The organism is Limnothrix redekei LRLZ20PSL1, from assembly GCF_043235035.1.
GTDB lineage: Bacteria > Cyanobacteriota > Cyanobacteriia > CACIAM-69d > CACIAM-69d > CACIAM-69d.
In genome coordinates, this window is the sequence record NZ_JAZAQF010000057.1 from 1 (window position 1) to 57,671 (window position 57,671).

Sequence of the window (57,671 nt, forward strand, 5' to 3'; positions counted from 1 at the left end):
GATTTCGGATCTTCTCAGGACGCTATCGCAATCGTCGTCGCCGTTTTGGCTTGAGGCTTCATCTGCTGGCCGGGTTGCTCAACTACCAGGCAACACATCCAATTTGATTCGTGCAAGAGGTCTATTGCTTAGGAATTTTCGCTTCGATACAAATCGTGCTACAGACTGCGCCATCCATTGCGCCACAGATCGGGAGATCACAGATCAGGAGACCACAGATCAGGAGACCACAGCGGTGAAAGGCAGCTTTCAAGATCAGGCGATCGCCCTGGCCCAACAAGCGAACCAAGCCCTGGCGGCAGCAGACTGGTCGATCGCCCTAGCAGGCTATCGGGCGGCCCTCCGGTTGGATCCAGCAATTCCCGGCGTTTATATCAACCTGGCGGCAGCCCTGAAGGGATTGGGCAAGATGGCCGCCGCTCGCCAGGCCTGTGCCCAAGCGCTGCGGCTGAATCCGCACAGCGCCATCGGAGTGCGTAATTGGTTAGCCTTGTTGGATTGGGCCGATCAAACCCAGGCGATTCAAGCCTGCCACCATCTTTTGGATCAAATTCCTGAGTCCGCAGCCCTCTACGTAGCCGCTGCCCATCGGTTAAACAATCGAGATCAGTTTCCCGAGTTGATGGATTGGGTGCGATCGCGCCCCCTGCCTGATACTTGGCGCAATTTACCCTCCTTCGATCGCGCGGCGATCGGCTATTGGCAAGGACTCAAACATTACTTTGATGGGGATTTGGCTACAGCAGAAACTTGGTTGCAACAGGCGATCGCCGATGAGGTGACCTACCAACCGCCCCACATTCAACTCAGCCTGATCCTGGCGGAGCAGCGCCGCCTGACGGGAGCACTAGCCGTTTTGGATGCCGCCTGTGCTCGCTGGCCGAACCATGGCACGTTGCGCCACAACCGGGCCCTCTGTTTGCTCACCCTGGGGCGCTGGGCGGAGGGGTTTTTGGAAAATGAGTGGCAGTGGCGATCGGGACAAATGACCAAACAGGACTTGCCCGGTCAGGAATGGGACGGAACCCCAATTCCCGATCGCACGATTCTGATTTGGGCTGACCAAGGTTTTGGGGACTCACTGCAATGGGCCCGCTACCTTCAGTGGGTTGCCGATCGCTGTCAAACGGTGATTCTGCTTTGCCCGAAAGCGCTGGTGCGGGTGATGCGATCGGCTCCAGGGGCGGGATATGTCACCGATGGTGTTTGCGAAACCCTCCACTTCAACACCCATTTACCCCTGTCCAGTCTGCCCCGCTTGACCCAAACCACGGTCGATCGCGTCCCGGCTCCGATTCCTTACCTGTTTCCCACTGCCACCGAGGCGATCGCGCCGCTCCCACTGCCAAAACCGGATCAACGCCGGGTCGGGATTGTTTGGGCCAGTGGGTTTCGATCGGGCGATCGCCTAGAAGCCGTCCACCGCCAAAAATCCAGCAGTCTCCCGGAGTTAGCGGCGGCCCTCAATTTGCCCGGTGTGCAGCTCTACAGCTTGCAGGTCGATCGCTCCGATGCGGATGTGGCCCACCTGGCTCAATTTGGAATCCTTGACCTGGCTCCGCAGATCAAGGACTTTGCCGACACGGCCGCCTATTTGGCCCAGCTCGACCTGCTGATCACGGTGGACACGGCCATCTGTCATTTGGCCGGAGCGATGGGCAAACCGGTTTGGACGTTGCTCTGTTTTGCGGCCGATTGGCGCTGGCTGCTCGATCGCCCCGATACACCCTGGTATCCCACCATGCGGCTCTTTCGGCAGACCGAGCCTGGTGACTGGTCGGAACCCTTACAGCAGGTGCGATCGGCCCTGCTGGCCGGGCAGTTCTAAAGCTTGGAGACTCTGAATTTTGGAGACTCCGAATCTGGGAAGCTCTCACTCTTGGCAACCATGCAATCCTCGCACAGCCATCTTTTGGCCCATGCTCCCGAGGCGATCGCCCAGCTTCAGGCTGGCTTGGCGGCCCAAGGGGCTGAGCAATGGTCAACCGCCCGTCATCATTACCAGCAAGGCATTCAGCAAGATCCCCATTGGGCGGGTCTGTACGTGAACCTTTGCGCCACCTATCGAGCCACCCAAGCCACTCAGCCAGCAGAACGGGCCCTCGACTTGGCTTTGCGCCTGGATCCACAACTGGGAATCGCCCATTACTACGCTGGACTGCTGGCGCTCGATCGGGGCGATCGGGAAACGGCCCTGCGATCGTTGCAAACGGCCCTCGCCCAGGATCCGGAACTCCCTGAAACCTATCTCACCTTTGGACAAGTTTGGATCGATCAAGCTGGCTTAAGCTCTTGGCTAACTTGGCTACGCCAAAACCCGCCTCCTACAGCTATTCAACGGCTGGCCCCTAAACAGCGGGCAATCATCGCTTTTTGGCAAGGCATGGCTTGGGATGACAACGATTCAGGGATTTCAGAACCAGCCAAAGCAGAGCAGTCCCTACGCTATGCCATTACCTGTGATCCCGGGCTGGGTAATGCGGCTGCCCGGTTAGGAAAACTCCTAGCGAACCAAAATCGATTTGAAGAAGCCCTCCACATCACAGAACAATCCTTGAAATACCAACCGGAAGATCCTTTCTTGCGACTCAACCATGCCCTTTGCTTACTCTCCCTAGGGCGATGGGATGAGGGTTGGCAGGCCTACGAATGGCGGCGGTATTCGGATCAAAATCCTTGGGTGCAAGCGGCGGGCCCTGAGTGGGATGGGCAGCCCTTAAAGGGCACGTTGCTGGTACTGACGGAACAGGGCTTGGGGGATACGCTGCAATTTAGCCGCTATCTGGCTTGGGCCCGGCAACGGTGCGATCGGGTGGTGCTTTGGTGTCCCCAGTCGCTGGTGCGGCTCATGGAAACGGTGGCTGGGGTTGATCAGGTCTTCGCGGGTGACGATTGCCACATTCCTTACCTTGCCCAGGTGTCGCTGTTGAGCTTGCCTCGGTTGGCGAGAACCACCGTTGAGCAAATTCCCGCCCCGATTCCTTACCTGCGGCCGATCGCTCCGCTGGTGAATCAGCGCCCGCTACCGCGCCAAACCTCCCAAGCCTTGGCGGTGGGGATCGTGTGGCAAAGCGGCCCGCACATGAAAGACGCGGCCCGCAAGTGTATGGCACTGGATCCTTTGGCGATCGCTCTGCAATGTCCCGGTGTACAGCTCTACAGCTTCCAGGTCGATCGCTCCGAGGCCGAAGCCGAGCGTCTGGTGACCCAGGGAATTGTTGACCTCGCTCCCCAAATCAAGGATTTTGCCGACACGGCGGCCTATCTGGCGCAAATCGATTTGCTCGTCACGGTTGATACGGCCATTTGCCACTTAGCCGGAGCCATGGGTAAACCGGTTTGGACGCTGCTGCCCTATGCGGCCGATTGGCGCTGGTTACGCGATCGCCCCGATACGCCCTGGTATCCCACCATGCGCCTGTTTCGGCAGTCGCGGCCCGGCAGTTGGGCGGAACCCCTCGATCGGGTGCGATCGGCGCTGGAGGGTTGGGCGCGATCGGGCGCTGAACCGTTTCGATCGAACCCAGCATCTCACCAATCGCGATAGACTGGCTCCGATTCTTCCGCAACCTTGCCCAGGTTTTCTGCCCGTGAGTCTTTCCGCCTTGCCCACCCTCTCTGAACCCCTGATGATTGGCTGGCTCTATCCCAAGCTAATGAGCACCTATGGCGATCGGGGGAATGTGACCTGTTTGCAGCGGCGCTGTGAATGGCGCGGCATCCCGGTGCGAATTCAAGCGCTCGATCGAGACACAGACCCCAGCCAGTTCACCCAGGTGGACTTGATCGTGGGCGGCGGCGCACAGGATCGCCAGCAGGAAATCGTGATGCGAGATCTGCAAGGGGCCAAGGCCGCAGCCCTGAAAGGGGCGATCGAGGTCGGCGTGCCCGGCGTGTTCACCTGTGGCGCACCGCAGTTGCTTGGCCATTATTACGAACCCGGTTTAGGTCAGCGCATCCAAGGGCTGGGCGTGTTGGATTTGGTGACTGTGCATCCGGGCCCCGACGCGCCCCGCTGCATCGGCAATCTGGTGCTGGAGGTGACCGCCGAACGGCTGGCACGGGAGTTGCGGCTGATGTTGGGGGATGTGCCTTACCTGATCGGTTTTGAAAACCACGGGGGCCGCACTAAGCTGGGATCAGTGGAGCCGCTGGCCCGGGTAGTACGCGGCTTGGGCAATAACGGCGAAGACCAAACCGAAGGCGCGTTTCACTGCAATGCGATCGCCACCTATTCCCACGGGCCCCTGTTGCCGAAAAATCCCTTTTTGGCTGATTGGATGATCCAAACGGCGATCGCCCGACGCACGGGGGAATCCTGCGCATTGAACCGCCTGGACGATTCTCTGGCCGATCGGGCGCGATCGGTCATGCTCCAGCGCCTCAACGTTGGGTAGGGGCAAATCGTCGCAAATTTTCCGCGTTAAACTGTCTCTTCCGCAAGGCTCCATTTCGGGGATTGAAAACCACAACTGCTAATCGGCAGGAGCAATCATCCACTTTTTCAATCAATCAGTTCAAAACTGCTGGGAAATGGGCTGAAACGACGAATGGCCGGCTCATTGGGCCGTCGTCAGCTTCCTGATTGGAGGATGGGGAGTGATGGCCAGCACTGTCTCCTCTGCAATCTTGCGTTACAAGTAAGAGAGGCAGGGGGCAATGACCTGGTGGATCACTGATAAATCACTGGTAAATCATTGGTCGGTGGCAAGGTTCATGGTTGACAGATTTTGTGACGAATCACGGTCACAATGATCTCAGGCAGGGGAAGATGTCAACTTCGCTAGTCTCTGATATCGCGATCGCCCACCTTCAACCTGGCGTGATTGCAATTGCCCCCTCAATTGAGCCTTAGCGCCGCCCTTCGGGTGGGTTTAGCTCTCTCAAAATTGCTCAATGGCAGTGGATTTGCCGCATTGCTTCACTCGTTAGGAGGTTTTCATGGCCCCTTCACTCGTGTCTTCGACTGCTTCCTTACCCGATCGCGCCGCCGTTTGGGAAAGCTTGGTGCAAGCGATCGCCTCTAGCTCCGGTTTTGAACGCTGGCTGGAACAACAACCCAGCACGCCCAATCAACCCACGGTCACGGATTTGCTGGTGCGTCGCTATCTGCGTGAGACCTTGGAAACCCTTGCTTACTAGGTCTAGCTCAGGTTTTTTCCAGTTTTTTTCCAGGATTAAACGTTTCCAGGATTAAACGTTTCCAGAATTAAACGATCGCTTCAAGCGTAGTTGATTCAAATAGGCTCAAATAAGCACCCAAGAGACCAACCCAGCGAGGGGATCTCTCGGGTGCTTTGGTTTGGGCAGCTCGTTAGGACGGTGCATCAGGACAATCGCCCGGCTGTGCCTAGCGCTGTTTCGATCGCGCGGCCACGGAATTGGAGGACGGCCGCACAATCGACCATTCATCCACCGCCGCCATCGGATCGATCGCCTCGGCATCCTCTTCCAACAGGGGTTCTTCTTCCAGCAACTCAAAGGGCGAATCGGCACTGTCAATGGCAACACCAATTAAGCGGATGGTGCTGGTTTCCTCGTCGGTCAACTCATCCAATCGCTGGGTAAAGGCGGTCTTGTCGGTGTGGCCAGGGCGAGCCACCAAAATCAACCCGTCCGTTTGGGACTCCAACAGCAAGGCATCGTTAGCATTGTTGAGAGTCGTTGCTTCCACAATCACGTAGTCAAAGCGACTGCGAGCATCCAGCAGGAGTTGCCGAATTTCGCTAGATTCCAAAATCGCCGCGCAATCATTCTGGGGGCCAGGACTGGGGGCAATGTAGAGATTTTCCACCTCGGGAACCATCCGCGCACAGTTGTTCAAACTGCTGTAGTAGTGGAACGGTTCACGAACCGCATCCGGATCCGGGGCCACGCGCAGAGCCTTGGCGGCGGAGGGGGCGCGCAAGTCCAGTTCAATCAACAGGGTGCGTTTACCCGATCGCGCCGCTGCGATCGCCAAGTTATAGGCCACCACCGATTTTCCTTCACCCACGTCCACGCTGCTCATCAACAGCACTTTCAGGCTGCTATCCAGGCGGCGCAAGTTACTGCGGAATTGTTCATAGGCCTCCCCTGGGGGCGAGGGTTCCACCAACACCGGCAACAGGCCCGGCGCACGGGCAGCCAATTCCGGCAAAATGCCCAGCAGTTTGATATCCCGCTCGGCCAAGGCGCTGCGAATTTCGCTGTCGGACTGGTAGCGGCGATCGAGCATTCCCAACACCAGCAACAACGCCCCGCTCAAGACCAAACCGCCCGCAAACCCGGCCGGCAGGGTCAACCGCATGGAGAGCTTTTGCGCAATTTCCTCGGAGCGAATGGCGGCCGGTTGGGCGATCGTGAGGCTGCTGACGGTTTCCGCTTCGGCCGCTTCCGAATCGACTAATTTGGCCTGCATTCGATCGTAGAGCGCTTTTTTCAAGGCCACCTGTTGAGCCAGGCGATCGCGCTCTAGCTGCTTGTTGGGCACGGCTGCATATTCCTGACGCAGCTCCCGTTCCGCCTTCAAAGACAGGGTGAGTTGGCGTTGCAGGGTTTCCTGCTGGGTTTTCAGGGAAACCAAACTGTTGGCTAACTGTTGCCGCGCCGGATCCAGGCTGCTGCTCGATCGAATCCGACTGGTGGCCGCCAGCGGTTTTGCCCCCGCCATGCTGCCGCCAACCACCTCTTGGGCCCGGCGATTCAACAGGGTCTCTAGGGACTGTTGCCGCTGCATCAACAATTGCATTTGGGGATGCTCCGGCCGCAGGCGTTGGCTTTGGAGCAGCCACTCCGCCTCCACCTGCTGAAGCTGCACTCGCAACTGGGCTAGCATCGGATCGGAACTGAGTGCCGAAGACACATAGGCATCGTCCACCGACAGGCCCAGCCGCTGTTCCAGGGAGCGCACCTGGGCGGTCACACCTTCCAGTTGCAGTTGCAGTTGGCGCTGCTGATTCCCGATCGTGGCGATCGACTCAATCAGGGCCCCATTTTGGGCCGCCAAAATTGCCGCCCCTTCCACCCGATCGTATCGTTCCAAATTGCGCTCCGCCGCCCGCAGTTCTCCAATCACCTGCGGCAGCCGGGCCCGAATCGCGTCAATAATTCCCTTCACCCGCGCAGCATTCAGTTGACGGCTTTTCTCCACCATCAACTTCATGAGGGTGTTTGTAATCTTTTCGCCCCGCTCCCCTTTCTCATCCGTGAAGCGCACTTCCAAGGTTGGCGGGCCGCTTTCCTTTTTCTTTTCTTTTTCATCACCAGCGTTGGGATCGCGCACCCGCAGGCTTTTGAGCAACAACTCCGGATCCATCCGAAATTCCTTGGCCACGGGCGCGATGATGTCCGGCGCGGTCAAAATGTCTGGTGATAGGGTTTGCCCTTGCTCCACAATCGCCGCTCCCGTTTCCGAAAACGACACCCCCGCCCGTTGGTATGACAAAACTCCCAAGATGCTATAGCGCGGGGGCGGCACGGGCAACAACGACAGTCCCGCACCAACGCCGGCCCCCAAAATTGGGCCCACGGGCAGGATCCACAAATAGCGCTTGAGGGCTAGGGAAAACCGCTTAACCAGGGGCGAGGCCATGATTCAGGAATGAGCAAAGGGTGATCCAACGATAGCAAACCTATTCAAGGACGACGAAAACAGATCAGGGACGGCGAAAACAGATCAAGAACTGGTTTGGGCTGATGGCAGCCGATCGCTGGGCCTTGATTCATTGGCCGATCGCTCGTTCCACAGTCGATCGACCGCACCCGATCGACTGGATCGACTAGTGTTGTTAGGCAGTAGCCAATCAATTTGATAATCAGCCCAAAAGTCCAAAGCTAGCCGGAACTTCCCGCCGCTCCGTACAATACTTGTTTAGATTTCAGTTGCTTAGGTTTCGAGACCCGCAAGAACCCCCACATTGCCGATCGCCCGTTGTGGGTCACGTCCCGGCGGTGGTGGTTGAACCTAGGCAACCCGATCGCCCCGCTATTTTCTGCACCATACTTGCTGAACCATCATGGCTGACAATCCGGAAGTGAAAGCGGAAGTACAAGCGAAGGCCCCCGCTGCGGCCCCAAAAGCTGCCCCAGCCAAAGAAAAAGCCCCCAAACCGGAAGACAAGCCCTTTGGCGAATTTATTGAAACCGAATATTTGCCGGCCCTGCAAAAGGCCCTGGGCAATCGCGGCGTGGCCGGCTTGGCGTTGCAGTTTGTGAATGCCACCGTTCCCATCAAAGGGCTGGAAGACAACCAGTGCTCCCAGGTGATTGGTAGTTGGGGCGATCGGGAATTTCGGGTTTATTTCCCCAAAGACGACATCAACGCCACCAAGGGATTTTCCTATACGGAAAAAGGCGGCCCCCACAGCACCCTCGAACCCTTCTTGATCGATGAGCGGAAGGCAAGCTTAGACCTGTTGGTGAATGCCGTAGCCCTCCGGTTGCGGGCCCAAAAGTGGATCGAACGCAACTAGGCTAACTTCGGCGTTTTGCATGGCTCCAACATCCCAATCGCCTAACCTTGGTTCGGGAATGGGATCCAATCCAGTCCTTTGCGATCAGGGATTTCAAGTCATCTCTGATCCATTGGGCTTGGGATGCTGCTGTGCGCTGGTTCGGTTCTTGGATCGAGCCAAGGAACAGCCCAACCAAAACTCAGGTGCTCGGCTTGCTGAGGCTCGGCCTGTCTCGTCAGAAACTCAGTCTGACTGATCCAGCCGGTTTCAGCGGGATCGCGAGAACCCCGAAACTCAAAACTGCAAAAGTTCTTAGAATCAGAGCTTTTTAGCGTATTGTTTTCTTGAAACGGGCGAGGAGGGATTCGAACCCCCGACACCGTGATCCGTAGTCACGTGCTCTATCCACTGAGCTACACGCCCTAGCTCGACGGCGGTTAACCGTTTAGCGCCGAACAATCATAGCACAGGTTATCCGGAGCATGACAAGTCTCGACCAAAATTTTTTGGAGCGAGGGCCAAACTCAGCCACTGCCGTTGATTTGGCCGCTGGGGGGGGCGATCGAGCCGTGGCCGCCCCCTCGCTCACCCACCTAGACGGCAGCGGTGAAGCCAGAATGGTGGACATTTCCGCCAAAACGGCCACCACGCGGGAAGCCCTGGCCGAAGCGCGTGTCCGAATGCTGCCCGCCACCCTCGCGGCGATCGAGTCTGGCAATGCCCCCAAAGGAGACGTGCTGGGGACGGCCCGCATTGCCGGAATCATGGCCGCAAAACAAACGGCTAACCTCATTCCCCTTTGTCATCCCTTGCCCCTGAGCAAGGTGCAGGTTACCCTCACACCCGATCGCGCCCTTCCGGGCTACATCATCCAAGCCAGCGTGAAAACCAAAGCCGAAACAGGCGTAGAGATGGAAGCGCTCACGGCCGCATCGGTAGCCGCCTTGACCCTTTACGACATGGCAAAGGCGCTAGAAAAGTCAATGCAAATTGAGGCCGTGCGGCTGATTACCAAAACCGGCGGCAAATCTGGCGACTACCAGGCCCCCGATCGCCCTTGAGACAACAGCAGCCATTTGCTATGGTCTGTGCAACCCTGTGCAAATTTCTATTGCTAATGGTTGACAAAAATTCATCGATCGCGATGAATACCTTTTTTGATCAAGCGTTTTTGACCAGTTCCCTTGAAACTTCCTCCTGAAAATTAACCCCGAGAATTAACCCCGAGAATTAACCCCAAGAATTAGCCCTGAAAACTAACCCTGAGAATTAACCCTGAAAAAAGTTGAGAATTTCCCTCGAAACCCAACCATTGAAAGCCCCCTGCTAATAGCCCCTTGTTGAACGCTCTTGGTAACCCTAACCCAGTTACTGTGCAGGTCTCAGCCATTCTGCAGACACTCCTGAAGGTGAATGGTGGCCGCTGGCACTGGGCGCGCGATCGCCCAAGTTTCGGCCCCCAAACGGCTCTCAGCGGCCCCAGGCTAAATGGCCATTTGCCGTTTTCGTCTGCGCCCTTTTGTCCGTAACCGCTGTTTTTTCGACTGTTCTTTTCGACTGTTGTTTTAAAAGATCGCCCTATGATTCCTACCATTGCCCAAGATCAAGTCGATCGGATTGTTCACAACCATCATCACAATCCCTTTGAAGTCCTTGGCCCCCACCTGGTGCTTCAGCAAGATGGTGAAACAACCTGGGCAATTCGGGCCTATTTGCCCAGCGCCAGCGCCGCTTGGGCGATCTTTCCCGAAGAACGTCTTGAAGTGCCGATGGTCTCTGTGCATCATCCGCACTTTTTTGAGTGCATTATCACCCGCCACGAAATCGCCAACTACCAACTGCGGATCCAAGAAGGGGAGCATGAGCGGGTGCTCTATGACCCCTACGCTTTTCGATCGCCCCTGGTCACCGATTTTGACATTCACCTCTTTTGCGAAGGCAATCACCACCGCATTTACGAAAAACTGGGGGCCCACCTCACGGAAATTGAGGGAGTCAGCGGCGTTTACTTCGCCGTTTGGGCCCCCAACGCGCGTAATGTTTCCGTCTTGGGCGATTTCAACTACTGGGATGGCCGCAAGCACCAAATGCGGAAAATGGACGGCGGCGTTTGGGATTTGTTCATCCCCGGTGTCAAAGCAGGAGATCCCTACAAATTCGAGATCAAAAACTGGGAAGGGCACATTTACGAAAAGAGCGATCCCTACGGATTCCAGCAGGAAGTGCGCCCCAAAACCGCCTCGATCGTGGCCAACCTGGATCACTACCAGTGGAGCGACAACGATTGGATGGACAAGCGCCGCCACACCGCGCCCCTAGAGCAGCCGGTTTCGGTTTATGAAGTCCATCTCGGCTCCTGGTTGCATGAAAACTTTGCATTTCCCGGAACCCACTACGACGGTACGCCAGCCGAATCGGTTTCCGTGGCAGAACTGAAGCCCGGCACTCGATTTTTGACCTATAAAGAACTGGCCGATCGCCTGATTCCCTACGTCAAAGAGATGGGCTTCACCCATGTGGAATTGTTGCCCGTAGCAGAGCACCCCTTTGATGGATCTTGGGGTTACCAAGTCATTGGTTATTATGCCGTCACCTCGCGTTATGGCACACCTCAAGACTTCATGTATTTTGTCGATCAATGCCACCAAAACGGCATTGGTGTGATTGTGGATTGGGTGCCCGGCCACTTCCCGAAAGATGGCCATGGGTTGGCAGGATTTGACGGCACTTGCCTTTATGAACATGCCGATCCCCGCAAGGGTGAACACAAGGAATGGGGCACTTTAATCTTTAACTATGGCCGCAATGAAGTGCGGAATTTCCTAGTTGCCAATGCCCTTTTCTGGTTCGACAAATATCACATTGACGGCATCCGCGTGGATGCGGTGGCCTCAATGCTGTATCTGGATTATTGCCGCAAGGATGGGGAATGGTTGCCCAACCAATACGGTGGTCGAGAAAACATTGAAGCGGCTGATTTTCTGCGGCAAACCAACCATCTGTTGTTCAGTTACTATCCCGGCGTACTCTCGATCGCGGAAGAGTCCACTGCTTGGCCGATGGTTTCTTGGCCAACCTATGTGGGAGGCTTGGGCTTCAATTTAAAGTGGAACATGGGCTGGATGCACGACATCCTCGACTATTTCTCGATGGATCCCTGGTTCCGCCAATTCCACCAAAACAATGTCACCTTCAGCATTTGGTACGCCTTTAGCGAGAATTTCATGCTGGCTCTGTCCCACGATGAAATTGTCCATGGCAAGAGCAATATGCTCGGAAAAGTGCCCGGTGATGAGTGGCAAAAATTCGCCAACTTGCGCTGTCTTTATGCCTACATGTTCACGCACCCGGGCAAGAAAACGCTCTTTATGAGCATGGAGTTTGGCCAATGGAGTGAGTGGAATGTTTGGGGTGATTTGGAGTGGCATTTGCTGCAATACGAACCTCATCAGAAGCTGAAGCAGTTTGTGACTGATTTGAATCAGCTTTATCGCAACGAGCCTTGCCTCTATACCCAAGATTGCCGTCAGGAAGGGTTTGAGTGGATTGATTGCAGCGACAACAACCACAGTGTGGTTTCATTTGTGCGCTGGGATAAGGATTACAAGGATTTTGTAGTGGTGGTTTGTAATTTCACGCCGCAACCCCATTCCCATTACCGCGTGGGGGTTCCCAAGTTGGGCTTCTATCGCGAAGTGCTCAATAGCGATTCGCGCAAATATGGCGGCAGCAACATGGGCAATTTAGGGGGCAAATGGGCGGAGGAATGGTGGTTCCACGATCGCCCCTACTCGATCGACCTCTGCTTACCTCCATTGGGCGTGTTGGTGCTCAAGTTGGATCATGCGGCCACGGCCGCAGCCAGCGCCGAGGGTGACTTTTAGGGAGTCTCCCAAGTCACGGTCTAGGGGGTTTTGTAGGGGCTTTTGAGGCAACTTTCGGGCGGTTTTGGGCTTCCCGGCCGCTGTGAACCCGGGGGCGATCGCAATCGAGCGATCGTCCCCTTGCACTCCGGTCTGAGCGTGATATTCTAGAGAGCTGCTGTCTGTACTTAGCAACACCCAAGCAAATTCGTCATGCCCCTGCAACAAGAGCGCAAACAAACCGTCATCAATGACTTCCAAACCCACGGCACCGATACCGGCTCGGCGGATGTGCAAGTGGCGTTGTTGACGGCGCGCGTCGAGCAACTCAGCGAACACCTGAAAAAGAACAAGAAAGATCACGCCTCTCGTCGTGGTCTGCTGCAAATCATTGGTCGCCGTAAGCGCCTGCTGGCTTACATCCTGAAGCAGGATCGTGAGCGTTACCAAGCGCTGATCAAGAAACTCGGCATTCGCGGTTAGGGAGCGCTATCCATCGTGTCAGGCGAGCCTCCCTCTCCATCGCCGCGCGATCGCTTGCCCTTTGAACCGGGAAAACGCCGCAAGGCCAAGGCTGAATCTGAGCCAACCCCTGCGACGACACCGGCTCCGCGCAAGCTGAACCCGCTGCCTCCCTCCACCAAAGCCAAGCCAGCCAAAACCACCCAGCCGGACTCCGCTCCCAAACGGGTCTACACGCGATCGGAAATGGCAATTCCCGATTCGGTGAGTAAGCGCATGGCCAAACGGATGGTGGTGTTTTGTGGTGTCCCGACGGTCTTGAGCTTTGCCAGCTTCATCGGGGCCTACTTTGTCAACACGCAAACAGAAGTCCATTTACCCAATGTGCTGGTTTTTTCGTCCAGTTTGGGATTCCTGGTGCTGGGGGTGTTGGGACTGAGCTATGGGGTGTTGTCTTCGTCATGGGATGAAACAGCGCCAGGCAGCTTGTGGGGAATCGGGGAGTTTCGGGTGAACTTTGGCCGCATGGTTGAAGGTTGGCGAGCAGCCCAGTCAGCCCGAAACAAAGAAAAATCTTAATTACACTAGAGAGGACGAACGGGGCTGCCAGGATACCTGGCGGCTCCGCGCGCTTTAGGGATGTGGGATCCAATCCGTGACGGGTTAGCGGGGGCAAGGGTGTCAGGAACGCAGGTGGTGTTATCAGTTCGACGGCGGGGCTTGGGCAAGCGCGTGGGGGGCCTGGCGGCGTTTCGATCGCGGCTTTGGTCTGCCAGCTAGCCTGGCTACACTCCTAAAACGCTCAAAATCCCATCAACAGAGGCTTCAATCATGATCATTGTGATGCGTGCGGGCGCACCCGCTGAAGAGATCGATCGCGTTGCGGACGAGTTCAAGAGCTGGGGCTTGGATCCTGAAAAAATCGTCGGGAAACATAAAGTGGTGCTGGGTCTGGTGGGCGACACGGCCAGCATGGATCCCGAACGGATGGAAGAAATTAGCCCCTGGATTGAACAGGTGCTGCGGGTGGAACAGCCGTTCAAGCGGGCCAGCCGGGAATATCGCCACGGGGAAGCCAGCGAGGTTACGATTCCTACTCCCAACGGCCCGGTAACCATTGGCGAAAATCACCCGATCGCGGTGGTGGCGGGCCCTTGCTCCGTGGAAAACGAGGAAATGATTGTGGAAACGGCCCTGCGAGTCAAGGCAGCCGGGGCCCAATTCCTGCGGGGTGGGGCCTTCAAGCCTCGGACTTCGCCCTATGCGTTCCAGGGCCATGGTGAAAGTGCCTTGGAACTGTTGGCGGCGGCTCGGGATGCGTCCGGATTGGGGATCATCACGGAGGTGATGGACACGGCCGACATCGAAAAGATCTACGAAGTGGCGGATGTGCTGCAAGTGGGGGCCCGCAATATGCAGAATTTCTCGCTGCTGAAGCAGATTGGGGCCCAAGATAAGCCGGTGCTGCTGAAGCGGGGGATGTCTGCCACGATCGAGGAATGGTTGATGGCGGCAGAATACATCATGGCGGCGGGCAACCCGAATGTGATCCTCTGCGAGCGCGGCATTCGCACGTTCGATCGCCAATACACCCGCAACCATTTGGATCTGGCTGCTGTGCCGGTGCTGCGTCGCCTCACCCACTTGCCGATTATGGTGGATCCTAGCCACGGCACGGGCTGGGCCCACTTCGTACCCACGATGGCCAAGGGATCGATGGCCGTGGGCTGTGATTCGCTGATGATTGAAGTTCACCCGAATCCGAAGAAGGCCCTGTCGGATGGGCCCCAATCCCTGACTCCGGATCAGTTCGATGCGTTGATGGCGGAGTTGGCGGAATTTGGTCGGGCCCTGAAGCGGTGGCCCACTCCGGCGGCTGTGCCTGCGTTGGTGTAGTTAACCGTTGCCATGTGATGAGTCGGTTCAACCGAGTCCAGCCCGATCGGGTTCAATTCCGTTGAATCGGGTGTGATGAACCCTTTGCTTGAAATCTAGTTGTGAAGTGATGGGGCGATCTGTTCGATCGCCCCATTCCTCTTAGGGATGGAATCTTGGGGATCCGCAAGCGGCTGGAACCGAGATCCCGCCGTGAATTTCGGAGGCGATCGCAACAATCCAGCCCAGACCACCCCATGTAAGTTGTTCAGACTATTCCAGGGCGATCGCCCGTTGATAGGCTTGCACTTGCAGATCGATCCCCGTGATGGCAGTTCCCACAACCACGGCAAAGGCTCCCCGATCGATCGCAGCCCGGGCCATGGCCGGCGAGGCAATGCCCCCTTCACAAATGCAAGGCACTGTCAAGCGCGTGACCATTTGCGTTAACAGATCCCATCCCGGCGGGGTCTGGTCTTGGGTCGCTTCCGTGTAGCCATACAGCGTTGTGCCCACCAAGTCAGCTCCCGCTTGGGCGGCGGCTTCGGCCGCTTCCCAGGTGTCAACGTCGGCCATTACTGGTTTCCCCAATTCCTGATGGATGCGATCGATCAGTTGGGCGGCGGTGTCCCCTTCAGGACGCGATCGCAGGGTGGCATCAATGGCGATGATGTCGGCTCCGGCGGCGGCGATCGCGGCGGCATCGGCAAAGCGTGGCGTGATGTAAACCGAGGAGCCGGGTAGCACCTGCTTCCAAAGGCCAATAATTGGTACATCGGCCCCCAAGCGCGATCGGGTTGCCATCACATGCTCGGGACTGTCTAAACGGATACCCACCGCCCCCCGCAACACAGCCGCTTGGGCCATGGTGGCAATGATCTGAGGATCCCGCAGGGGGGAATCGATCGGGGCCTGGCAAGACACGACCAAACCACCACGCAATTGTGTTATCACCGGCTCAACCCCTAACATGAACGTTATCGATAGATGAAACAGTAGATGAACCGGCCGGCTGAACTGGCCGGCTGTCTCGAACCGAAATCTTCGGTTGCTGGGCGCACCGGCCCCGGGGCAACCTACCCCCATCTAGGGGTGGTGGCTGTGAAATTCCGTTGCACGAACAAGCGCCCCTCCGAGATCCCACGTAAAATGCCCACGTAGAATGGAGCTAATTTTCTGTTTGGCTCGCCTTCAAGGGCCACAGAATACCTTAGCCAGCCTACGGGGGTTAGCCACGCTCCCCACTGCTCCAAGCTGCCCTCAACGCGCTTTTGGGATGGAAACAATCCTGTGAATTCCCCCGATGCCACCACTGCTCTCCAGCCTGCTGCCCTGGAATCCTACACCTTGGCCTTAGGGCTTTGTCGATCGGGGCAATGGACAGAGGCGATCGAGCTGTTTGGCCAGGCGATTAGCCTCGCTCCCAATTGCAGTGCCCTGTGGAATGACTGCGGCAATGCTCTGGCTCGCACCGGCTGCCTCCAGGATGCCATCACCTATTACGATCGGGCGCTGGTGCTGGAGCCGCAAAATCCCCACTATTGGTATAACCGGGGCACGGCCCTTGATGGTGCTGGGCAATTGGAGGGAGCCTTAGCCAGTTATCAGAAGGCGCTGAACTTTGCACCACTGGATCATCGTCTTTGGAATAATTTGGGCGTAACCCACTTCCGGCTGGGCCATTGGGAAGCGGCCGCCCATAACTATAGTCGGTCGATCGAGCTGGATCCCACCTGTCCCCGAGCCTGGCACAATCGCGGCGTGGTTTTACGCAAACTCAATCGGGACAGCGAGGCGCTCACCTGCTATGAGCGATCCCTGGAGTTGGAACCAGCCAGCGCCGCCACCTGGTATCAGCGTGGGATCGTCCTAGACAATCTCAAGCGCCACGATGAAGCCATTGCCAGCTATGACAAAGCCCTCAGTTTGCGGGATGGTGACCACAACATTTGGCATAATCGCGCGATTTCCCTGCGTTGGGTCGGTGATTTGGAAGGGGCCCTCGAAAGCTACCAAAAAGCCCTTACCTTTGACGCGGCCGATGCGGATACTTGGTACTATCGCGGCCGCCTGATGCGACAGTTGGGGCGCATTCGGGAGGCGATCGCCAGCTATGACCTCTCCCTGACCCTGAACCCTGAACAACCTAATGCTTGGTACGATCGGGGCAATGCCCTCTTCGCGATCGGGCAATTACAAGCGGCCATCAAAAGCTACGACGAAACCATCAAGCGCGATCCCACCAAGCCCACCCCTTGGTATAACCGCGGCCTGGCACAGCTCCGGCTGCGGCAACCGGAAGCGGCCCTGATGAGCTACTTGAAGGCAGCCGAACGCGGCCTATCGTTACCGGAGTTGCAATTTTGCCAAGCCTGTTGCTACCTGCTACAAACCCAGCGATCGGATTGCAGTGACTGGGAACGACAAACAGCTCTCGATCGCGCCGCCAGTTGTTTGCAAGCGGCAATTACGGCCAACCCCGATCGCTACGGCTCCTTCGCCACCGCCCACCAACTATTTGAACCGGTCAAGCCCGATGCCAATGGCCGAATTAAGCCCCTGAAAGGATCATCCGTCCCCTGACGATCCGTATTGCCTAATGGCCGATGGTCAGGGGCCTGTTCTTCAGGAACCGATCGCTCAGGGATAGATTCCTAGGGATCCAGGTGATCAATCCGATCGCCCGCTGCCAGTTGCACCACGATCGGCTGGCCACCTTCCGTATGGTGTCGATCGGCCCATTCCCGCAGCACCCGATCTAAATCCGCCATCGCTTCCCCCAGGCGATCGGGCGCAATATCCAACTCCTCGATCGCCCGCATGGCCTGTTGTTTCTCCGGATTCGCCGCCCATTCCCGCAGCAATCGGAAATAGGTCGCCGTGTCCTCCACCGCCGTGTAGCTTCGGGCCTCGGAATCCTTCGGAGTCCAGTAGGAAGCTCGCACCAAGGCATAGAACGGCATTCCCCAAGGCGAATCCAGCCGCGACACCGTTCCCGAATGCAACAATCGCCGCTTGATATGTTCCGTCAGGGCTTCGCTCAGGGGCATTTGCTGCTCGATCGGGAATGGCTCCTGCGATCGGCGATGCAAAAACTCAATTAGCTCCATGAACTGGAACGAGTTCAGAACCTGAGCATCAGGCAACTGATCCGGCAGTTTCCGTTCCAAATAATGCTTTTCTTCGCCGGTTAGGCTCGTCCCTGGAATCCGTGGCTGACCCGGCTTCCAGGGAAACCGCTCCATCCAAACCGCCGGTAACTGAATCAGGTAGCGCGGCTCCTGGGATCCCAACATCCGCAGCAGCTTGCCTTCCGTCAAGGCCTCGCGCACCTCCTCCACAATCGCCTTCACCCGCTTTGGCTCAATGTGGTGCAAGTAGCCCGTATGGCGTAGGTTTTGCCCCTGCTCCAAATAGGTCAGGTAAATGGCGCATTTTGCCGCCGTAGCCGCCGCATCCAAAAATGCCCCGTGGCGGTGGCCACCGGTTCGCATGGCACTAAAGGCCAAAAACAACAGGATGCGATCCATCGCTCCGGCGCTAATGCGCTCAATGAGATCGCGATCGCTCAGTTGCGACTCTTCCAGCACGCGGTGAGATCCTGAACCCAAAACAGCTAACCCTCAATATCAGACCAGCTTCAATAGAACTTTCACGGGAGCGCTTTCATGGGCAAGCGCGGAACAATAACCGAATGACCGATCGCGATCGCGCCAAAAACGCCACCCGATCGACTGACCTTAAAGCAACCTGCGTAGACCCACCGGCCCAAAAAACCGGGACAGTCAACCGCCAGCGCCGCCTTAACGCCCCCATTTCCCCTTCAGCAAGGAAGTTTCTAATAATCGCCCCATTGTGCCATTGGTACTCTGAGACGGCCAAGGGCGATCGTCAGAGATTGGGGGGGAAATACCCGGATGGGTGATTCCCCTTGGGCTTCCAACTTAGCACCCCATCAGACGTTGACGAACCCCTTCCGCAATTCGTTGACCCAGATATTCCGGAATCAAGCTCTCATTGGGGCCCAGTAGATACAAAATCAGCCTTGTTCGTCCCCGCCACACCAGCAAATTGGCATTCACCACCAGCAAATCCTCTTGCCAGATGGCATACATCACCTTGTAGAACAACCCCGGCTGGTTATCCGCCTCAATCAACAGAGCAGGCAAATGGAATACCGGATCCACATAGAACTCCGTTTCCACCTGCTCCAACCCCGCATCCAGGTTGAACTCCACCGCTAGCATCTCTTCCACCTCAAAGTGGCCAGCCAGAGCTTCGCGAATGGCGCGGCAAACATTTTCCGAAGTCTTCTCCGTCAGGGCCTTGCTGCCCCGAGACACCACCAACTTGATGAACACCAGCATTGGTGGGTGAATTTGCCCGTAAAGGCTCAGGCTGTGGATCGTCAGGCCATAGGCCGCTAGCACCCCAAAAATGTCACTGAGCAGAAAGGATTGGTTGCGATAGGCAAAATGCAGTGCGCTTTTGCCCCCTTCCGGCTTCAGTTCAATGACCGCTTGACGAGTTTTGTAGAGTTGATAGGCCAAGCGCAGATTTTGCAGTTGAATTTCACTGCTGACAAACTGCTCGTAAAATTGCGGAAAGGCCCGGTTGAAGCGCTTGAGCAAGTCGAGCGTTGAGGGCTTGAGACCCGAACTCATACCGGATGAAACCGCACCTGCCACCGTGTTTTACCGCTGATAGCGCTTTGAATCCATCTTGACATTCCGTCACTGTTTCACTAACAATTGCCGCAATTTGCTAACAAATGCCGCAATCGGGAAACATCCTGTGTGGTGGCGGTGAAGTTGGCTTCATCCGCTCTACAGGCTGACACAACCCAACCGGTCGCTTTTCGCGCACTAACCACAGTGGGCGATCGCAACTAGGAGCACCCTTCAGAGCCAGCCAGCAGAGCAGGCAAACTTCAGAGCAAGCAAGGGTGACGGCGCAGTCGCCGGTTCCGCAACGCGACTTTAACAGGGCTTTGTAGATGGCCTGATTATCTCAATCGATGGCAGGCCAAGGGACTTGGCTTATAGTCCCCATTAAAACCTATATTGGCATAGAAATTGGCGGCTCGGTGGGCAACCCCGCCCCTTGAACCAGAGAAGCACCAAACCGGCAGATGGCTGGGCTGGCCGGGCAGTGGCGAAACCGCTGAATCGATCGCTGAGGTTCATCAATGGCTCCTGAATTCTGGTTTGAATCCGGGGTTGCGGTGGCTTCTTTTCAGCCTTGGGTTGCCAGTTGCCGGGAATGATCCAAGTTTCGCGCAACCCATGGCACAATAGAGCGCAATCGCAGCGTTTTCTAAACCAACCTCAACCAACCATGGCGTGGTAATCACCGCACGGTGCAGAGCGATCGCGCCCCTTGCCGGTTGAGTGATTAGCCCCATGGCTGCATCGTCGTTGTGACGAATTAGTCTCGGGTAATGGCGGTCGCTGGCAAGTGTTAAGACAGATCGTGTAGGCTCACATGGGGTTTTGGAAGAGCTTATTTGGAACACAGGGCGATCGCCCGGCCGCAACGGTCGAGGCGGTTCCCGGCTATCAACCCCTGGAGCGAGATCCGCAAACGGGTGAGATTCGGATTTTTTTTAGTACCGATCGCGATATTGATCTGTACGATCTTGAAGAGCTTTGCGATGCGGTGGGCTGGGCCCGTCGGCCCCTGCGCAAGGTGAAAAAGGCGATTCAACACAGCTTCTTGGTGCTGTCCATGTGGGAACAGCGGGGAGCAAAGCGGCGACTGATTGGCTTTTCGCGGGCCACGTCGGATCACGCTTTCAATGCCACCGTGTGGGATGTGGTGGTGCATCCAGATTTCCAGGGCCGAGGTTTTGGCAAGGCGTTGATGCGCCAAACGATCGAGCAGTTACGCCGCGAAGACATCAGCAACATTACGCTCTTTGCCGATCCCCACGTGGTGGATTTCTACAAAGGTCTGGGGTTCATGCCCGATCCGGAAGGGATTAAGGGCATGTTTTGGTATCCAGATTAAGGCTGAGCGGGTGGCGGTTGGAGTCCCTGCGTCTGTTCTCCCTCAGCATTCAAAGCGTTGTGATATGATGGCCGTGTCTGTGGCTGTGGGCGGGCTTGTTCTCGTTCAGTCCACCAGTGCCAGCCATTAACGTTGGCCACCGACACCGGGATGTAGCGCAGCTTGGTAGCGCGCCTGCTTTGGGAGCAGGATGCCGCAGGTTCAAATCCTGTCATCCCGATTCAGCAATTTCAAAAACGCCCGAACCCAAGTCAGAACTTGGGCCGCCGTTGGCGATCGCAATCTGCGGGTTCGATCAAAATTGATCGAAATCAAAATCGATCGAACCGGATCTGCCACGACCTCCAAGCCAATCATCGGGGCAAGGGGTTTAGGCCCTGTCGTCATTTCCATCGCCGTAGGGGTTGGGTCTCCCAACCCTAACCCGGGCGATCGCCACAACCCTGTCCACCCCTGGGAATACCCAAGGATCACGGGAACCGGGCGGGGAAACTCCGCCCCTACGACTGATTGGTTTAAAGAACGAGGTCATCAGGGTTTCAGGAAATTTGACGACACGCCCTAAACCCCTTGTCTTCGGTCTGTTTAGGATTGCTTGATCAATTCCCTAAACCATTGACCCATGATGATTAACGATCGACTGATTGATTTTGGTTATCGACTCTGGTGATCAGTTCTGATTATTGATCAATCGTTTTGATGGACTCGATTGCCTGCCAAATCATCACACCCGTGAAGGACAGCACAAACAGCAACTGAAACAGATAGAGGCCGGGATAGGTTTCCAAAGAAATCATGATTAGAGGTGGGGATCTTGTGTTGGGGGTTCGATCGGCTCGTTGATTTCAACAATACTCGATCAATTGAGACCCTGGGGAGCCACGCAGGTCAGGCCGCGCAATAGTAAACTAACCGGATAGGCCAGGGGGCCGAAATGGTTAGATCCACGGCGATCGCTCCTTCAGGTGCTGTGGTTGGCCGCTGGTCTGCCTCTGGTCTCGATCGCGAGTTTTGCAACGTTGGCAACCATGATCATCGGCTCTAGATTGATGTTCGTATTCGTCAGCTCGGTAGATTCGGTGTCGGTAGGTTGGTGATCGATCGGGCTGTGTCCCGATCACCCTGGATCGGTCACGCTGGATCGATCGCCCATCGGAGCATCAGAGGATCATCGGAAGAGCATCTAATGGAGATCGCCGGTTCTGTGGTTGCCAATGGTTGCCAACGTTTGCCAATTCCCCATAACCACCCAACCCGCACTGCTACAAACCGATGGTTGCTACGCCCGCTGCTCGCCCCCAAACCAATCACGCTGATCAGACGGATCCCCAAACCTCCAGCCTGCAATATCTCCGCCCCCAATCCGAAGCCGGCCCTGAGCCATCGCCCAACCAACTGTTGATGCCCCTTACGGCCCGCGTGAACGATCGCGACCATTTGGAAGTGGGCGGTTGCGATGTGGTGGAGCTGCTGGAACAGTTTGGCTCGCCTCTATACATCCTGGATGAGGAAGGGCTGCGGGCCGCCTGTCGCCAATACCGAGACTCATTCACGCAGTTTTATGCGGGAGAATCCCAGGTGCTCTATGCTTCCAAGGCCTGGAGCTGTTTGGCGATCTGCGCGATCGCCCAGTCGGAAGGCTTGGGTGTGGATGTGGTGTCGGCGGGCGAAATCCTTACGGCCCTGCGAGCGGGCACGCCGGCCGCCAAGATTTATTTGCATGGCAACAACAAATCCCGGGCTGAGCTGGAATTGGCCGTGCGATCGGGCTGCAACATCATTACCGACAACTGGCTTGACCTGCACACCTTGGCCAGCTTCTCCGCCTCGGAGCCAATTCGGGTGATGGTGCGGATCACGCCCGGCATTGAATGCCACACCCACGAATACATCCGCACGGGCCACATTGACAGCAAGTTTGGCTTTGATCCAACCCAAGTAGATGAAGTGCTGGAGTTTTTGGCCCAACAACCCCATTTGCACTGCATTGGACTACATGCCCACATCGGCTCTCAAATCTTTGAGCTGCAACCCCACCGCGATTTGACCGATACTCTGGTGCAGTGGTTCGTTAAGGCCCAGCAGTTGGGACTGCCGGTGGCGGAGTTGAATGTGGGCGGTGGTTTGGGCATTCGCTATACGGAATCCGATGACCCGCCGAGCATTGAGCAGTGGGTGCAAACGATCGCCCAAGGGATCACGACAGCCTGCGATCGGGCGGGGTTGCCCCTGCCCAAGTTGCTGTGCGAACCGGGTCGATCGCTGGTGGGGTCTTCTTGCCTCACGGCCTATCGGGTTGGCAGCCAAAAAACGGTTCCCAGCATCCGCACCTACGTTTCTGTGGATGGCGGCATGTCCGATAATCCCCGACCGATCACGTACCAATCCTTGTATCGATCGGTGGTGGCGAACCGGATGAGCGCCCCTTGCACGGAAACGGTTACCGTAGCCGGTAAGCATTGTGAATCAGGCGATGTGCTGATTCGGGATGCTCAACTGCCGGCCCTGGAAACGGGGGATGTGTTGGTGGTGTTGGCCACGGGGGCCTATAACGCCAGCATGGCCTCGAACTATAACCGCGTGCCCCGACCGGCGGCGGTTTTGGTGCGCAATGGTCAGGCAGATTTGATTCTGGAACGGGAAACGGATGAAGACTTGCTGCGGTTTGATCGCCTGCCCGATCGTCTGCAAGGGCTGAGCTAGACCTCCCGCCCCCCGTTTTGCCCCCAGGGTTCATCAACGGTTGTCCATTGGGGGCCTGCGCATTGGGGGCCTGCGCCATTTTGTAGACCGATTCTTGAGTTGTCCGAGACCCGCTGTTGCTGCTGCAAGCGATCGATATCGGCCTAGTTTTGCTCCTGACGTATGCCCTGTTGGCCGTCGTCGGCGAACGGCGAACCCTGTGGATGGTGCGCGGGTTCGTCGTACTGATGTTGGCGGCGGCAGTGGCCCAACGTTGGGGGCTGTCGCTCTTGAGTTTTTTTCTGGGCAACTTGACGGTTGGGGCGGCCGTGGCCATGGCCGTTATGTTGCAGTCAGAGTTTCGGCGCTTGTTGGAAAAGTTGGGCCGGGGCCAAGTGGGGGAGTTGTTGTCCCGATCGCCCGACACGGCCCCAGGTGCCGACAACACGATCGATGAGCTGGTAGACGCGGTGCGGGAACTGTCCCAAAACCGCACTGGGGCCCTGTTGGTCTTGGAAACCAGCGGCACGATCGATGAGCGCGATTTTTCCGTGCCCGGGGTGCGTTTGGATGCGGAAGTCTCAAAAGAGTTGCTGCAAACCATTTTCCAAACCTCCACCCTGTTGCACGACGGAGCGGTTTTTATTCAGGGTGATCGGGTCACTTCAGCGGGAGCCATTTTGCCCCTGTCCGATCGCCAGGCCTCTCGCCAGCTTGGAACTCGCCACCGGGCCGCCATGGGCGTGACGGAACGGATGGCCAACTGCCTTTGCATCGTCGTTTCCGAAGAAACCGGGTCGATTTCCGTGGCAGAGCGGGGCCAACTGGAACGCCCGATCGCCAGCAGTCGCCTGCGGGAAATTTTGAAAACCAAGCTCGCCTCGCCCAGCGATCGGGAACAGCGAGTCACGTCCCTGCGGCACTTGCGACGACAGTTGTTATCCTTCACCGGCCTGTGGCGCAAGCGGCGATAGATGCCAGTGACCAATGCAAGCTCCACCCCTCAACTATCCCATTTCGGCCCTCAATTCAAACGGCCCAGCCAACCTCTAGATTCGCCAGAAAACGCCCATACCCAGTGGGGCCGCCCGGTGAGAGCGTCGAGTTGCGATCGTTCGGGTATGCTCATGGGGAGCAAGCCAGCAATTTTTGTTGGCACGCGCTAATCTGAACGAGACTTCCTGCACAACTGCTCTCAAATTCACCTCCCATTGCGTTCTCCATTCGCAAAGGTGGTGAAGACTTTATCTTGCGTCGATTCATATGACCGCAAAACAACTCCTATCGCGTGAATTGCCCGCCGATCTCGATCGAGCGCTGTTGCCTCGCCATGTTGCTGTGATTATGGATGGCAACGGCCGCTGGGCAAAGCAGCGCGGCCTTCCACGCATCATGGGCCATCGCCGGGGAGTTGATACCCTTAAAGACTTAATTCGTTGCTGCAAAGATTGGGGCATTCAAGCCCTCACGGTCTACGCTTTTTCGACGGAAAATTGGGGTCGCCCCGCCGAAGAAGTAGACTTTTTGATGATGCTTTTTGAGAAAGTTCTGCGGCGAGAACTGCAAGAATTAATTGAAGAGTTGGTGCGCATTCGATTTGTGGGCAATATCCATGCGCTGCCCGATTCTTTACAGGCAGAAATTGCCCATGCTTCAGATCTCACGCGCCACAACAATGCCCTGAATTTCACCGTAGCCACCAACTACGGAGGACGGCAAGAAATTTTGCAGGCCTGTCGAGCGATCGCCGCTCAAGTCAAGAATGGTGACCTAGCGATCGAAGCCATTGATGAACAGCTCTTTGAACAACACCTTTACACACGCGAACTCACCGATCCCGACTTGATCATTCGCACCAGCGGCGAAATGCGGGTCAGCAATTTTTTATTGTGGCAAATTGCCTACGCAGAGCTTTACGTCACCGAAACCCTGTGGCCAGAGTTCGATCGCGCCGCTTTCCATCAAGCCCTCATGAGCTATCAAAAGCGCGATCGACGCTACGGCAAAGTGCGCACCAAATAAAGTTCACGATCAAAGTTCACGATCAAAGTTCGCAAATAAAGTTCGCGAATAAAGTTTGCACCCAAGCATCGCACCCCAATAATGACGGGTTGAACCTCAAGTTCACTAGCGATTTTCAAGAATTTCGTTCAAGGCTTTCGCGCAAAACTTCGGATCAAGATTCCAGCGCAGGACTCTGATTCAGGGCCCTGAGAAAATTGCATCTTCAATATCCCGCCGACTCAAGGAATATTTAAACGATCGCTGGGTAGACTCTCCAGATCCATCCGCATCCAAGTAGTAAACCGTCAGGCGATCTTCTTCTAGATATAGCTTTGCTTGCCAAGCATTCTTTTGGATGTGCCAACAATGCAATGCTTCGCGATCTTGGGTGCAACCTTGGGATAGCAGCCACGTCTCAATTTGTGGCAAAGGATGGTTATAAAGGGGCGAGTCTTCTGAGGGCAGGGTCATAACAACAGCAGAGATCGGGGACTGAAAATCAATCGATCGTTAATCGCAACAATCGGTAGCAGTGATTGAATATTCTGATTTTGGGAGCTTCAATCACAATTGAGGGCCGCCCTGCATTGTAAAGGAATTTGGTGGAAGCGGCTAGCCAACACTACCGGCTTGCATTATCAACACCCATCATTTCTAGGGTTATGTTGATCAAGTTGCCGATCGACTTAATCAACATAACCAATCACTATCACGAATCATTATTTAGGGCATATGACCCAACAGGAAATAGGTATCCATATCGCCTTTCCCTTTGATGTGAACTAAGCCACGATGCTCAAATTGGTAAGAATTTTTGAGCAGGGCATAGGTGGCGGCTGAGGTTTGAATTCTCCCTGGAATGCCATGCGATTCCATCCGCGAGGCAGTGTTGACCGTATCCCCCCAAAGGTCATAAATAAATTTCTTCAGGCCAATCACGCCGGCCACAACGGAGCCACTGTGAATCCCGATGCGAATTTGAAAATCACGTTTTTGCCTGTCGTTAAACCGACCCATGACTAACTGCATATCCAGGGCCATATTCGCGATCGCCTGAGCATGGTCAGCACGAGGGGTGGGCAAACCTGCTACCACCATGTAGGAATCGCCAATGGTTTTAATTTTCTCTAGGCCATGAATTTCCGTGAGCTGATCAAATTCCGAGAAAATTTCATTCAATAATTCCACCAGCTCGATCGCACTCAAATTTGAAGCGATTTCCGTAAAACCAACAATATCCGCAAACAAGACGGTGACGGCAGCAAACTGTTCTGCAATCGTTCTGGCATTGCGCTTCAGACAATGGGCGATCGTTTCCGGCAGGATGTTCAACAGTAAGCGTTCAGATTTTTCTTGCTCTAGTAACAGGGCTTCTTCGGCCTTGCGACGTTCCACATATTGCCCCAACTGGCTGCCCAAACTTTCGCCCAGATTCAACAGATCAGGACTCACGAGTTGAGAGGCTTGTTTGAAAAATAGCAAAATTCCCAAAACTTGATCGCCGGTTTTAATCGGAAATCCAAACCCCGTTTTGAAGTTTAGGTTTTGAATTTCCAAAGTTCCCGCCGGAACCGCTTGATTCGGGAGATCTTGTTGCCATTTAGCTTTCGTTGCTTGCCAAACCTGTGAGAGGAAGCTGCGATCTTCATTCAAGCGCAGGCAACGTACTGGCTTCCAATCATGGCTAATTTCCAACATGGGAGAAAGCCAGTGATCAATGCAATGAGCAGATGGATTTCCGCTGCCAACTTCCGTGCGATCGATTAACCAAAATTCTCCCAATTGCCAATCGAATTCTTGGCACAAGGCTCGAACCACTGCCGACAGGGCTTGGGTAGCAATATTCGATTCAGAAATAATTCGCGTAATTAAATGTTGAACCGATTGATATCGTTGGCGACGTTTTTCTTCCGTAACATCGCGCCCCACATACAGAAAATCTTGAACCGTTTCTGCACGCCCCAATTGTCCCGTTAGGGTGTTGGTGAGGCGCGATCGGGAAAAGGCAATAACCAAAATTGCGCCGGTCTTGGTTTGGCAAACCGCTTCCCCTTCCTCCGCCGCCAACAGATGTCCTGACTCTGGAGCCGATGGGGCATCTCGGCGCGCCAAAATTGCCGACATGGGCTGACCAATTAACTCCTCAGCTTCGTAACCCAACAGGTGACGAGTGGCCGGGTTCACCATCCGAATTAGCCCCGCTTCTGAAACCAAAAGCAGCATTTCGCTCATCGCTGAAATAATTTGATCAATCTGTTGCTTGGTTTCTTCTAAATTCCGAATCAGCAGATGTTTTTCGTTGGTCGCTTGAACCAAGACTTGTTCCAAGCTCATGCGATCGGTTACATCTTCTAGGAAAAAAATTAAATAGTGTTCAGCAGTTGGGCTGGGGTGCGCCGTAATATGAATATCAAAATAGATTGGGGAGCCATTGGCGGTGACACGGCCAATGCCCTTGATGTTGAATTCTGCACGATCGCCCGCTGCCACCTCCACCAAAATTTCATCAATCCCAAAAAGTTCTGGGAACAGTTCATAAATCTCCAACCCCAGCAATTGCGCAGCCAGTTGCTCAGGGATAAGGCCTGGGGCAGTGGGTGCCAAGTGGCCTGGGGAGTGATCCACAGCCCCATCCGTCGGGGACTCGATCGGGGCGATCGCTCCCGCCTCCGCAGACTCCACCAACATCTCCAGCAATCCTGAATCGATCAGAGGGGCCACATTGCCCTGAACCGAAACCACCTGGAAGGCTTCGTTCACAACAATCAATTGGATATGCTGAGGCAAGGATAATTTCATTCTGCTCAAGAGGCCGCAGCAACAGCAAAGTTGACTTTAAATTACCCACTTTGGATGCCAACTGTTGCATCCATGAAGACTTTGAAGACTTTGAAGACTTTAGCTCTCCTTTGGTCACCCATTGAGTATCGATTGCGATAGCTCTAGGAACATCTTGTCAACATTATCACCCGTTTTGGCAGAAGTGGCATAGGTCGCCACCACCTGAGACTCATGGGCAAAGCTATGCAGTCCCATAACCTTAGTCAACATTGATGGTTCAATGAGATCTGCCTTATTAAAGGCAATCACGACGGATCCCTTAGGATTAACTTGCTGAAACATTTGTAGGTGACGGTCTAGGTTTTCTACCGTTTCCATACGGCTGCTGTCAGAAACAATAATGATTCCACTCGCACCACGGAGGTAGGACACATCGATCGGCTTGTAATCGGTGCGTCCTTCAATATCCCAAACCATTAATTGAAACTTGTCGCCTTCTGGTAACTTAAGGCTAGTGGAATCAATTAATTTCTTGGAGATTTTCACCCCAACGGTTGACAAATATTGGTCACTAAATTGACGATCAACAAACCTACGAATTAGACTAGTTTTGCCGACACTAAAATCGCCAACCAGACAAATTTTCTTAGAAACAGTCGCCATTTTGCCCCCAACACAAGTCTTAGCGAAGTCAAATTATACCTTGAAGGATTCCAGGAAAGATTCCAGAAAGGATTCCAGGCATCTTTTAGTTTTTAGCCTGTAGTTTTTGGCTTGTCGGGGCCGGTGCTCAGGTTTTGTCTGGCACTGTTGACGATCGGGTGGGGGCCTGCAAACGATGGCAGTTCCGATGCCTCAGAGGTTGGGGAGATGGCTGGCGATCGATCAACTATGCGTCGATCATCTCTGCATCGTTGATCACAGGTTGGGGGATTCGCGGCAGCCATCATCAAACTTTCGTCATTTCAGCAGTGAACAATAATTTTATTATTTTCAGAATAAGATTTTCTTAAAAGCACTTAATCTCTTCACAAGTGGTTACGATCATTCAATAGCAGTTTTCTGGCCATTTCAGATCTGTTCATCCAAGATTAGTTCCTCAGATTTCTTAGAATTCATTAGCAAAGGAAAGCTTGGTCTGAATTGGTGCAAATCAGATTTCCTGAATTTGACTTAAATTGGCTTTGGATTCAATAATTAGGAGAGTGAACATTGCTCGTTAGCTAACTATTTCACGGTATTTACAATATGACTTGCCAATCGCTTTATATCTAGACTAGAGTTTCAGTTTTGAATATGATTTTCAAGCGTGAATTTAAAATATTGATTCGAAAAATTAGTTACTGAATTGATGATTAATTCATTAAAATATTCATTAAAATGTCAATTTAGAGTTTTTTGAACATTGATGATTTAATAATATTTGTTGAAATACCTGAAAAGTCAAAAACAGTCAGAATTTGCATATTAAAAGTTCGTATATTAACTGACCTAGCAACAAAGGCAGGAGGCTCTAGTTCTTTGCTTCTACAACAATTGGTGCCTGGCGAGTGCTCCGAGATACTGTTCAGATATTCTCCGAAGGCTGGGTGTAGAATCGATCGGGACGCTTCTGTTGAAACCAGACTTGTAATTGTTGTTGACAGTCTTGGCCCAAGACACCTCCAATAACCGGCAATCGGTGATTAGAAGCGGCACTGGCGGGCAAATTGAGCACAGAACAAATGGCTCCTGCTTTGGGATCGATCGCCCCAAAAACAAGCAACCCAAGTCTAGCGTTAATAATTGCCCCCGCACACATGGGGCAAGGCTCCAGGGTGACGTAAAGAACGCAATCGTTCAGATGCCAATTTTGGCGCGATCGCCCGGCCCGTTGAAGCGCCAAAATTTCCGCATGACCCGTGGGATCGCCATCCCGTTGCTTGCGATTTTCCGCCTGCGCGATCGCCCGGCCTTGTCCATCCACCACGATCGCCCCCACGGGCACATCCCCGGTGGCCCCGGCAGCAGCGGCCAATTGCAAGGCTTGACCCATCCAATGTTGATGTTGGGGGTGTTCCGGTTCCAGGAGCGCGCGATCGATTTGGCAGCTTTTGCGAGCAGCGTTTCCCGAGGTGATCAGTTGTGGTGTTTCCAGCCCCTGACTGATTCGCAACATCGCTCTCGCCCCGCAACTTCGCAACTCCAACAACCTGCTACCAACTGGTTTCTAGCCAATTGACGCTACCCGTGAGCCGCTTGGCCCCTAGCCGCGATTGGCAGCCTCCGCCCCCCAAGCAGCGATCGCCACGGCCAACGCATCGGCCGCATCGTCCGGCTTGGGCAAGGTGGTCAAATTCAGCTCCCGGGCCACGGCGGCTTGCACTTCGGGCTTCTTGGCGTTGCCGTAGCCAGTGAGTGCTTGCTTGATTTGAGCCGGTGTGAATTCTACCCAAGGAAGTTGCCGTTGAGCCAAAACCAGCAACACGACCCCACGGGCTTGGGCTACGGCGATCGTGTTGCCCATCCGATAAAAAAAGAGTTTTTCGATTGCCACCCGATCCGGCTCAATTTGGTCAATGACCGCGTGCAAATCGTCGTGGAGGGTCACCAACCGATCGCCAATGGGCTGGCCGGCAGGGGTGGCAATGATGCCAAAGTCGATTAATTCGATCGCTACCGGGTCGATCGCTACCGGGTCGATCGCCACCGGATCGCTCGATCGCCAACCCAACGAACCATCACCCCCAAAAACCGGATCCCCAACGGCGGGAACACTAATTGCCCCAAATCCTAAAATGGCTAGCCCCGGATCAAGACCCAGAATCCGTTCCCGATCGGCCATAGCTACTCCATGAACTGATCGAGCCGCTTGCGCACCGACAGCCGCACCACCGCCCGCACCAGCAACACCACCGCCACTCCCGACCCCGCAAACACAAAGGCCGCCCAGTGAGCCAAGGGCCCCGTCACCAAAACCGCCCCGCTAATTAACAAACAGCCCGCCAAGCAGGTGTACATCAAACATTCGATCGACAGGTTCAATCGCTTCAGGGCCCGATCGGTTTCCGTCGATCGCACCCGCAGCTCCAGCTCACCCCGTTCAATTCGTTGCTCCAGCCGCTGAATTGCCAGCACCGTTGGATTCGGCTTGCTCAGTTGCGCTTGCACCGTATCCAGGGCCAACTTAGCCAAGCCCAGCCATTTTTGGGTTTTGTTGGCCCCTGGCCCTTCCGCGAGCGATCGATTGGGATCAATGCCCGCAAACTGCTTCACAAAGGGTTTGGCCAGCGCAATCAGGTTATATTCCGGATCCAGTCGCCGCGCAATGCCATCCAGCGTTGTAATCGACTTCAAAATGTAAGTCATTTGGGCCGGCAGTCGGAACGGTTGTTGCTCAAACAAAGTGGCAATTTCCCGGCGCATTTCCGTGAATGCATTCACATCCACCGGCCGCTCCGCAAACCGTTCCAGGGTAAATTGCAGTAGTTTCCGCACCGGTCGCATATCCGAAACCGGCTCAATTAATCCCATGGAAATTAGGGATTCCAACACCGATTCACTATCTTTTTTCAGAACCGCAAACAGGGTTTGCAGCATCTGTTCTTTGGCCAGGGATTTCACTTCCACAAACATGCCAAAGTCATAGAAAATCAGCGATCCATCTTGGGTCACTGCCAGGTTTCCCGGATGGGGATCCGCCTGAAAGAAACCATCTTGCAAAAGCTGTTTTAAGTAGCAACAAACACCCAACTGATTCAGCTTTTTGGTGTCAATGCCGCAGGACACCAGCGCTTCGCAGTCATCCACCTTAATTCCCGGTAGATATTCCATCACCAACACGCGGGAAGTGGTGTAGGGCCAATGGATTTTGGGAACTCGGACGTTTTGAAATTCCTGAAAGTTTTGTCGAAAGTGATCGGCGTTGTGGGCCTCGTGAACGTAGTCAATTTCTTGATAGAGAATCCGAAAAAATTCTTGATAGATGGACTCCAAATCGTATTGCTGAGTCCAAGGAAAGAGCAGCTCGCTCCAGTGAATTAAACGCCGCAGAACTTTGAAATCCAGATCAAACAGCGGCTCCAGACCCGGGCGCTGAACTTTGACCACGACCCGATCGCCCCCGGGCAACACGGCCCGGTGAACTTGCCCCAAACTGGCCGCCGCGATCGGCTCCGGTTCAAATTCCGCAAAGAGTTCTTGAACAGATTGGCCCAGCTCCGCTTCGATCGTGGCGATCGCCAGATCCGTGCTGAAGGGCGGCACGGCATCCTGCAATCGGCTGAGGGCGGTGATATATTCCCCCGGCAACAGATCGGGGCGGGTGGACAGGGCCTGTCCCACTTTGATGAACGCGGGCCCCAAGTTCACCAGGGTTTGGGCTAGCCACTGGGCCCGGCGACTGCGTTGCTCACTGCTGTTTTGTTTGCGAACACGATCCCACCACAGGGCCGAGACAAATCGCCCGATTGCGATCGTCACGTCCTTCTGCCGTTCCCAACTGGAATATCGGGGTTTTTGCCAACGGGGGGCTAGGGGCTGGGGCTTGGCTTTAACCAGCATTCGAGCGATCGAGCAAAGTAGCAGTCTCAGTGTAGGGGATTTTGGCGAAGCCAGTCTCAGCCAACTAATTCCAGCCAATTAATTCCAGCAAGCCCTAATCCAAGCAAGCCCTAATCCAAGCAAACCCTAATCCAAGCCCTAATCTCAGTTCATGCACTAACGCAATAGCTTGCGGGTCACGGCTGGAGGAATTGGGGCGATCGGGGCGATCGGGGCGATCGGGGCATTAGCTCCCGATCGATCCCTAAAGTTTTGGGGCGATCGGCCGATCTTACGGTTACGACAGAGCCAGAATCAGTCTGATACCGCTCAATTAACTCAATTAACTGACGGAAGTCCCACCGAGTCTCATTTCAGACCCCAATTGGCTGCCCAAGCCGTAATGGTTGATGCAGCAGAACAGATCACCCAAGGTCAACAATGGCCAGCTTCAGTGTTCAGACCTCGGAGCTGAGGTTTTGAGAGTTCCGACTTTTGAGGTTTAAGTTTGGGATTCAAGTGCTCAGGCCTTGATCTGCCCAAGTCCAAACCCCAAAGCTCGCTGCCATCAAAGCACCCGAGCCACCTAGAAGCATCACAGCAGGTTCACGGGATCTCACGCGCAAAACCCGCGCAAACGACCCATGAAGACTTATTCTGATTCTGGCAATTGACCGCTGGATGGGGCGATCGCACTTGGCCACCCGATCGCGGGGCACAATGCCCATCCCAACGGCCCGCATCGAGTTCGCTTTTGGATTTGGAGAAAACGCATGGAAATGACCGACACGGGGATCGTCGAAATTCACGCGCGAGAAATTTTGGATTCGCGGGGTCGTCCCACCGTCGAAGCCGAAGTCACCCTCGAATCGGGGGTAACCGGCCTGGCTCAGGTTCCCAGCGGCGCATCCACCGGTACTTTTGAAGCACACGAACTGCGGGATGACGACCCCGGCCGCTATGGTGGCAAGGGCGTGCTGCAAGCCGTTGAAAATATTGAAGAGCAAATTTCGCCGGAACTCTACGGCATGGATGCGCTTGATCAAGCCAGCATTGACCTGGCCATGATTGAGCTGGATGGCACGCCCAACAAGTCCAAAATCGGTGCGAATGCCATTTTGGCCGTGTCGTTGGCCACGGCGAAGGCCGCCGCCGCCACCGCCGGGTTGCCCCTCTATCGCTACCTGGGCGGCCCCTTGTCGAACGTGTTGCCTGTGCCTCTGATGAACGTGATTAACGGCGGGGCCCACGCGGACAACAATGTGGACATCCAAGAGTTCATGATTGTGCCCCACGGGGCCAGCAGCTTTGCGGAGGCCCTGCGTTGGGGGGCGGAAGTGTTTGCAGCCCTGAGCAAGGTGTTGAAGGATAAGAACCTACTGACGGGTGTGGGCGATGAGGGCGGCTTTGCGCCGAACTTGGGTTCCAACCAAGAGGCGCTCGATTTGCTGATTGCGGCGATCGAGAAGGCTGGCTACAAACCGGGCGAGCAAGTGGCGCTGGCGCTGGATGTGGCTTCCACGGAGTTATATAAAGATGGGAGCTATGCCTTTGACGGCGCAACCCACAGCCCGGCGGAAACGATCGCCTATTTGGACAAGTTGGCGAGCCAGTACCCGATCGTGTCGATCGAGGACGGCCTGAGCGAAGACGATTGGGACAACTGGGCGGCGATGAATGCCAGCCTGGGCAGCCGCACCCAACTGGTGGGCGACGATCTGTTTGTGACCAATCCGACGCGCTTGCAAAAGGGAATTGAGCTGAAGGCGGCCAATGCCATTTTGATTAAGCTGAACCAAATCGGGACGCTGACGGAAACCCTGGAGGCGATCGACCTGGCCACCCGCAGCGGCCTGCGCTCGGTGATTAGCCACCGTTCCGGCGAAACGGAAGACACGACGATCGCCGATTTGGCCGTGGCCACGCGCGCCGGTCAAATCAAAACCGGTTCTCTCTGTCGGAGCGAACGGGTGGCGAAATATAACCGCCTGCTGCGAATTGAGGATCAACTGGGCGATCAGGCGGTTTATGCCGGGGCGATCGGCTTGGGCCCGAAGTTCTCCAGCTAGGCCTCTCCTGAAAACTGGCGCAGCCTGGCCGAGTGGTTCAGGCTGCTCAACCGTTGTTATCCTGCTTGGGCTACTGGCAAGGATCGTAAATCAACATCAGTGAGTAGATTTCAAGATTTTTGAGGTATTTTTGACCCTCAAGAAACAGTTTCTTCTTAAAAAATTATCTGCACTTTTCAATTTAGTGCCAACCAAGTCCCCTGCTGACACCTTTCTAGAAACATTTAAAAGTAAAGAGGTTATGTATCGTGTCTAAAAATATCAGATCACCAAAACAGCAACAAAACCCTTTAAAAAAATGGCTTGCTTTGGATTGGAATCGACCAGAGCGGTCATACAACCCAAATGTCCGTGATTTCTTAGCTGGGTTACTGGATTATCCCAAGGATCGGGTTATTACTGAAGATCGCGGTGGTGGTGGCTATCCAGATATCAAGCTACTGACTCCTGAGAAAATTGCCTGGGTTGTAGGAGACCTAAAAAAAGATGATGCAGAACTGAATACAGAAGCTGGACGACATAGGCTCTGGAATCAGAAATGTAAGTACATTGAGGGTCTAACCCGATATGTCTTGTTTTTAACAGCCCATTATCTCTGGATTGTCTTACCTACAGGGCCTACAGGGGCTCCTGTTTCAGGATTTAAAGAACCATGCAACTTGTCTGAAATAACGTTTGAAGAATTAAAAGAAAAGCTTAAATTCATTTCCTATGAACAAGCAACACATGGTAATCAATGGGCAACCTTCATTGATGGGCAATTACCTTATGTTTACTTGAAGCTGGATGCACCAGAGACGTTAGACCGTTTGCGTCAAGATTTACAAACGAGTTTTACTGAACTGGGTGCAGCGGCGGAAGGGGCAATCACCTCACTCATCCAACAGTATGAAGAATTTAAACAACAGGAACAGGAAATTCAGCGCAATTTAGTAGATACAGGCGACACTCAGCGACGGGCATTGGTGCGACTGCGGTTTAAGTTTGATTTTCATCGACACTTATTTGAGGATCTGCTACCTCGATTTGAAGATCAGTATGGGCGAGATGTTAATGCCAAGGGCAGACAAGTTGAGGAACGGATTCGAGAATCGTTCGTCGCCGATTCCGTTGCGGTGCTGGTTGCCCGCGTGTTGTTTTTGCGATTGGTAGAAGATTTAGGACTGGCGAAAAAACGGCGATTATCGAATGGCGGTCCCCAAGACTGGGCAGCATTTGTTGATCAGCTAACAGGGGATGCTAAGGCGTTAGTGCAACTGGTGGCAGAAGATGTCGGACGGTTGTATCAAGAACCGTTTGAGCGTAACTTGTTTGATTGGATTTATGAAACGAATGGGGCATTAGATGAAGCTTTACAGCGTCTAATTCTTCGATTCAATGCTTACGACTTTTCTGGATTGTCAGAAGAAATTCTGGGAGATATTTATCAAACTTTCTTGCCTCCTGCTAAACGGAAACGGTTAGGAGAATTTTATACACCACCATCGATCGTGGATTGGTTGTTGGAACAAACCGTATTTCAGCACGGTGAAGGCACATTGCTTGATCCCTCCTGTGGAAGTGGTTCATTTTTAGTGCGATACATCCATCGGTGTCTGGAAGATGCAAAAATAAGAGGGCTTGATTCAGATGCCGTTTCACAAGAATTACAAGCCACCGTTTGGGGATTTGATCTCAACCCATTTGCAGCATTTATCAGCCACTTTCAATTGATGTGGGCACTAGTACGCTTCAAACCCTCAACCAACCCCGAAGATATTCCTAAAATTCATATCTATAACCTAAACAGCTTGCTGCGGGAATCCGATCTAGTTCCGCTACTAGGAGCAGGTTTCTTGGCTCCTGGCTCCGCAGAGCGGGATAGTCAGCAGTGGAAATATATTGTGGGCAACCCTCCCTACATTCGGGCAGAGCGGGTGAAATATAACGATGAGATGCGCGGGCTATGGCATCAAATTTGGGGACAGAATGCGGATACTGGCTTGGTATTTCTCTACCGGGCGTTGGCGGAATCGCTGGAACATGGCGGCTGGTTAGGCATGGTGGTGAGTGGTGGCTATGCCAACTCGGAAGCAGCAGCAAAGGTTTGGAAATTGCTTTACCCAGGGCGAGAAGCCGCATTACGCAAAATTGTGTGGTTGGAGTTTACCGATAAGCCTGTCTGGGACGTTGCACGAGTCCCCTTGATTTTAGTGATTGAGCGGGTGCCAGCCCAGGAAGATGATGAAATTGAACTTTATGTTCCTTCTAAATGGACAAGTGATGAACCACCCGTAAAAGTTAATTACAAAGATTTTTTTGATGCCAAAATTAGCCCCAGAGTGACTGACATCGATCCAAGTAATCTGCGAGAAGGACTGTGGGGAGATTATTTGCTGCCGTTACTGCATCCTGAAGATGTCCCGATTTTCAAAAAGCTATATCCCACTGGAAACGGTGGCAATATTGTTGAGCTGAAGGAAGCTGTTGCCCAACAATTGAGCAGGAATAACCGTCCCTTTTGGTGGACGTATGGTATTCAACGCAGTGGTGCAGAAGTTACACCAGAACCAACAGGAACCAAACCAATTCAAGTTATTGCTGGACGCAGTTTAGCAATGGGATGGCATGGTGAACCTGATGGTTGGGTTGATTTAGAAGCTGTCGGAAAGCCAAGTTTATGGGTTGATCAAGCCCATCGTGTTTTCATTGCTGTTGCTAAATTCACTCAATCTCTCACTGCCACTATCATTACATCGGAAACTACAGAAAATGGTCTTGCGAGCTTAGATACTACGATTGTTGCATTACCTAAAAGCGAAGGCAGTCGAGCCGAAGCTGTAGTTGCCTATCTCAATAGCAAATTAGCCAGATTCTACTGGGCAATTCGATTAAGAAGTGGAGTTATTCAAGGGTTTTATGCAACAAATTATCCTCGAATCTTAGAAGCTTTGCCTTGGGTTAGAGATCTGGATTCAGCAACTGAACAACAGTTAGTCAAGGGGTACAACGAACTTGCTCGGCTAGCGACAATCGCTAAAAATAACCCCGATGAGTGGCTTTTATCTGAAATTGAGACTCGAATTGAAATAAGTCGCTATAAATTGAGCGATCGTAATTTAGGACTCAACTTTACTAACTGGAGTACCGAAGATGTTTATATAGAAGAACTCACCTTAGATGAGAACTGTATTCGAGCCGGATCATTTTGGCTAGAACTCATAGATACTGACATCGCTGAGCTGGTCTACAAGCTCCTGATACTTAATTCCGACGAAGAAGCAACGATTTCTAGAGCGATTATTCAGAAGCTGCTGGTTCCTCAAGATTATGCGGCTTTGATGCAAGACTATCGGCAACGCTCTGCTGGCTTTCAACAAGTTGAATCCGATTTTTTGACCGTCCTTAGTCAGATTGATGACACTGTTTATGCAATGTTTGGACTAGCGAATAATGAAAAGAATCACATAGAAAACCGTCTTGCAAGTTTTCCACTCAATAAGCTTCAGCCTCGTTATCCTTGGCAAATCGTGAAGCCTAGAAAAATCAAAGCCTATACGAGTGATCGCTTTGCATAATCTGTCCAATAAGTCCTAAAAGTCAATGTTCCTAATTGCGGCAGCGTAACTTCTCAACGTTAGCCTGATTGACTTGACTACCCTCTCAAAACCCGATCGGGCTGGGCCGGTGGCTCGCCATAGAGACAAAACGCATTTTTTCCCATCCCCTTGGCCGCAAACATAGCGGAATCGGCATATTCAATGAGCTGATCGGCCGCTTCCGCATCGTCGGGAAACAGGGCCACGCCAATGCTGACCGTAATTTGGCAGTCGCAACCCTCAACGCGATAGGGCTTGCTGACGGCGGCCAGGAGTTTTTCGGCCACCCTGGCCGCCACGTCCCCTTGGGGAATGGCCGGCAACAGCGCCACAAATTCATCACCGCCAAATCGGGCGATCGTGTCGCTGCCTCGCAGGTTTTGGGTCAGGCGTTGGGCACATTCAATCAGCAACAGATCGCCGGCCCGATGGCCCAAGGTGTCGTTCACGGCCTTGAACCCATCCAAATCCAGATATAAAACCGCGCCCATGAACCGATCCTGGCGGGCTTGTTGCAGCGCCACATCCAGTCGCTCATAGAAATATTTACGGTTCACCAATCCCGTGAGGCCATCGTGGCGGGCTTGGTATTGCAACACATCGTGGGCTAGCTCCAGTTGCTGGGTATAGTCCCGCAGTTCGGCGGCGGTGCGGCGTAATTCCGCTTCGGCTCGGCACTGCTCGGTAATATCGCGCATCACCCCCACCAGGAACTGATTCCCGGCTCGATCGCGGTGGAGGGTGCGCTTGGTGCTCACCATTCGTTCTCGACCAAAGGGATCGGGCCAGGCGAATTGGGTTTCGGCGGGCCCCAACTGGTCGATCGCCCGTTGATCTTCCGCCGTGAGGGCAGCGGCCAACTCAGGAGAAAACACATCCTCTGCCCTTTTACCCAACAGATCGGCGGTGGTTAGCCCCGTGAAGTTGCAAAAGGCGGGATTCACGGCAATCCAGCGCCGATTTTGGTCTTTCACAAACAGTGGCTCGGGAATGGCGGCCAAAACTTGCTGAAAAAAAAGGGTCGATCGGGTCTGTTCCTGTTGCCGCTGAAAGGCCAGCAGCCACAGCCCCCCGGCGCTGGCCAGCGTGCCCATGGCCACCGGCACGATCGGAATCCACCACCCCCACCCCAGGCTCAGGCTGGTGAAACTGCCGATGCCTAACAGGGCCAAGGCCAGGTGAAAAGCCGCTGGGCCCATGGAGCGCGATCGCTTCACGGCGATCGCCCCGGCCGCGGTCCACAGCAAAATCCAAACCTGTTCCACCCAGTCGGGCCAAGTGCGAATGGGCGGCCGCCCCTCGATCGCGGATTCCAAAAGTTGCTCGATCGCCTGGGCCTGCAATTCCACCCCAAAGATGGGTTGGGCCGAATCCCGTCCTTGGTTGCTGTAGGGCGTGTAGGCATAGTCCTTCAGGCTTTCGGTCATGGCCCCAATGACCACAATTCGCCCACTGAGTTGCGCGGGCGACACCTTCCCCTGCACCACATCCCGCCACCAAACCACCGGCACGGTTCTGGAGGGGCCCCGCCAATCGGCCAGGATTTGGTAACCACCGGCATCAATGCCCTGATAGCCGCCACTGTTGGGGTCGATCGGGGACAACCGCAGCCGCCCCAGTTGCAGTTGTTTGGGATCTTCCGTTTTGGTCAGGGTCACTTGGCGCTGTTGCAAATACAGTTGGGCCAACACAAAGGCAAAGCTTTGATGCATTTGGCGTTGGCGAGTTTTTGGATCCGTATGCCACCAATAGAGGATGTGGCGGCGCACCAGCCGATCGGGATCGATGATGATGTTGTTAAACCCAATTTGCTGATAGCGAGCCAGGGACGCTGCGGGCAGGATTCCTTTTTTTTCCGAGTCGGGCATCAGCCGAATGCCGACGATCGGGACAGGACTGTTCTGAAAAATTTCCTCTAGGTGTTCCTTGCCCGGCGGCAGGGGCAAATCTCGATAAATATCCAGCCCGATCGCCACGGGACGAGCTGCCACGAGTGTTTCCAACAGTTTGGCCAAGTCTCGATCGCGGGCGGGCCAAACCTTCAAAAATTGAATATCCGGTTCATCCACCCCCACAATCACCACCCGATCGCGCAGGGGCGGGGTCGATCGGGCCCGAATCAGCCAGTCATAGGCCACCAACTCCGCCTGCTGGAGCCAGCCCCAAGAGCGAGCCAACAGCAAGCCACCGGCCACCGCCGCCACCAACAAAACATCAGCGACCTGGCGCGTTTGCCAAGGCAGGCGTTGATCGCGCCATTGACCCCATTGCCACACGGTGCTTGTTTCCTCTTCGGTGGGTGCTGCCGACTGTTGAACTCCGTAACAACGGTCAGCTCTCAGTCAGAGCACTTGGGTTAAGACAAGGCACTTACCCTGAAAAAATTTCCTGCCGCTGGGCAATACCGATAAGCCGTGATCTAACCCTAGCGAGGCCGCACCCGCAACCACTGATCTAGCCAGCCCATTTGGCGACGGCGACGACCCTGGCGCTTGAGGCGCGAAGATTCCAGGGTTTCGTAAGGATAGGGACGCGGCGCACGTTCTACCCGATCGAACGTTCGCCGCGTCACCACCGGATCGGCGGCCGGCTGCTGCCACCACACGGAAATAATTGATCCAGCAGCGCCACCAAAAATCGCCAGCACTAAAGCTGACAGCGTGCCGTAGCCCACCCCCACCAGGGCAAGCCAAAACAGCAAGAACCAAACTAAGCCTTGATACAGATAGCTCACGGGTCTGGGGATTGTCGCGATCGGGGCGGCTGTTGCCCAAATTTACCAAGTTTGCCAAGTACTGAGTGTGAATTGGGAGCCAAATCACTCAGCGCCGATTGACTCAGCACCGATTGACTCAGCACCAATTTACTCAGCACTAATGACCGCAGGCAACTTGCGCAGGGCCAGCAGCCGCTACCGGGAAAATCAGCTACTGCAACTTTAAATCGCCCCCCCGGGCTGTGTCTACCTCGCGCACCCAAAGGCGTTCCTCATTGCTGAAGGCCTCGAAGGCCGCCACTTGAGCCGCCAACAGATCAGCCGTGGCATCGGCAATGTCGCCGGTTCGCTGATTGAGCCGATCGCGCAGCACCTCGATCGGGGCTTGGCAATGGACAATTTCCAAATCCAGTTCCCGTTCTTGGGTGGCGGCAATCACCGTCTGGCGCAAGGCTTGGCGATCGTACTTGGCATCGAGAATCACCGTTTCGCCCCGACTGGCCAAATCCAGCCCCAATTGCAGCAGGTGATCGTAGGTTTTGGCGGTCATTTCGGCGCTGTAAAGGGATTGCGGCCCCTTTTGGTCTAGGGGCACAGCGCCCAAGTGTTTGCGCACCGCATCCGATCGAATCTGAATCCCGTTGGTTTGGCGCGCCAATTGCCGAGCCACGGTTGATTTGCCCGATCCCGACAGACCACACATCAAAATTACCTGACCCGATCGGGGTTGGGCATAGCTGGCCGCTTGGCGATAGTAGGCGGCGGCCCGATCGTGGGCGGCGGCTCGATCGGCCTCAGGAATCGCCGGGTCATTCAGCAAAAAGGAAGTGACCTTGGCCCGCACGTAGGATTGGCGGCTCAGATACAGCGGCAGCAGGGCCAAACCAGCCCAATCGCCCGATCGCTCCGCATATTCATTGACAAAGGCATTGGCCAAATCAATACGGCCCCGAGCTTCCAAGTCCATGGCCAAAAAAGCCACGTCGTAAATTGTGTCCACAAACCGGAAAGGTTCGTTGAACTCAATGCAGTCAAACAACAGCGGGCGATCGTTCAGCCAACAGATATTGCCCAAGTGCAAATCGCCATGGCCATTGCGAATGAACCCACCGGTCACACGACTTTGGAATAGCTCCCCATTTTCCGCAAAAAAAGCTTCCGTCCAGCTTTGGGTCAGGTCAAATTGCGCTTGGGTTTGGGGACCGCCAATGTAACCCGTGGTTTGTTGAAAGTTCTCATCAAAGGAAACTTTAATTTGCGGGATTTCCCCAAAGGAGTTGATGTAATCGCTGGTGGGAGCGGTGCGGTGAAATTCCGCCACCACCCGGGCCAGCTCAATGATCTCTGCTTCGGTGATTTCGCCGCGATCGAACCGGGCACTCATCAAATTTTCCTGAGGAAATTGATGCATTTTGACGGCATATTCCACCGCCCCATTGCTGGCTTCAGCTTCGCCCACTTCCGCTAATTGGTAGCGATCGCCCGTTTGAATAATGGGAACTACGCCCACATAGAGTTCCGCTGCACTGCGTTGGTTGAGCGCAATTTCTTGAGCGCAAAATTCCTTACGCCGCTCCAGGGTGGAATAGTCCAAAAAGCCAAAGTTCACCGGCTTTTTGAGTTTATAAACCCAGTCTCCCGTGATGAACACAAAGGAAACGTGGGTTTGAATCAGGGCGATCGGCTCCTGCACCGGATGGGGATAGAACTCCGGCTGAAGCATCTGTTGCACCAAGGGCGGCAGCGTCGAATCCATGCACAAAACTCCTGAGGGGGACTGGCTCAATCTCGCTGCTTGCATTCAACAGGTTCAGTGCAGCGAATGCAATGCAACAAATTTTCAATACAAGCGCTCAACAAGCTCTTAACAAGCTTTCAACAAATCCTCAATCAGCCGAATTGAACGCCCAGGACTCCTAATTCAAGATGGGTTCCAAATACGTTCCAAATGCGCTCCAAATATGTTCAAAACACAAAGTAGGGCAATCGAAACTCAATTGCCCTACTCTCGCTCCATCAAGCATCCAGTTAGATTGCTAGGCGATTTAGCCCTTCGCGGCCAGGAAGCTGACGTGATAGACCATGGTTGACTTCCAGGGATGCTTTTGCACTTCTTGCAGCACCACGGAACCCTTCCAGTTCAAATCAGCGATCGTGAGTTCAACCGGAGTTTCGCCCACCTTAACCGATCGCAGCATATAACCCAAATCCCGGGCGTTGATCGTCAGCAACACCGAGTTTGCGCCGTCGTGACCGTAGAGGTTCGCCGGAATCAAACCTTCACGACGCAGAGCACCGGGCTTGCTGCCTTCGGGACGGACTTGGGCTTCAAAAGTAAGGCTCATGGATGGTTCTCCTATTGTGGGATCGATCGCACTCAGTCAAGCAAGAATCGGCGGGCGATCGAGCTATCGTCGGCGTAGAAAGCCAAAGAATATTAACAGAAATTCAACCCCATTCCCCAGGCTTGAGCCGTTGAAAGGGAGCCTGAATCACCAGGACATTTTCAGACAAGGGCCCGTAGCCAGATGCCCCCCAGGGTTAACGGATTTCGACTAACCCTGATGGGGATGATTGTGGCCACTGGTTCTTAGGGCTAGCCCTGGCCGTTTTCGTACAGCAAGGCGCGTTTGGGGCCGTGAATGGGGTCTTCGATGATGATCGTTTGGTCGCGGCTGGCTCCCAAGGAAACAATCGCGATCGGCACGTCCATCAACTCCGCCAAAAACTTCAGGTAGTCCAGCGCCTGCTTGGGCAAATCTTCCAGGTTGCGGCAACCGCTGGTGGAAGTTTGCCAACCGGGCAGGGTTTCGTAAATCGGTTGGCACTTGGCAAATTGGTGCGACCCGGCGGGGAAATTGTCGCAGCGTTGGCCGTCAATTTCGTAGGCCACGCAAACTTTGATTTCCGCCAGCTCATCCAACACGTCCAACTTGGTGATGGCCAAGCAATCCAGGCCATTGATCCGGGCGGCATAGCGGCCAATTACCGCATCAAACCAACCGCAACGACGCTTGCGGCCCGTGGTGGTGCCAAACTCGGCCCCCCGCTCGCCCAAATGTTCTCCGGTTTCGTCCAGGGCTTCCGTGGGGAAGGGGCCTTCGCCAACGCGGGTGGTGTAAGCCTTGGCCACGCCAATCACCCGATCGATGATTGTGGGGCCAACGCCTGCCCCAATGCAGGCTCCCCCAGCCACCGGATTGGAAGAGGTGACATAGGGATAGGTCCCGTGATCCAAGTCCAACAGGGTTCCCTGGGCCCCTTCAAACAGAACGTTCCGTTTTTGCTTCACCGCGTCGGCAATTTTGAGCGATGCGTCGATCACATGGGGCCGCAGTCGATCGCCATAGGCCAAATACTCTTCAATCACCGCTTCCGCGTCCAGCGGCGGCAGGTCGTAGAGCTTTTCGAGAATGACGTTCTTTTGGGCGATCGTCCAACGCAGCAAATCCGGCAGCGCCTCGCGATCGATCAAATCCATGACCCGGATGCCGGTACGCTCGGATTTGTCGGCGTAGGTCGGGCCAATGCCGCGCCCTGTCGTCCCAATCTTGTAGTTACCGCGTTTTTCTTCGGATGCGCGATCGATCAGCCGGTGATAGGGCATGGTCACATGGGCGGTTTCGGCAATCAAGAGATTGGCCGTCGAAACCCCCAGCGTTACGAGCTGATCGAGTTCTTCAATCAGCACTTGCGGATCAATGACCGTGCCCGAGCCAATGATGCACTCGGTTTCGGGATACAAAATGCCAGACGGAATGAGGTGCAGCTTGAACACTTGGTCTTGAACAACGACCGTGTGTCCGGCATTGACCCCCCCTTGGTAGCGAACTACCACGTCGGCCGACCGACTGAGGAGATCTGTAATTTTGCCTTTGCCCTCGTCGCCCCACTGGGCCCCAATTACAACGACGTTAGCCAACGGTTTAGCGGTGTTTGAGTTTACACAAACGACGATTATCAGGATCGAGGTGTAAAGGTGTCAACCGGGCGATCGAGGCGGTGACTGGGTGAAATCGCTCGGGGGGATATAGGCTCGGGCGATCGCGCCCGATTTAATTTTCTTAAGCAACAATAAAAATATCGAAATGATCGTCGGTTCTTGGGCCCGATCGTCATTTTTCGAGGTGAGGTTGAAACGGTTGGTTTTCCGTTCCCCAATCGTCGTAGACAAGGGGCTTAAGCCCCTTGTTTCTCCCGGAATGATCACGGTGGAATCGGGGTTTTGGGCAATTTGACGACCGGCCCAGGGCCCGATCGGGACGATTTCCAGCTTCGATCGCAACTGCTCGCAAGATTCAGTACTCTCGGGGACGCTTCTATGGCATTACATGCAGAACTGCATCGGCATTTGGGTGGTTCGGTCGTGCCTCGGGTGCTGTGGCGCTATTTTGAACGGCATCGATCGGACTTAACGAGCCAATTTCCAGACTACGGGGCGTTTGAGGATTTCTACACCCGTCCTCGCAAAACCCTGGCGGAGTATTTGGAGCTGCACTCATTGGTGGAAAGTGTGCAAACTCAGGAAATGTTGCCCTATTTCATCTATCGCCTGATTCGGGGGGCTTACATTTTCGAAAATTTGGCCTATTTGGAGTTGCGCTACACGCCCTATCTGCGCACCCCTGAGCATTTGCCAATGGGAGAGCGGATCGATCGAATGGCTGAGATTGTGCAAACGGTGGGCCAGGCCAGCCAGGTGGTGGATTGCCCGATCGTCACCAGCCAAATTTTATGTATGCATGTCAAGTTGCCCTATGAGGTGAATCGGGCGATCGTAAAGTTAGCAGCTCAGTCGGGGGACTATGTTTGTGCGATCGACCTGGCGGGCGGTGACGATTTGTATGGCGATCGATTGCATGAGTGGATTGAGCTATACGAATTGGCGCGATCGCTGGGTCTCAAAACCACGGGCCATGTTTACGAAACTCCCATGGGGCAATGTCCCGACCTTTTACCGCTGTTGATGCGAATTGGCCATGGGATTCAAATTCCCTTGCAATATCCTGAACTGCTGCCCGATTTGGCCCGCCGGGGACAATGTTTGGAAGTATGTCCCACCACCTATCTCAAAACGGGAACCATGAGCGATTTACGGGAACTGAAAACCGTGTTCGATCGCTGCTTTGAGGCAGGGGTTGAGATTGCCATTTGCACCGACAATGCGGGTCTGCATAATGTGCGGTTGCCCTTTGAATACGAAACCCTGCTGACCTTGGATGTGATTGATTTTGAGCAACTGGAAGCCTGTCAAGAAGCAGCATTTCGCCATGCGTTTGCTTGGCCCCATAGTGCTCGCCCGGCGGCCGTTTTGGGCAGTTTGTTCGATCGCAAAATTCCGCGTGATCGGGTCAGCAACCAACCCCTAGGCGCTTTGGGTTAACAGCTCGGGTTAACAGCTTGGGTTAACAGCTTGGGTTAACCCACTGGCTGCTCACTGAGATCGCTGGTTTCCGGATCAGGGGCGGCATCGGCCGCGGTCGATCGCGCCATGGCCGCCCCGATCGCATCCACCAACCGCCCCACGGGAATCAGTTCCATTCCCCGAATTCGCACATCGGAACCCTTGGGCACGATCGCCCGTTTAAATCCCAATTTCGCGGCTTCCTTGAGCCGTAATTCCAGTTGGGAAACGGGACGCACTTGGCCACCCAAACCCACCTCGCCGATCAGCACCGTGCCCGGATCAACGATGCGATCGCGGAAACTGGCCACCAGGGCCACGGCCACACCCAAATCCGCCGCCGGTTCCTCCACGCTCAGGCCGCCGGAAGTGGACACGTAGGCATCGAGCCGAGAGAGGGGCACGCCCACCCGTTTTTCGAGCACCGCCAAAATTTGCAGCAGCCGGTTATATTCCATACCCGTGGTGACGCGGCGCGGCGAGGAATAGCTCGTGGGGCTGACGAGGGCTTGCAGTTCCGCCACGATCGGACGGGTTCCTTCGCAGGCCACAATGGTCGCTGTGCCCGGCACTCGCTCATCTCGGTTACCCAAAAAGAGGGCGGAGGGGTTTGCAACTTCCAACAGCCCCCGATCGACCATTTCAAACACCCCCAATTCCTGAGTAGCGCCGAAACGATTTTTAACCGATCGCAACAGGCGAAAACTGGCAAATCGATCGCCCTCAAAATAGAGCACCGTATCTACCAAATGCTCCAGCACCTTGGGCCCGGCGATCGCCCCCTCCTTGGTCACATGGCCCACCAGCAACATGGCCACATCCTGCCGCTTGGCCAGCCGCATCAGGGCCGAAGTACATTCCCGAACCTGGGCCACGGATCCCGGCGCAGAAGCCAGCGCGGGCAGATAAATCGCTTGCACACTGTCAATGATGGCGATGGCCGGTCGCAAGCTTTCAATTTCCGCCAAAATTGGCTCTAAATCCGTTTCCGGCAGCAGGTACAGATCGGCGCGATCGTCCGGTGATTCCTCCGGGAGTTGGCCCGAGATCGGTTCCGCCGCCGGAGCCTGTACCCCCAATCGCTGGGCCCGCAGTTTCACCTGCTGTCCCGATTCTTCGGCACAAACGTAGAGTACCCGGCGCGATCGAGCCAGTTGGTTAGCCGTTTGCAACAGCAGGGTTGATTTGCCGATGCCCGGATCGCCGCCAATTAACACCAAGGAGCCGGGCACAATTCCCCCGCCCAGGACTCGATCGAGTTCTCGAAACCCAGAAGCCCAGCGAGATCGGGGGCGATCGCGAATTTCGGCCAAGGTGCGAGCTGCGATCGGGCTGGCCGGCTCTTGGGGGCGAGATCCCTTGCGCGATCGGGTCGTGGCGGCCACGGCGGCCCGACCCGTGGTGCTGGGTTCCGGAGCCAACACCTCTTCCACCAAAGTGCCCCACTGGCCACAACTGGGACAGCGCCCGAACATTTGGGCCTCCACGCCTCCGCAGGCACTGCAAACGTAGCGGGTTTTTACCTTCACCATTCGATCGTCTCCCCTTTGATCCGGCCCTTGTTGATCCAGCCCTTGGCCGCCGTTTTCCACCCCAATTGGTGCTGGTTCAATTCAGTGCTTCCAGCCCTCGAATGCCGTTGATTAGCCTCTGCCTTAGGATGGCAACCCCTAGAATGGCAACCCCCGGAAGGAGAATCCACAAAAGCGCAACAAATTAAGAAATCTCTGCAATTGTTTCAATTTCGTTGCAACATTGCGACAAACACCCCGCTTGTTTTTAATAAAGGGTGCGTTCCCAATCAGTTACAATTCCCGACTCCAAAGAACTGGAGTCAAATGCGCTCCCATCGCACATCAGAGTGGGTAATTTGTCAATCCATTTTGACGAAATCAACCCTCAACCTGCGCCGCGATCGACTGATAATCTCCAAAACGGAAGAGAAACGGCGGTTAGAATTGCCTCTTTAAATGTCCTCGGTACAATAAAGCGATAAAAGCCGAAAGATAGCGATTCAAAAACACGCAAAAGTTCACGCAGAAGTTAAAGCCATTGGAGGAGGCCTCTCCTTGGATAGTCACAAAGAAAAAATCCTGGTTGTTGACGACGAAGCCAGCATTCGCCGCATTCTAGAAACCCGCTTGTCCATGATTGGCTATGAGGTGGTCACGGCTGCCGATGGCGAAGAAGCCTTGGACGTGTTTCGGAAGGCGGGGCCGGATTTGGTGGTGTTGGATGTGATGATGCCGAAGCTGGATGGCTATGGCGTGTGCCAGGAACTCCGCAAGGAATCGGATATTCCGATCATTATGCTCACGGCGCTGGGCGATGTGGCCGATCGGATCACGGGTCTGGAATTGGGGGCCGATGATTATGTGGTGAAGCCCTTTTCGCCCAAGGAGTTGGAAGCTCGGATTCGCTCGGTGCTGCGGCGGGTGGACAAAAACCATGCCTCCGGAATTCCCAGCTCTGGCGTGATTCAGGTGGCCAACATCCGCATTGACACCAACAAGCGCCAGGTTTACAAGGGCGATGAGCGAATTCGGCTGACGGGAATGGAGTTTAGCCTGTTGGAGCTGTTGGTGTCGCGATCGGGCGAACCGTTCTCGCGGGCAGAAATTTTGCAGGAAGTTTGGGGCTATACACCCGAGCGCCATGTGGACACCCGCGTGGTGGATGTGCATATTTCTCGACTGCGGGCCAAGCTGGAGGAAGACCCCAGCAATCCAGAACTAATCCTGACGGCGCGGGGCACGGGTTACCTGTTCCAACGCATTCTGGACGCAAACGAGGTTTAGGGGCCCGGCGGCCCCCAGGCAGCTATGGCGCGATCGCAAACCAATCGTTGGCTGCAAAATTTGCCGATCGCGGTGGGCATGGCGATCGGGGTGGGGTTGTTTGTAAATCGGCTCTGGACTCCTCAAATCAGTGAGTGGCAGGCGCGATCGGACGTGGCCGGGACGATCGCCTGTGCTTTCTTAATTTTGACGGGGTTGCTCTGGCAGCGGGTGCAACCCAAGTTGCCGGACGCGGTGGAGCTAACGGGGCCGGAAGGGTTTGAGCTAGCGCCCAATCTCGATCGCCCGTTGCAGGTGGAACTGGCTTGGGCTTCCCACCTGTTGCTGACCAACACGGTGACCCGATCGGTGGTGGTTTACCAGGGCGATCGCACGGCTGGGCAAACGTTGCTTCGGCGCGGCGTTTTGGGCCCGCAAGCGATCGTCAAACCGGGGCCGATCGTCCAGCGGGCGATCGACAAACAGCAGCCGATCTATCTCGTGGATTTGAAGGTTTATCCCGGCCGCATTGAGTTTGACTATTTACCCGAAAATACCCAGGGCGTGATTGTGCAGCCTCTGGGCAATCGGGGCGTGTTGATTTTGGGAGCCAACGCCCCCCGCAGTTACACCAACCAAGACGAGCGCTGGATTGCGGGCATTGCTGATAAGCTCGCCAACTCGATCGAAGCCGCAACTTTGTGAGGCGTAGCAATGACTCGCGATCAACGGTGGCTCGCAACCATGGGGAAGCGCTGTACGATCGTGACCATACCCTATTAAAGAACTAGCCCACATGGGGCAGCACGAGCGATGGAGCTAGTCTCTTACGGCCGGTAATACCTCATCCATCGATCGAGAGCGGGTTATGGCATACAGCGACTTTAGTTTGGCTCAGGCGATCGACCAATTTTCCCTGGATCTATACGATCGACCTCATCATTTTGCGCCCGTGCCGCCGATTCATCCGAGCGATCGCCTGCGGGAACTGCTGCAAGAAAATGTTCCTTTGGCCCTAGCCAGTAATACGAAAAAGGCCCGATCGGAATGGATTATTGCGCCTATCTTGGTGGAGCTGCGGCGACAACTGGCAGGGCAAATTAGCCTGTTTTCTGGGATTGATTTTGATATTGATCCGAGCTGTGGATTGAACGACCGTTGCGATTTTTTAGTGGCACGATCGCCCGAACTATTGCTCCTGAAATCACCTGTGACGGTATTGGTAGAAGCCAAGCGCGAAAACATCAATAGTGGTTTGGGGCAATGTGTGGCTGAAATGGTCGCAGCTTGGCGATTCAATCAGCAGGCCAATGATCCCATTTCCTCGGTTTATGGAGTGGTGACCACTGGAACCACTTGGAAGTTTTTAGGGCTACATGATCGCGACAGCAGACTAATTTTAGAAATTGATTTAGATGAGTATTACCTCAATCAGCTCGATCGAATTCTCGGAATTTTGACGTTCTGTGTGACTGGCAAAGCCCCTTAAATGGAAACCCCTAAGAGGATATTTGGATGTTTGAGAAGTGCTTTGGGGTACTGACACAGATTCATAAAAAACTCATAACAGATTCATCAATGCAGTAGCACAGCAGTCTTCGAGGGCTGGCTCGTCCCATTTCTCAACCAAAATTGATCAAGAATTGGAGGATTTTTGAACTCAGCCACTGAAGCTTGCTGTGCTACTGGAGATTAGAAAATTAGAAATTGCCGCGATCGATCAGCAACTTTCAACAAATTGCAATCGATCAGCGGATTTCAGATGTTGGCCTTAGGAAGCAACACTGGCCGCGGTGCGGCGGCGGCGGCGACCCGAAGGCGTGGCAGAAGACTCAGGGGTGATCGAGTCGGCGGCAGCGGCCACAGCAGCGTTGCCCGTTGGGGCGGCCGGAGCCGGGCGATCGCGTCGCACAGAAATCGGAGCCGCGATCGGCTGCACCAACACGACCACTTGAGGCGTGCCCACAAAGTCGCGACGCAACAGCCGCTGGAACTCGCGCTCCAGTTCCACCTTCAGGCCGCCCCAATCGATATCGTCATCACTGCGGCGAGCCGGGTTGGTGACAAAGCGCTCAAACCGGTTGCTGAGGAAGTTTTTCAAGGTCGCCCCGATCGCCCCAGTCAACTTGGATGGGTCAATGCTGCTGACCACACCGCTCATATGCACCTGAGGATCACAGGCCAATTGACCCGTGCTGTAGATACTGGCGGCAATGGTCACCAGTCCTTCATTGGCCAACTGTTGCCGTTCGCGCAGGGCCCGATCGCTCACCACGCCCGATCGAGACGCATCCACCAGTTCAATCCCCGAAGGAACCCGATCGCCAATTTTGATCGACTCTTGGGTCAGTTCCACCACATCGCCATTTTCAATGATCACCATGTTGTCCGCCGGAATGCCCAAGCTCTGGGCAATTTCCGCGTGCTTCACCAACATCCGGTGCTCACCATGCACCGGCATGAAGAACTTGGGCCGCGTCAGGCTAATCATCAGCTTGTGATCTTCCTGGGAGCCGTGACCGGAAACGTGAATGCCCTTGTCGCGCCCATAGACCACATTCGCCCCCAGCATCATCAGCCGGTCGATCGTGTTCACCACCGCGATCGTATTGCCGGGAATCGGATTCGCCGACAGCACCACCGTATCCCCATTGCGAATTTTGATTTGGCGATGCTCACCCTTGGAAATTCGCGTCAGGGCCGAAAGTGGCTCGCCCTGGGAACCAGTAGTCAAAATCACCACCTTGTGATCGGGGTAGTTTTGCAGCTCATGAATCGGCACGAACAGATCATCCGGGCATTTCACATAGCCCAAATTGCGTGCATGGGCGATCGTATTCAGCATCGATCGGCCCAGCACCGACACCACCCGACCCTGCTTGTGGGCAATGTCCAAAATCATGTTCACCCGATGCACCGATGAAGCAAAGGTTGTCACCAGCAGGCGACCCGGTGCTTTCGCAAAGGCCCGTTCCAAATTCGGATAAACCGATTTTTCTGAAGGGGTGAAGCCAGGAATTTCTGCGTTGGTTGAATCACTGATCAGGCACAACACGCCCTTTTCACCATATTCCGCCAACCGCTGAAGATCGAAATATTCACCATCAACGGGCGTGTGATCAAACTTGAAGTCACCCGTATGAATCACCACACCCAACGGCGTGTGAATCGCCACCGAAAAGCTATCGGCCATCGAGTGGGTATTGCGGATAAATTCCACCAGAAACTTGGTTCCCACCCGCACAAATTCACGCGGGCCCACGGTGCGAATTTCCGTGCGATCGCTCACGCCGGCCTCTTCCAACTTGTCCGACAGCAGCGCCATCGCCAACCGCGGCCCGTAGATCACCGGAATATCAATTTGCTTCAGGTGAAAGGCAATGCCGCCAATGTGGTCTTCGTGACCATGGGTGACAATCATGCCCTTAATTTTTTCGCGATTGTCCCGCAGATAAGTCATATCCGGCAGCACAATTTGGATACCATGCATCCCATCCGTCGGGAAAGCCAAACCCGCATCCAACATCATAATTTCATCTTCATATTCGAAGATGCAGGTGTTCTTGCCAATTTCGTGCAAGCCGCCCAGGGGAATAATTTTCAGCGTTCCGGGCTTGCCGTTACTGATGAATTGGGTCGAAGGTTGAGCAGCCGAAAAGTTGGTTCTGGGGGAAGCAGTCACGAGGTTTTGATTCATAGGGATAGATTGGGAAAAGGTACGATCGGTTGATTGAACAAACGATTGATCAAAAGTCGCAGCATGATCTGCGTGCAGTGATTTCTTCGGGGTGGCTTGGGAGTTGGAATTTCGCTTGCGAATTACACCAGGAGCAGAGCGCCGAACATCGTCACGGGAGCTGTCTTTCGCGTCCGTTGCTGCCACGTTTTTGCTTCCAGGAGCGATCGGGGTTGCGGAAATTTCGGGGTTCATTCCACGGGCCAACTCGCTGGCCAGCTCGCCGCCGTTAGCCACGGAAGATTCGGAATCTGCTTGCTGACGAATTCGCTTTCTAACTTGAGTCATTTGCCTCCAAAAATTTAATTTTTAGCGTTGGAATCGGTCACTGGACTGTTAGCAACGAATTAGGGAGTACCGTCATGTCCTCTCATCGGGAAAGGAGCAAACCTGATTCGTGATGGTTAGTGATGGGCGGTACTCAGCCTGTTAAACGATTGAGCTGGTTGTCTCAATCAACCCGTCGTCCCCAGCCGAATCACGCGATCGGCGGTGGGTTGCTGCTGCGGGAAACTTGGGTCGGGATTGGGGCCCGAAGCTGGCAGAAACTTCTTGAAGGTTTTTCAAAAATTCTTCAAGAAGACGCTCTCTGAAAAGCGGCGCAAAATTCTGCTGTGCAAATTTGCTGTGCAAAATTCTGTGGAATGCTGTGCCGAATTTTCTAGGTTCAACACATTCACCAAACTCATGAACTGCATCAAGGGGTAACCATCTGGGGGGAAAACTTGCTTCAAGATTGGTTGGAGGATCCGTCCGATCGATTCAATTCGATCGATTCAATTCGCCACCGTCAATCAACCTAAATTCAACACAATGGTTGCTCTTAACATCAGGATTCCAAATGAGAATTTCAAATGAGAATTCCAAATGAGGATTATTTAGAGCGTTCAAAAAATTGTTCAAAAAATCGAACCACTCAACAGGCCTAAGAGCAATCAAATGCGGAGACTCCCATTTTTATTAAACAAGCCACTGTTGGATATTCTGGATTCATGATCAGCTTGCAGCTCCCTGCTCGCGATGAGCCGTTGAAAATTTTGAAGGTTTTACCGGTTGTCGAGAAAACAATGATTGAGTCATCCTGAGCGATCGGGCGTTTTTTAACATGGTTAACAGCAATGGGCTTGTTTAATGGGTTAATTGGGTTTTAGTTGATTTTTAGGGAAATTTTAGTTGAGCAGCTTAGTAGATTTGTTTAATGGAACTGTTTCACAAATCGGTTCAATTGAGCTGCTTAACCAGACTGTTTAGTCAAAATTTTTAGTTAATCTGGAATCTGGTTCTTTAATTTTAAGCCGCCTTCGAGTCTTGAAGTGCTGGGTAGTGCCAATTTGCTCTCAGTCTAATCCAAGTTTTGGAATTTGGATGACTTAATCTTGTGCCATTCGATCAGGATGATGGTGAGTTGATGACTTGAGCGATCGGGCGGTCTATTTTTTCCAAAAGTTCGTGACTCAATGATCAGCAATCCAAAACCAACTCAAAATTTCATCGGGGAAACAAACTTGCAATTTTCTTGAAACTTGCAAGTTTTTGATTGGTGTTGCTAATTTTGAGTAAGGTTGAAAGTTGTTGATCAATATTCTACCTAGCACTTTTTGTCTAGTGTTTTGCTCAATCTCTAACTCAATAGTTTGCGCGGTATTTGATTCAGTATTTTGTTCGGCCTTCTGCGCAACCTTCTATTCAGTAAATTATCACCCAAACTTTGATTTTCAACTCTTAAGCTTTATCTTAAGGATTCAGTTCAACCTTTGAGCAAGGCTTTGAATCAGACTTGGAATGAGCCAGTTGGGTTGATGGATTTCGGTCAGCTTGTCTTGTTGTACTGGGTTTCGTTCAACAGCGCAATGGGCAATCGCTAAAAAACAAGTTTTGCTTGATGCAATTTTGCTTGATGCTAGAAGTTGATTAGGGCAATTCTTCAGGAGTTAGCCTTCAGGAGTTGGCACAGTTACCGCTGACCCTGGGGTCAGGGTTGGGGCTTCGCGATCGCCCTAGGACTGTCTTCGCCTGTTGGCATGGATTGATCGAGAAAGGGTCGATCGCATATTTGGTTCATCGCCCGCTAATTGCCCATCTAGTTGTCCATCTAGTTGTCCATCAGTTATTTACTGATGACCCATCGATCGCCCGTTGGTTACCAGCGACTGTTGCCAGTTCACTGTGTCAGCAGGCCTAATTCCACCATTGCCTGTTTCAAGGCTTGGCGAACAGGATCCGGGCAAGGGATCAACGGCAGGCGCGGTTCCCCCACTTCCCAGCCTAACAGTTCTAGCGCTGCTTTGACGGGAACTGGATTCGTGGTCAAGAACAAGGCCTTAAACAAGGGTAACAAAGCCAAATGTTCTGTCAATGCGTCGTTGACCTGGCCCGCTTCAAAGGCGCGAATCATGCTTTGAATCCGATCGCCCACGAGATGGCTGGCCACGCTGACCACCCCCGAAGCCCCCACCGACAACATCGGCAAGGTCAGGGAATCGTCTCCGGAATAGATCTTGAAGGTGGGCGGAGTCAGGCGGCGGACGGCGCTCACTTGGTCAAGGTTACCGCTGGCTTCTTTGATGGCCACAATATTCGACAGTTCCGCCAGTTGGGCCACCGTTTCCGGCAACAGGTTTTGGCCCGTGCGTCCCGGAATGTTGTACAGCATGAGGGGAAACTCGGGCACGGCGGCGGCGATCGCCCGGAAATGGGCGGCGAGTCCCTCTTGGGGCGGTTTGTTGTAGTAGGGAACCACTTGCAACGAACCATCCAGACCGAGCTTAGCGGCCTTTTCGGTGGCGGCGATCGCCTCGCGGGTTGAGTTGGATCCCGTGCCGGCCATCACCTTGGCACTGCCCGCCGCTTGCTTAACGACGCGAAACAGTTCGTATTCTTCGTCCCAGGTTAAGGTTGGCGATTCACCGGTCGTGCCGCACACCACCAGTGTGTCGGTTCCGTGCGCCACGAGATTGCGCGTCAGTTGCTCGACGATCGTGTAGTTAACGCTGCCATCTTGGGCAAACGGCACGATCATCGCGGTCATGACTCGTCCGAAGTCAATCACCCAGTATTGTCCTTAAGTTAGAGCGACGTTACGTTTAGTTGATGCCATCTTAGCCGATTTGGGCGATCGCGCACGGCCCAATGGGCGATCAGGCGCTTGCGGGGGTTCCAGCGAGTTTTCTGAAGGGTGAATCAACCGGTTTTCGCCATTTTTCGGGGATTTCTCTCTGGGTCGATCGCATCAGAAAAACTTCGACACTCGCGATCGGGCAGTGGCCTAATCCAAGCGCTGGAGAGGAGCCAGGTTGGGATCAAAGATTTTTTGACCCAAGCCGGGAAACCGCACCGAAATGGTGACTTTGCGCCCGGTTTCAAACACATGCATCACCTTTCCTTCGCCAAAGGTGTCGTGAATCACCCGATCGCCCACTTCCCAGGCTTGGGGCGGCGTGGTTTTGGTCGGGCGCGGATTGGGTTTGGGGGTGGGGCGGGCCGCGGCCGATCGCCGATTGGCTGATCCCGTCGCTGATCCCAAGGCCGCCGGCCCCGATCGGCGATTGCTCCGCCCCTCAGTAATCAGGTGCTCCGGCGGCAGCTCGCCCAAAAACACCGAGGGAACCGAAGGCTCACGCATTCCTCCCCACAGCCGCCGCTCCTGAGCATGGGTTAAGAACAGTTGCTCCTGGGCGCGGGTAATGCCCACATAGCAAAGGCGGCGTTCTTCTTCGAGCGATCGGGGATCATCCATGGAACGGAAATTGGGAAACAAGCCCTGTTCCAGCCCCACCAAAAACACCACCGGAAATTCCAGCCCCTTGGCCGCATGAAGCGTCATCAGGGAAACGGCGTTTTTGCCCTCCTTCAAATCATCCAAATCCGAAGCCAGCGCCGCATTTTCCAGAAAGTTCGTCAAGGAGCCGTCGCTGGTGTCTTCCGCATATTGGGTCATGGCGTTGGCCAATTCCGCCAAATTCGCCAGGCGATCGCTCGCTTCGTCCGTGCCCTCCGCTTGCAATTCCCGCACATAGCCCGATCCCTGAAGAATGCCATCCAAAATTGTGGCGGCGGGTTGCTGATCCACCTGGGCTTGCCAGGTCTGAATCATTTGCACAAACTCCAATAAGGGCTTAGCCGTCCGTCCGGCCAAGGTTTTCACCGAAGTTTCATCGCTCAAAATTTCCCAGAGCGGCACGCCCAACTGATCGGCCGCATTCTCTAGGCGATCGAGCGTTGTCTTGCCTACCCCGCGCTTGGGCACATTAATCACCCGCTTCAGGCTAATACTATCGTTGGGATTGGTGAGCAGGCGCAAATAAGCCAACGTGTCCTTAATTTCCTTGCGGTCATAGAACCGTAATCCCCCCACCATGGTGTAAGGAATTGCCAACCGCAGCAGCACATCTTCAAAGGGACGAGATTGGGCATTGGTGCGATACAAAATGGCAAAGCTGCCCCAATTTAATTCGGGATTTTGTTGCTCCAGCTTGCGAATTTTCTGAACCACATACTCCGCTTCATCCATTTCGTGGTCGGATTCATAGACCGCGATCGGGTCACCGGCCCCGCGCGTGGGCCGCAATACTTTATCAATGCGTTCTGTGTTGTGTTCAATGAGTTCGTTGGCCACCTGCAAGATGTTTTCGCGCGATCGATAGTTTTCCTCCAGCTTCACCATCGTCCGCGTGTCGTCATCGGGCAGTCGATCGCCAAAATCATCCTGAAAATCTAGCAAAATCGTGAAGTCCGCCGCCCGAAACGAATAAATGGACTG

42 protein-coding genes, 2 tRNA genes and 3 pseudogenes (1 of these 47 running past the window's edge) are annotated in these 57,671 nt (G+C 54.3%); 24 read left to right on the forward strand and 23 right to left on the reverse strand.

The annotated features are described in order from the left end of the window. The 5 genes and pseudogenes from VPK24_RS08995 to VPK24_RS09015 all read left to right on the forward strand — a co-directional run. Positions 1-107, forward strand: a pseudogene (locus VPK24_RS08995) (IS5/IS1182 family transposase); the annotation flags it as partial. A 128-nt stretch (positions 108-235) separates the two neighbouring features. Beyond that, complete coding sequence (locus VPK24_RS09000; protein WP_393012298.1) at positions 236-1,828, forward strand: glycosyltransferase family 9 protein; 1,593 nt, start codon at positions 236-238, stop codon at positions 1,826-1,828. 60 nt (positions 1,829-1,888) lie between these two features. After that, positions 1,889-3,547, forward strand: a complete 1,659-nt coding sequence (locus tag VPK24_RS09005) for a glycosyltransferase family 9 protein (protein WP_393012300.1) — start codon at positions 1,889-1,891, stop codon at positions 3,545-3,547. A gap of 82 nt (positions 3,548-3,629) precedes the next feature. Next, a complete protein-coding gene (locus VPK24_RS09010) occupies positions 3,630-4,397 on the forward strand; it encodes a type 1 glutamine amidotransferase (protein WP_393012537.1) in 768 nt (255 codons plus the stop codon). Between the two features lie 544 nt (positions 4,398-4,941). After that, positions 4,942-5,142, forward strand: coding sequence for a hypothetical protein (locus VPK24_RS09015; protein ID WP_190526704.1), 201 nt, complete (start codon positions 4,942-4,944; stop codon positions 5,140-5,142). 208 nt (positions 5,143-5,350) lie between these two features. Here the strand turns inward: VPK24_RS09015 and VPK24_RS09020 are convergent, their stop codons facing one another. After that, the gene (locus VPK24_RS09020; RefSeq protein WP_393012303.1) at positions 5,351-7,573 is read right to left on the reverse strand and encodes a GumC family protein; all 2,223 of its coding nucleotides are present in this window, start codon (positions 7,571-7,573) and stop codon (positions 5,351-5,353) included. A 424-nt stretch (positions 7,574-7,997) separates the two neighbouring features. On the opposite strand from VPK24_RS09020, the gene VPK24_RS09025 reads away from it, so the two are divergent. After that, complete coding sequence (locus VPK24_RS09025; protein WP_393012305.1) at positions 7,998-8,453, forward strand: DUF2996 domain-containing protein; 456 nt, start codon at positions 7,998-8,000, stop codon at positions 8,451-8,453. Positions 8,454-8,785: 332 nt separating this feature from the next. Here VPK24_RS09025 and VPK24_RS09030 read toward each other — a convergent pair. Then, positions 8,786-8,858: transfer RNA gene (locus VPK24_RS09030), tRNA-Arg, on the reverse strand. Between the two features lie 59 nt (positions 8,859-8,917). On the opposite strand from VPK24_RS09030, the gene moaC reads away from it, so the two are divergent. The 6 genes from moaC (at position 8,918) to aroF (ending at position 14,656) form a co-directional block, all read left to right on the forward strand. Beyond that, on the forward strand, positions 8,918-9,496 hold the full coding sequence (moaC, locus tag VPK24_RS09035) for a cyclic pyranopterin monophosphate synthase MoaC (RefSeq protein ID WP_393012307.1): 579 nt from the start codon (positions 8,918-8,920) through the stop codon (positions 9,494-9,496). A 519-nt stretch (positions 9,497-10,015) separates the two neighbouring features. After that, positions 10,016-12,319: a 1,4-alpha-glucan branching enzyme gene (glgB, locus tag VPK24_RS09040; RefSeq protein WP_393012309.1), complete on the forward strand. Its 2,304-nt coding sequence runs from the start codon at positions 10,016-10,018 to the stop codon at positions 12,317-12,319. Between the two features lie 192 nt (positions 12,320-12,511). Next, a complete protein-coding gene (gene rpsO, locus VPK24_RS09045; RefSeq protein ID WP_099531875.1) occupies positions 12,512-12,781 on the forward strand; it encodes a 30S ribosomal protein S15 in 270 nt (89 codons plus the stop codon). 15 nt (positions 12,782-12,796) lie between these two features. Further along, on the forward strand, positions 12,797-13,339 hold the full coding sequence (locus tag VPK24_RS09050) for a PAM68 family protein (RefSeq protein WP_393012312.1): 543 nt from the start codon (positions 12,797-12,799) through the stop codon (positions 13,337-13,339). A gap of 60 nt (positions 13,340-13,399) precedes the next feature. Further along, complete coding sequence (locus VPK24_RS09055; RefSeq protein ID WP_393012314.1) at positions 13,400-13,540, forward strand: hypothetical protein; 141 nt, start codon at positions 13,400-13,402, stop codon at positions 13,538-13,540. A gap of 51 nt (positions 13,541-13,591) precedes the next feature. Next, positions 13,592-14,656, forward strand: a complete 1,065-nt coding sequence (gene aroF / locus VPK24_RS09060; protein WP_393012316.1) for a 3-deoxy-7-phosphoheptulonate synthase — start codon at positions 13,592-13,594, stop codon at positions 14,654-14,656. A 252-nt stretch (positions 14,657-14,908) separates the two neighbouring features. Here the strand turns inward: aroF and VPK24_RS09065 are convergent, their stop codons facing one another. Beyond that, on the reverse strand, positions 14,909-15,607 hold the full coding sequence (locus VPK24_RS09065) for an N-acetylmannosamine-6-phosphate 2-epimerase (protein ID WP_393012318.1): 699 nt from the start codon (positions 15,605-15,607) through the stop codon (positions 14,909-14,911). A gap of 318 nt (positions 15,608-15,925) precedes the next feature. Between VPK24_RS09065 and VPK24_RS09070 the strand changes: the two genes are divergently transcribed. Continuing rightward, a complete protein-coding gene (locus tag VPK24_RS09070; RefSeq protein ID WP_393012320.1) occupies positions 15,926-17,218 on the forward strand; it encodes a tetratricopeptide repeat protein in 1,293 nt (430 codons plus the stop codon). 71 nt (positions 17,219-17,289) lie between these two features. Here VPK24_RS09070 and hetR read toward each other — a convergent pair whose 3' ends face one another. The 3 genes from hetR to VPK24_RS09085 form a co-directional block, all read right to left on the reverse strand. Beyond that, positions 17,290-18,225 (reverse strand): heterocyst differentiation master regulator HetR, encoded by a 936-nt coding sequence (gene hetR / locus VPK24_RS09075; RefSeq protein WP_393012322.1) that lies wholly within the window; start codon positions 18,223-18,225, stop codon positions 17,290-17,292. Positions 18,226-18,301: 76 nt separating this feature from the next. Further along, the gene (locus VPK24_RS09080) at positions 18,302-18,517 is read right to left on the reverse strand and encodes a hypothetical protein (protein WP_393012324.1); all 216 of its coding nucleotides are present in this window, start codon (positions 18,515-18,517) and stop codon (positions 18,302-18,304) included. 62 nt (positions 18,518-18,579) lie between these two features. Further along, entirely contained in the window at positions 18,580-19,299 is a 720-nt protein-coding gene (locus VPK24_RS09085; protein WP_099531879.1) for a hypothetical protein, read from the reverse strand. Between the two features lie 820 nt (positions 19,300-20,119). On the opposite strand from VPK24_RS09085, the gene VPK24_RS09090 reads away from it, so the two are divergent. From VPK24_RS09090 to VPK24_RS09110, 5 genes are all read left to right on the forward strand, one after another. Continuing rightward, positions 20,120-20,644, forward strand: coding sequence for a GNAT family N-acetyltransferase (locus VPK24_RS09090; protein WP_393012326.1), 525 nt, complete (start codon positions 20,120-20,122; stop codon positions 20,642-20,644). A gap of 146 nt (positions 20,645-20,790) precedes the next feature. After that, positions 20,791-20,864, forward strand: a tRNA-Pro gene (locus tag VPK24_RS09095). A 1,052-nt stretch (positions 20,865-21,916) separates the two neighbouring features. After that, a complete protein-coding gene (gene lysA, locus VPK24_RS09100) occupies positions 21,917-23,347 on the forward strand; it encodes a diaminopimelate decarboxylase (protein WP_393012328.1) in 1,431 nt (476 codons plus the stop codon). A gap of 113 nt (positions 23,348-23,460) precedes the next feature. Next, positions 23,461-24,300: a diadenylate cyclase CdaA gene (gene cdaA, locus VPK24_RS09105; RefSeq protein WP_393012540.1), complete on the forward strand. Its 840-nt coding sequence runs from the start codon at positions 23,461-23,463 to the stop codon at positions 24,298-24,300. A 289-nt stretch (positions 24,301-24,589) separates the two neighbouring features. After that, positions 24,590-25,348 (forward strand): isoprenyl transferase, encoded by a 759-nt coding sequence (locus VPK24_RS09110; RefSeq protein WP_393012330.1) that lies wholly within the window; start codon positions 24,590-24,592, stop codon positions 25,346-25,348. Between the two features lie 180 nt (positions 25,349-25,528). Here the strand turns inward: VPK24_RS09110 and VPK24_RS09115 are convergent, their stop codons facing one another. From VPK24_RS09115 to VPK24_RS09140, 7 genes and pseudogenes are all read right to left on the reverse strand, one after another. After that, positions 25,529-25,801 (reverse strand): DUF3143 domain-containing protein, encoded by a 273-nt coding sequence (locus VPK24_RS09115; protein ID WP_393012332.1) that lies wholly within the window; start codon positions 25,799-25,801, stop codon positions 25,529-25,531. A gap of 252 nt (positions 25,802-26,053) precedes the next feature. After that, positions 26,054-26,719 (reverse strand): annotated as a pseudogene (locus VPK24_RS18835) (adenylate/guanylate cyclase domain-containing protein); the annotation flags it as partial. Between the two features lie 516 nt (positions 26,720-27,235). Continuing rightward, positions 27,236-28,129 (reverse strand): annotated as a pseudogene (locus tag VPK24_RS18840) (PAS domain S-box protein); the annotation flags it as partial. Between the two features lie 114 nt (positions 28,130-28,243). Further along, a complete protein-coding gene (locus VPK24_RS09125) occupies positions 28,244-28,774 on the reverse strand; it encodes a Rab family GTPase (RefSeq protein ID WP_393012336.1) in 531 nt (176 codons plus the stop codon). Between the two features lie 904 nt (positions 28,775-29,678). Next, the gene (gene tadA / locus VPK24_RS09130; protein ID WP_393012338.1) at positions 29,679-30,269 is read right to left on the reverse strand and encodes a tRNA adenosine(34) deaminase TadA; all 591 of its coding nucleotides are present in this window, start codon (positions 30,267-30,269) and stop codon (positions 29,679-29,681) included. Between the two features lie 87 nt (positions 30,270-30,356). Next, positions 30,357-30,935: a crossover junction endodeoxyribonuclease RuvC gene (gene ruvC / locus VPK24_RS09135; RefSeq protein ID WP_393012340.1), complete on the reverse strand. Its 579-nt coding sequence runs from the start codon at positions 30,933-30,935 to the stop codon at positions 30,357-30,359. A gap of 2 nt (positions 30,936-30,937) precedes the next feature. Continuing rightward, positions 30,938-32,653 carry an ABC1 kinase family protein gene (locus tag VPK24_RS09140; RefSeq protein WP_393012342.1) on the reverse strand — a complete coding sequence of 572 codons (1,716 nt, stop codon included), beginning with the start codon at positions 32,651-32,653 and terminating at the stop codon, positions 30,938-30,940. Positions 32,654-33,411: 758 nt separating this feature from the next. On the opposite strand from VPK24_RS09140, the gene eno reads away from it, so the two are divergent. Further along, the gene (gene eno, locus VPK24_RS09145) at positions 33,412-34,701 is read left to right on the forward strand and encodes a phosphopyruvate hydratase (RefSeq protein ID WP_393012543.1); all 1,290 of its coding nucleotides are present in this window, start codon (positions 33,412-33,414) and stop codon (positions 34,699-34,701) included. A 248-nt stretch (positions 34,702-34,949) separates the two neighbouring features. Next, positions 34,950-38,258: an HsdM family class I SAM-dependent methyltransferase gene (locus tag VPK24_RS09150; RefSeq protein WP_393012344.1), complete on the forward strand. Its 3,309-nt coding sequence runs from the start codon at positions 34,950-34,952 to the stop codon at positions 38,256-38,258. Positions 38,259-38,335: 77 nt separating this feature from the next. Here VPK24_RS09150 and VPK24_RS09155 read toward each other — a convergent pair whose 3' ends face one another. The 6 genes from VPK24_RS09155 to VPK24_RS09180 form a co-directional block, all read right to left on the reverse strand. Further along, on the reverse strand, positions 38,336-40,555 hold the full coding sequence (locus VPK24_RS09155; protein ID WP_393012346.1) for a CHASE2 domain-containing protein: 2,220 nt from the start codon (positions 40,553-40,555) through the stop codon (positions 38,336-38,338). A gap of 149 nt (positions 40,556-40,704) precedes the next feature. After that, positions 40,705-41,013, reverse strand: a complete 309-nt coding sequence (locus tag VPK24_RS09160) for a hypothetical protein (RefSeq protein WP_393012348.1) — start codon at positions 41,011-41,013, stop codon at positions 40,705-40,707. 193 nt (positions 41,014-41,206) lie between these two features. Continuing rightward, entirely contained in the window at positions 41,207-42,751 is a 1,545-nt protein-coding gene (locus tag VPK24_RS09165) for a bifunctional aminoglycoside phosphotransferase/ATP-binding protein (RefSeq protein ID WP_393012349.1), read from the reverse strand. A gap of 289 nt (positions 42,752-43,040) precedes the next feature. Beyond that, entirely contained in the window at positions 43,041-43,340 is a 300-nt protein-coding gene (rplY, locus tag VPK24_RS09170) for a 50S ribosomal protein L25 (RefSeq protein ID WP_099531898.1), read from the reverse strand. Between the two features lie 251 nt (positions 43,341-43,591). Continuing rightward, positions 43,592-44,917 carry an adenylosuccinate synthase gene (locus VPK24_RS09175; RefSeq protein ID WP_393012352.1) on the reverse strand — a complete coding sequence of 442 codons (1,326 nt, stop codon included), beginning with the start codon at positions 44,915-44,917 and terminating at the stop codon, positions 43,592-43,594. A gap of 60 nt (positions 44,918-44,977) precedes the next feature. After that, positions 44,978-45,280 (reverse strand): hypothetical protein, encoded by a 303-nt coding sequence (locus tag VPK24_RS09180; RefSeq protein WP_190355549.1) that lies wholly within the window; start codon positions 45,278-45,280, stop codon positions 44,978-44,980. 36 nt (positions 45,281-45,316) lie between these two features. Between VPK24_RS09180 and VPK24_RS09185 the strand changes: the two genes are divergently transcribed. Further along, positions 45,317-46,378 carry an adenosine deaminase gene (locus VPK24_RS09185; RefSeq protein WP_393012354.1) on the forward strand — a complete coding sequence of 354 codons (1,062 nt, stop codon included), beginning with the start codon at positions 45,317-45,319 and terminating at the stop codon, positions 46,376-46,378. A 35-nt stretch (positions 46,379-46,413) separates the two neighbouring features. On the opposite strand, the gene radA is transcribed toward VPK24_RS09185, so the two are convergent. Continuing rightward, positions 46,414-47,931 carry a DNA repair protein RadA gene (gene radA, locus VPK24_RS09190; protein ID WP_393012545.1) on the reverse strand — a complete coding sequence of 506 codons (1,518 nt, stop codon included), beginning with the start codon at positions 47,929-47,931 and terminating at the stop codon, positions 46,414-46,416. 537 nt (positions 47,932-48,468) lie between these two features. On the opposite strand from radA, the gene rpaB reads away from it, so the two are divergent. From rpaB to VPK24_RS09205, 3 genes are all read left to right on the forward strand, one after another. After that, the gene (gene rpaB, locus VPK24_RS09195) at positions 48,469-49,197 is read left to right on the forward strand and encodes a response regulator transcription factor RpaB (protein ID WP_099531901.1); all 729 of its coding nucleotides are present in this window, start codon (positions 48,469-48,471) and stop codon (positions 49,195-49,197) included. 24 nt (positions 49,198-49,221) lie between these two features. Further along, a complete protein-coding gene (locus VPK24_RS09200) occupies positions 49,222-49,881 on the forward strand; it encodes a cofactor assembly of complex C subunit B (protein ID WP_393012357.1) in 660 nt (219 codons plus the stop codon). A gap of 163 nt (positions 49,882-50,044) precedes the next feature. Beyond that, positions 50,045-50,665 (forward strand): hypothetical protein, encoded by a 621-nt coding sequence (locus VPK24_RS09205; protein WP_393012359.1) that lies wholly within the window; start codon positions 50,045-50,047, stop codon positions 50,663-50,665. A gap of 282 nt (positions 50,666-50,947) precedes the next feature. Here VPK24_RS09205 and VPK24_RS09210 read toward each other — a convergent pair whose 3' ends face one another. The 3 genes from VPK24_RS09210 to pcrA all read right to left on the reverse strand — a co-directional run. Next, complete coding sequence (locus VPK24_RS09210) at positions 50,948-53,200, reverse strand: ribonuclease J (RefSeq protein WP_393012361.1); 2,253 nt, start codon at positions 53,198-53,200, stop codon at positions 50,948-50,950. A 1,873-nt stretch (positions 53,201-55,073) separates the two neighbouring features. Beyond that, positions 55,074-55,961, reverse strand: a complete 888-nt coding sequence (dapA, locus tag VPK24_RS09215) for a 4-hydroxy-tetrahydrodipicolinate synthase (RefSeq protein WP_393012363.1) — start codon at positions 55,959-55,961, stop codon at positions 55,074-55,076. Between the two features lie 216 nt (positions 55,962-56,177). Continuing rightward, positions 56,178-57,671 carry the 3' portion of a DNA helicase PcrA gene (gene pcrA, locus VPK24_RS09220; protein WP_393012365.1) on the reverse strand. The gene runs 888 nt beyond the window's last position, so 1,494 of the gene's 2,382 nt are visible here — the last part of the coding sequence; the start codon falls outside the window, past its right edge — the gene reads right to left on this strand; it ends in the stop codon at positions 56,178-56,180.

Bases quoted from the DNA above. Each gene is read 5' to 3' on its own strand.
- VPK24_RS09205 (WP_393012359.1), top strand. From the start codon at position 50,045: ATGGCATACAGCGACTTTAGTTTGGCTCAGGCGATCGACCAATTTTCC.
- VPK24_RS09140 (WP_393012342.1), bottom strand. From the start codon at position 32,653: ATGCTGGTTAAAGCCAAGCCCCAGCCCCTAGCCCCCCGTTGGCAAAAA.
- rpsO (WP_099531875.1), top strand. From the start codon at position 12,512: ATGCCCCTGCAACAAGAGCGCAAACAAACCGTCATCAATGACTTCCAA.
- VPK24_RS09185 (WP_393012354.1), top strand. From the start codon at position 45,317: ATGGCATTACATGCAGAACTGCATCGGCATTTGGGTGGTTCGGTCGTG.
- ruvC (WP_393012340.1), bottom strand. From the start codon at position 30,935: ATGGCCGATCGGGAACGGATTCTGGGTCTTGATCCGGGGCTAGCCATT.
- tadA (WP_393012338.1), bottom strand. From the start codon at position 30,269: ATGTTGCGAATCAGTCAGGGGCTGGAAACACCACAACTGATCACCTCG.
- glgB (WP_393012309.1), top strand. From the start codon at position 10,016: ATGATTCCTACCATTGCCCAAGATCAAGTCGATCGGATTGTTCACAAC.
- VPK24_RS09025 (WP_393012305.1), top strand. From the start codon at position 7,998: ATGGCTGACAATCCGGAAGTGAAAGCGGAAGTACAAGCGAAGGCCCCC.
- VPK24_RS09055 (WP_393012314.1), top strand. From the start codon at position 13,400: ATGTGGGATCCAATCCGTGACGGGTTAGCGGGGGCAAGGGTGTCAGGA.
- VPK24_RS09115 (WP_393012332.1), bottom strand. From the start codon at position 25,801: ATGACCCTGCCCTCAGAAGACTCGCCCCTTTATAACCATCCTTTGCCA.
- VPK24_RS09015 (WP_190526704.1), top strand. From the start codon at position 4,942: ATGGCCCCTTCACTCGTGTCTTCGACTGCTTCCTTACCCGATCGCGCC.
- radA (WP_393012545.1), bottom strand. From the start codon at position 47,931: ATGGTGAAGGTAAAAACCCGCTACGTTTGCAGTGCCTGCGGAGGCGTG.
- VPK24_RS09165 (WP_393012349.1), bottom strand. From the start codon at position 42,751: ATGGATTCGACGCTGCCGCCCTTGGTGCAACAGATGCTTCAGCCGGAG.
- lysA (WP_393012328.1), top strand. From the start codon at position 21,917: ATGGTTGCTACGCCCGCTGCTCGCCCCCAAACCAATCACGCTGATCAG.
- VPK24_RS09200 (WP_393012357.1), top strand. From the start codon at position 49,222: ATGGCGCGATCGCAAACCAATCGTTGGCTGCAAAATTTGCCGATCGCG.
- VPK24_RS09020 (WP_393012303.1), bottom strand. From the start codon at position 7,573: ATGGCCTCGCCCCTGGTTAAGCGGTTTTCCCTAGCCCTCAAGCGCTAT.
- VPK24_RS09010 (WP_393012537.1), top strand. From the start codon at position 3,630: ATGATTGGCTGGCTCTATCCCAAGCTAATGAGCACCTATGGCGATCGG.
- VPK24_RS09085 (WP_099531879.1), bottom strand. From the start codon at position 19,299: ATGAGTTCGGGTCTCAAGCCCTCAACGCTCGACTTGCTCAAGCGCTTC.
- rplY (WP_099531898.1), bottom strand. From the start codon at position 43,340: ATGAGCCTTACTTTTGAAGCCCAAGTCCGTCCCGAAGGCAGCAAGCCC.
- VPK24_RS09125 (WP_393012336.1), bottom strand. From the start codon at position 28,774: ATGGCGACTGTTTCTAAGAAAATTTGTCTGGTTGGCGATTTTAGTGTC.
- VPK24_RS09110 (WP_393012330.1), top strand. From the start codon at position 24,590: ATGACCGCAAAACAACTCCTATCGCGTGAATTGCCCGCCGATCTCGAT.
- aroF (WP_393012316.1), top strand. From the start codon at position 13,592: ATGATCATTGTGATGCGTGCGGGCGCACCCGCTGAAGAGATCGATCGC.
- moaC (WP_393012307.1), top strand. From the start codon at position 8,918: ATGACAAGTCTCGACCAAAATTTTTTGGAGCGAGGGCCAAACTCAGCC.
- eno (WP_393012543.1), top strand. From the start codon at position 33,412: ATGACCGACACGGGGATCGTCGAAATTCACGCGCGAGAAATTTTGGAT.
- VPK24_RS09065 (WP_393012318.1), bottom strand. From the start codon at position 15,607: ATGTTAGGGGTTGAGCCGGTGATAACACAATTGCGTGGTGGTTTGGTC.
- VPK24_RS09210 (WP_393012361.1), bottom strand. From the start codon at position 53,200: ATGACTCAAGTTAGAAAGCGAATTCGTCAGCAAGCAGATTCCGAATCT.
- VPK24_RS09005 (WP_393012300.1), top strand. From the start codon at position 1,889: ATGCAATCCTCGCACAGCCATCTTTTGGCCCATGCTCCCGAGGCGATC.
- VPK24_RS09090 (WP_393012326.1), top strand. From the start codon at position 20,120: ATGGGGTTTTGGAAGAGCTTATTTGGAACACAGGGCGATCGCCCGGCC.